This window comes from Kitasatospora sp. NPDC085895 (assembly GCF_040702125.1).
Lineage (GTDB): Bacteria > Actinomycetota > Actinomycetes > Streptomycetales > Streptomycetaceae > Kitasatospora > Kitasatospora arboriphila.
The window spans coordinates 1-55,000 of sequence record NZ_JBFBJY010000022.1 but is presented as its reverse complement, the minus strand read 5'-3'; the positions used below and the strand labels follow the sequence as shown (position 1 = coordinate 55,000).

Below are 55,000 nucleotides of genomic sequence, written 5' to 3'. Positions count from 1 at the left end.
AGGGCGCCCCGCAGACAGCCGGACGCTTCACCGAGGAGATCCGCTCGTACAAGGCACCCCCGCCGGAGGTCTCCTGCGAGGACTTCTACGAGACCGACCCCGCCGCCGACTTCAAGCGCGGCTACGCGATCCAGACCATCTCGCCGCTGCCGATCACCTGGGCCGAGCACGTCGCCGCCCAGGGCCACTGGGGGCACGACCTGCGCCGCTACATGCAGGACTACATCCACTGGGGCACCCTCGGCGCGCTCTGCGAACTGCTGCCGCTGCCCGGCAACCGGGTCACCCTCTCCGGGGAGAAGGACCGCCACGGCCTGCCGGTCGCCGACTTCGCCTACAGCCAGTGCGACAACGACCGGGCCGTCATCAGGGCCGCCCGCGCCACCATGGAGCGGATCCTGAAGGCGGCCGGCGCCACCGAGGTCATCACCATCGAGCGCTACGCCCACCTGGTCGGCGGCTGCCGGATGGCCGCCCGTCCCGAGGACGGCGTCGTCGACGGCGACCTGCGCAGCTTCGCCGTCCCCAACCTGATGATCACCGACGGCAGCGTGCTGCCCACCCAGGGCTCCGCCAACCCGGCGCTGACCATCATGGCGCTGGTCGACCGCGCCGCGCAGCGGCTGGTCGCCGGGGCGCGCGGCGGCCCGGCGGAGCGGAGCCGGCCGTGAGCGGCGGACCGGCGCTGGACGGCCTCGACGTCCAGGTGCTGGAGATCCCGACCGACGGCCCCGAGGCGGACGGCACCCTCGCCTGGGACAGCACCACCATGGTCCTCGTGACGGCCCGGGCGGGGGAGGCCACCGGCCTCGGCTGGACGTACGGCGCCCCCGCCACCGCGCAGGCCGTCACCGGGCTGCTCGCCCCCGCCGTCACCGGCCGCCCGGTGCTGGACGTGCCCGCCGCCAACGAGGCGATGGCCCGGGCCGTCCGCAACGCCGGCCGCCCCGGCCTGGTCGCGGGCGCCGTCTCCGCCGTCGACATCGCCCTGTGGGACCTCAAGGCCCGGCTGCTCGACCTCCCGCTGGTGCGCCTGCTCGGCGCCGCCCGCGACGAGGTGCCCGTCTACGGCAGCGGCGGCTTCACCACCTACTCCGACCACCGGCTCGCCGAGCAGCTCACCGGCTGGTCCCGGCAGGGCCTCACCCGATTCAAGATCAAGATCGGGGAGGGGTGGGGCGGCGACGAGCAACGCGACCTGCGGCGCACCGAACGGGCCCGCGCCCTGATCGGCGAGGACGCCGAACTGTACGTCGACGCCAACGGCGCCTACACCCGCAAACAGGCCGTCCGGATCGGCCGCACCCTCGCCGGACTCGGCGTCACCTGGTACGAGGAACCCGTCTCCTCCGACGACCTCGCCGGCCTCGCCCTCGTCCGCGACACCGTCACCGCCGACGTCGCCGCCGGCGAATACGGCTACGACCTGCCGTACTTCGCCCGGATGGCGCCGACCGTCGACTGCCTGCAGGCCGACGCCACCCGCTGCGGCGGCCTCACCGTCTGGCTGCGCGCCGCCGCCCTCGCCGAGGCGCACGGCCTCCGACTCTCCGGGCACTGCGCGCCGCACGTGCACGCCCACGCCGCCGCCGCGATCCCCAACCTCCGCCACCTGGAGTGGTTCCACGACCACGTCCGCATCGAGCACCTCCTCTTCGACGGGGCCCTGGACCCCGCCGGCGGCAGCATCCACCCCGGCGAGAGCGGGGCCCCCGGCCTCGGACTGACCCTCAGACCGCAGGAGGCCGAACGCTTCCGCACCCACTGAACCCGGCAGAGAGGACCCCATGGCCCCGAGCGGCAACGGCCCCGCCCCGCACGCCCTGCGCGACTACGCCCTGCTCGCCGACGGCGAACGCGGCGCCCTCGTCGGTCCGCGCGGCGACATCGTCTGGATGTGCGCACCCCGCTGGGACAGCGACGCCGTCCTCACCGCCCTGATCGGCGGCACCGGCCATTACACCGTCACGCCCGCCGAACCCTTCGTCTGGGGCGGCTACTACGAGGACGGGGGCCTGATCTGGCGCAGCCGCTGGACGACCACCACCGGCATCGTCGAATGCCGCGAGGCCCTCGCCCACCCCGGCGACCCGCACCGCGCCGTGCTGCTGCGCCGGATCCTCGCCGTCGACGGGGACGCCCGCGTCGACGTCCACCTGGAGCCGGCGGCCGGCTTCGGCGCCCACCCGCTGCGCGACCTGCGTCGCGACGGTGCCGGCCGCTGGACGGGCCGGACGGGCGACCTGCACCTGCGCTGGACCGGCGCCCCCGACGCCCGGCCCGCCAGCTCGGACGGCACCGCCCTCACCGCCGGGATACGCCTGGACGCCGGCACCCACCAGGACCTGGTGCTGGAGGTCTCCGACCGGCCGCTGCCACCGCCGGACCCGGCCGACGTGCTCTGGCGCGGCACCGAGGAGTCCTGGGCCGACTGCGTCCCCGACCTGCCGCACGTCCTCGGCCGCCGCGACGCCCGGCACGCCGTCGCCGTGCTGCGCGGCCTCACCGGCGCCGGCGGAGGCACCGTCGCCGCCGCCACCACCAGCCTCCCCGAACGGGCCGAACAGGGCCGCAACTACGACTACCGGTACGTCTGGATCCGCGACCAGTGCTACATCGGCCAGGCCGCCGCGGCCGCAGGAACGCACCCGCTGCTCGACGGCTCCGTCCGCTTCGTCACCGCCCGGCTGCTGGCCGACGGACCGGCCCTCGCCCCCGCCTACACCCCCGCCGGGACGGCCGTCCCCGGCCAGCGCACCCTCGACCTGCCCGGCTACCCCGGCGGCTCCGACGTCGTCGGCAACCACGTCAACCGGCAGTTCCAGCTGGACGCGCTCGGCGAGAGCCTGCTGCTGCTCGCCGCCGCCGCCCGGCACGACCGGCTCGACGCCGACGGGCGGCGGGCCGCCCTGATCGCGGCCGAGGCCGTCGAGGCCCGCCACGGCGAGCCGGACGCCGGGATCTGGGAACTCCACGACGACCGCTGGGCGCACAGCCGGCTGATCTGCGCCGCCGGACTGCGCGCCGCCGCGGCCGCCCCCGGCGCCGGAGCAGGCCGCGCCGCCCACTGGGAGGCGCTCGCCGACCGGATCACCGCCGACACCGCGGCCGACAGCCTGCACCCCACCGGCCGCTGGCAGCGCACCCCCACCGACCCCGCGGTGGACGCCGCGCTGCTGCTGCCCGCCGTCCGCGGCGCCCTGGCCGCCGACGACCCACGCACCACGGCCACCCTGCGGGCCGTCCGCGCCGACCTCGTCCAGGACCACTACCTCTACCGGTTCCGCCACGACCGCCGCCCGCTGGAGGACGCCGAGGGCGCCTTCCTGCTGTGCGGCTTCGTGCTGGCCCTCGCCGAGCACCAGCAGGGCGACGCGGTGGAGGCCGTGCGCTGGTTCGAACGCAACCGCGCCGCCTGCGGTCCCGCCGGGCTGTACGCCGAGGAGTTCGACGTCGCCCAGCGCCAGCTGCGCGGCAACCTGCCGCAGGCCTTCGTCCACGCTCTGATGCTGGAGGCCTCCGTCCGTCTCGCACAACCCGTCTGACGGCGCATCATTCACCGGATCCGCACATCACCGGCCGTGTGATCGCCCGGCGGGCGGGCAGACGCGGGGCCCACCACGGTGCGCTGCGCCGGCCCGGCGAAGGGACTTGCCACAGATGGAAGGCGTCACCGCCCGCATGCCCATGCGGCTGATCACCGGGGCCGACTCGGTCCACGACCTGAGCGTCGACTGCCACTACCGCACCGACGACCCCTACGCCGTCCACCTGGACTTCCACGGCTTCGACCCCGAGGCCACCTGGGTCGTCTCCCGCGACCTGCTGCTCGACGGGCTCCGCGGCCCGGCCGGCGACGGCGACGTCCGCGTCGAACCCTGCTGCGACACCGACGTGTTCATCGCGCTGGGCCGGCACGCCGACGTGGCCCTGCTGCACACCCCGGTGGGCCACCTGACCCGCTTCCTCGCCGTCACCACCGAACTGGTGCCGGTCGGTTCCGAGGCCGCCCGGATCGACTGGGACGGCTGCATCACCGCGCTGCTCTCCGCCTGAGTCCGCAGGGACGACGGACGAGGTGTCCCCGGCGCCGCCCCGGGTAGCCGCCGCACGGAAGGGGGACCGCCACAGAGAGGACCGGCACACCATGACCGAGTACGGCTACTTCCTGTCGTGCGAGGAGTTCACGCCCGCCGAACTGATCGACCAGGCCCGACGAGCCCAGCGGGCCGGATTCACCCGGCTGGCCATCTCCGACCACTTCCACCCGTGGAACGACGCCCAGGGCAACAGCCCGTTCGTCTGGTCGATGATCGGCGCACTGTCGCAGGCCGTGGACCTGCCGGTCACCACCCTGGTGACCTGTCCGACCGTCCGGCTGCACCCGGCCGTCACCGCGCAGGCCGCGGCCACCTCCAGCGTGCTGCTGGGCGGGCGGTTCGCCCTGGGCGTCGGCACCGGCGAGGCGCTGAACGAGCACGTCCACGGCGACCGATGGCCGTCCTTCGACGACCGGGCCGCCATGCTGGAGGAGGCCGTCGAGGTGATGCGCGCGCTCTTCACCGGCCGCCAGGTCAGCCACCGCGGCCGCCACTACACGGTCGACAACGCCCGGCTCTACACCGCGCCGGACGGCCCGCTGCCGATCCACGTCTCGGGCTTCGGCCCGAACGCCGCCGAACTGGCCGGCCGGATCGGCGACGGCTTCGTCACCATGACCCCCGACGCCGACCTGGTCGACGCCTTCCGCGCGGGCGGCGGCACCGGCAAACCCGTCATCGGCGGCGTGAAGGTCTGCTGGAGCAGCAACCGCGAGAAGGCCGTCGACACCGTCCACCGGCTCTGGCCCACCGAACTGCTGCCCGGCGAACTCGCCCAGCTGCTGCCCACCCCCGCGCACTTCGAGCAGGCCAGTGAGCTCGTCACCCGCGACATGATCGACGAGGCGGTGACCTGCGGCGACGACGCCCAGCAGCACATCGACACGGTGCGCGCATACGCCCGGGCCGGCTTCGACGAGGTGTACGTCGGCCAGATCGGCCCCGACCAGGAGGTCTTCTTCGACGCCTACCGCGAACTCGTGCTGCCCGCCCTGCGTTCCTGACCGCAGCCCGCGGCCACCCCCGTTTGTCCCGCCGCCGACCGGGGAGCCGCACGGTATGACAGAGCACCGACCTGCCCCGCGGACCGTGGTGATCACCGGCGCGAGCGGAGGCATCGGCCGCGCCTGCGCGGCCGCCTTCGCCGCCCGCGGCGACCGGCTCGCGCTGATCGCCCGCGGCCGCGCCGGCCTCGACGGGGCCGTGCACCAAGCCGAACGGGCCGGCGCCGCGAAGGCGATCGCGATCGAGGCCGACGTCGCCGACCCCGACGCCGTCGAGGCCGCCGCCCGGCGTGCCGAGGAGGAGCTCGGACCGATCGACGTCTGGGTCAACGACGCCTTCTCCTCCGTCTTCGCCCCCTTCACCGAGATCACCCCCGAGGAGTTCCGCCGCGTCACCGAGGTCTCCTACCTCGGCTACGTCTACGCCACCGGCGCCGCACTGCGCCGGATGCTGCCCCGCGGCCGCGGCACCGTCGTCCAGGTCGGCTCCGCGATCGCCTACCGCGGCATCCCGCTGCAGACCGCCTACAGCGGCGCCAAGCACGCCATCCAGGGCTGGCACGAGGCACTGCGCTGCGAACTCCTCGCCTCCGGCACCGCCGTGCGGACCACCATGGTGCAGATGCCCGCGGTCAACACCCCGCAGTTCGACTGGGTGCGCTCCCGGCTGCCCCGACGGGCGCAGCCCGTACCCCCGATCTACCAGCCCGAGATCGCCGCCCGCGCGGTGCTGTACGCCGCCGACCACCCCGCCCGCCGCGAGTACTGGGTCGGCGCCAGCACCGTCGCCACTCTGATCGCCAACGCCGTGGCACCCGGCCTGCTGGACCGCTACCTCGCCCGGACGGGCTTCGACTCCCAGCAGACCGACGAACCGCGGCCCGCCGACGGGCCGGACAACCTGTTCGAGCCCGCCGACCGCGACACGGACTTCGGCGCGCACGGCCGCTTCGACCGGAAGGCCCGCGCCCGCAGCCGCCAGCAGCAGGCCGCGCACGCCCTCGGCAGCTTCGGCGCAGCCGCCGCCCGCGCCGCCGGACGGGTGATCCCCGGCCTGCGGCCGGCGCCGCCCGTCCCGCGCACCGCCACGGAAGCAGGGCCCGGCGCATGACGGCCGCGACCCGGCCGCGGCGCGCCTCCGACCGCCGTACGACAGGAGTGACCACCATGGGATCCGTCCCGACGCCCCCCGACCCGGACGTCACCCCGGTGCCGCCCGACCCGCCCCCGCCGCCCGGCTCGCCGACCCCGCCGCCCGAGCCGCCCCGCCCGGGCACGTCCCCCGAGGAGCCGGACACCGAACCCGATCCGGACGAGCCCGTCGAGCCGCCGGACTGACCGCCGCCCAGGCCGCCGCCCGGAGCGCCGACCCACGGAGGACCCCATCGACGGAAGGACGACGCGGGTGGTCGCGGGCGCGGCCGAGATCGCCGTGTGGTGGGGCGCGCTCACGGGCCTGACGGTCCTGCTGATCAGCACCGTGTCGCCGGTCGAACTGCTGGTCGCCGCCACCGCCGCACTCGGCGCCGCCTGCGCCGCCCGCGCCATGCGCCGCGCCGCGGGCGTCCGGTGGCGCGGCGCCCACGGCGCCGGACGGGCGGTGCTGCTGCTGCCCTGGGCGGTGCTGCGCGGCTGCGGCACCCTGCTGGCTGCCGCGGTGCGCCGCCCCGAGGACGCCGTGCTGCGCCGGACGGCCGTCCGGCGGGGCACCGACCCCGGCTGGGCGGGCATCGTGCTGGCCGCCTCGCCGGACACCTGCGTCCTCGACATGCCGCACGAGGACGACCCCCTGCTGCACACCCTCGACCGGCGCCCGGGACCGGTGGAGAAGACCGTCACCGACCCGGGGGAGCGGCGGTGAGCGCCTGGACGGCCGCGGCCCTGGTGCTGCTGGCCGTCGACGTCCCCGCCTGCGTGTGGGCGGTCTCCAGGGGCGGCACCGTGGGCCGGCTGATCGGGCTCTGCCTGCTGTCGAGCGTGGTCGGGGCGGTGTTCCTGCTGCTGCCCCCGGCCTACGACCGGCCGTCCTACCAGGACCTCGCGCTGGTGCTGGCCGTCCTCGCCCCCGCGGGGGCGCTGGTCTTCACCCGCTTCGTCGCCGGCCGCAGCGGCGGACCCGACGAGGACGACCCCGAAACGGACGGAGGATCACCATGACGGCCGGCCATGTCACCGCCCTGGTGCTGCTGTGGACGGGAGTCGCCTTCGTGCTGCTGTCGGCCCTCGCCCTCGTCCGGCTGCGCGGCACCCCGATGCGGCTGCACGCGCTCGCCCCCGCCTCCTGCGCCGGACTGCCGCTGATCGCCGCCGCGGTCGCCGTCGACCAGGGCGCCGGCCGGGCGGCCGCCAAGACGCTCTTCATCGGCCTGCTGTTCGCCGCCGGCGGCACCGCCACCACGATCGCCGTCGGCCGGGCCGTCCGGCGGACCGGGGACGGGGAGGACGGGTGAACCACTGGCTGATCGGCCTCGCCCTCGCCTTCGTCGTCGCCACCGCGACCGTCGCCGTGCTCACCCGCGACCCGGCCCGGCAGGCCGTCGTGCTGTCCGCGCTCGGCCTCGGCCTCGCCGTGCTGTTCGCCGTCCTCCAGGCACCCGACGTCGCCCTCTCCCAACTGGCCGTCGGCACCGCCCTCACCCCGCTGCTGATCCTGCTGACCGTCCGCAAGACGGGCCGCCGCCGCGCCCCCGAGGACCGGGACGAGGAACAGCGGTGACCGCCCGCGCCCGCCTGCTGCTGGCGCTGGCCGCCGCCGCGGTGATCGCCGCCTTCTTCGCCGCCGCCTGCACCGACCTGCCGCCCTTCGGCTCGGCGAGCCACCCCTACGGCGACCGCGCCGCCGCCGCGGCGCTCGCCCACCGCACCGCCAACGTCGTCTCCTCCGTCAACTTCGACCTCCGCGCCTTCGACACCCTCGGCGAGGAGTCCATCCTCTTCGGCACCGTCCTCGGCGCCGCCCTGCTGCTGCGCCGCGCCCGCGACGAACGCCACCGCCGCGCCGAGGCCGGACGTGTCCTGCCCACCACCAGGCTCTTCGGCACCCTGCTGCTGCCGGTCACCCTGGTCGTCGGCGTCTACGTCGTCGCCCACGGCCAGCTCAGCCCCGGCGGCGGCTTCCAAGGCGGCGTGGTGCTCGCCACCGCCCTGCACCTCGCCTACGTCGCCGCCGACTACCGCGCCCTGCGCAGCCTGCGGCCGCTCGCCGTCCTCGACGTCACCGACTGCGCCGCCGCGGCCTCCTTCACCCTCGTGGGCCTCGCCACCCTCGCCGCCGGCAGCGCCTTCCTGCAGAACACGCTGCCGCTCGGCACCTTCAACACGATCACCTCCGGCGGCACCGTCCCGCTGCTGAACGCCGCCGTCGGCGTCGAGGTCGCCACCGGGCTGATCGTCCTGATCGCCCACTTCCTCGACCAGGCCGTCGAACTGACCGACCCCGACGAACACCGGAAGGAGCGCCCGTAGTGGGCGTCTGGCCCTACCTCGCCGCCGGCTGGGTGCTGCTCGTCGCCCTGTACGGCCTCGTCACCAGCCGCAACCTCGTGCACGCCATCGGCTGCCTCGCCGTCGCCCAGTCCTCCACCTATCTGTTGCTGCTCGCCGTCGGCTACCGCGACGGTGCCACCGCCCCTGTCTACGCCGACATCGCCCCCGGCAGCCGGCCCGTCGTCGACCCGGTCGTCCAGGCCCTCGCCCTCACCGACGTGGTCGTCGGCGCCACCGTCACCGCCCTGCTGCTCGCCCTGACCATCCAGCTCCGCAAACGCCACCGCACCGTCGACCCGCAGGCCCTCACCGGCCTCAAGGGCTGACGCATGGCCGCCGAGGACCTGCTGCCGCTCGCCGTCGCGATCCCGCTGCTCGGCTCCGCCCTGCTCGCCGTCGTCGGCCGCCGGCTGCCCCGGACCGGCTGCGACGTCCTCGCCACGACGGCGGCCGCCACCGAGGTGCTCTGCCTCGCCGCCCTCTGGGTCAAGAGCCCCGGGATCGCCACCGCCCGGCTCGGCGGCTGGCCGAGCGGCGTGGGCATCGTGCTGGCCGCCGACCCGGTCGGTGCCGGCTGCGCCCTGCTCGCCGCCGTCCTGGTGCTCGCCGCCGTCGTCTACGCCTGGCGGTACTTCGACGAACCGGCCGGCGAACGGGCCGGGATCTTCCCCGCCCTGCTGCTGCTCTTCGAGGCCGGCATGGTCGGCTTCGCGCTCACCGGCGACCTCTTCAACACCTTCGTCCTCTTCGAACTCATGGGCGCCGCCGCGTACGCCCTGACGGGCTACCGGATCGAGGACCCGAGGCCGCTGCAGGGCGCCCTGGTCTTCGGCATCGTCACCTCCTTCGCCGCGTACTGCTCGCTGCTCGGCATCGGCCTGCTCTACGCCCGCACCGGCGAGCTGAACCTCGCCCGGCTCGGCGAGCGCCTCGCCGGCCACCGCACCGACACGCTGACCGTGGTCGCCTTCGTGCTGGTCGCCACCGCCCTGCTGGTCAAGGCCGCCGCCGTGCCCTTCCACTTCTGGCTGCCCGATGCGCACGCCGTCGCCCCCACCCCCGTCTGCATGCTGATGTCCGGCGTCATGGTGGAACTCGGCGTCTACGGCACCGCCCGCCTCTACTGGACGGTCTTCGCCGGCCCCGGCGGCATCCCGCACGCGGCCTTCCGCACCACCTTCACCGCCCTCGGCGCGCTCACCGCCCTCGTCGGCGCGGTGATGTGCTGGCAGCAGCGCCACCTGAAACGGCTGCTGGCCTTCTCCACCGTCGGCCACGTCGGCCTCTTCCTGATCGGCGTGGCCCTGCTCACCCCGCACGGCACCGCCGGGACGGCGCTGTACGTCGCCGCCCACGGGCTGGTCAAGGCGGCGCTGTTCGGCCTGACCGGGGTGCTGCTCGACCGCTTCGGCTCCGTCGACGAGCACGGCCTGTACGGCCGGGGCCGCGGCCTGCGCGCGACCGGCCTGCTCTTCGCGGCCGGCGCCCTCGCCCTGGCCGGCCTCCCGCCGTTCGGAACCGGCCTCGGCAAGGCCCTCGCCGAGGAGGACGCCGGGCACTGGCAGCCCTGGCTGCCGGCGGTGTACGTGCTCGTCTCCGCGGCCACCGGCGCCGCGGTGCTGCGCGCGGCCCTGCGGATCTTCTGGGGGGTCGGCCCCGCCCCGCGGACCGTGCCCGGCGAGGAGGAGATCAGCGGGGAGGGCGAGGAGCCGGAGATCCACGACCCCGCACGCTCCCTGCCGCCCACCATGCTCGCCGTGCCGGGCGTGCTGCTGCTGCTCGGCCTGGTCCTCGGCAGTCTCCCGTCCGCCGCCACCGCCCTGGCGCGCGGTGCGGCCGTCTTCACCGACCCCGCCGCGTACCGGGCCGCCGTGGCGGCGGGCATCACGGCCCTCCCGCCCGCCGAGGAGGCCGGCTGGACGGCGCCCGGAGTGCTCCTCGGCCTGCTGTCGGCCGGGCTGGCCGTGGCGCTCGCCCTGTCCGCCGTACGCCGCCGGGCCGAACCCCGTGCCCGGCCGCGCCTCGCCGGCCGGGCCGTGCGCGGCCTGCGGCGGCTGCACTCCGGCCACCTCGGCGACTACCTCGCCTGGCTTGCCGTCGGCATCGCCCTGCTCTGCGCGGCCGTCGCCGCGCAGAGCTGAGGGCGGACGCGGTCAGGCGTGCTGCGGCACGCCGTCGTGCACCCGGTCCGGGGGCTTCGCCGCCTGCCACTTCCGGCCGAGGGCGTGCCGCAGCACCTCGGCGGCCTCCGCCTGCCGGGCGTCGAGGATCTCCGCCTGCCGGTCGGCCCGTGCCGCCAGCCGCTGGAGCCGGGCGGTGAGCAGGTCGTCGGAGCACGCCGCCCGCAGCGCCCGCCAGAGCGCGATCTTGCCCTGGACGCCGGAGCGCATCGCCTCCGTCTCCAGCAGGTCGCTCAGCGGCGAGCGGCGCAGCACCCGCCCGTTGAGCTTCAGCCGGCCGGCCAGCTCGGCACCCGCGCCGAGCAGCATCCGGTGCCGCCGGGGCCGGACACCCAGCGCCCGCATCAGGGCGACGAGTTCGTCCCGGTCCTCGGCGATCTCCCGGGCCATGGTCCGCAGATCGGGGGCGTCCGGGCCGGCCGGGTGCGTGCGGGCGATCCGGCGGGCGAGCGCCGCACCGCCGTACGAGCCGGCCAGGTGGTCGTTGAGGTAGATGGCGAGCCACCGCTCGCCCTCGCGGTCGGTCATCGGTGGTACTCCTTGTTGAACGGCACGGACACCCGGTCGCCCGGCTCGATCCGGGTGACGCCCGGGCCGGTCTCCTCGACGATGCCCATGTTCTCGTGACCGAGGACCTTGCCCTCCTCCACCGGGGTGCGGCCCTCGTACATGTGCAGGTCGGAACCGCAGATGTTGGTCGTGGTGATGCGCACGACGGCGTCCCCCGGGGCCTCCAACCGCGGGTCGGGCACCTCCTCGACCGACACCTCGAACGGCCCCTTGAACACCACTGCCTTCACGCCGACCACCCTCTCCGCGCATCTCCTCGTCCGGTGGTCGCGGCTGCCCGTCGCGGGGTGGCGGAAACCGCCGGGCCGGCCGTTTGCCCCGGCCGGGGCACGGACAGGCGCCGACGGGGGAGTTCCCGCACGGGCGTCGCCCGTGCGGGCCCGACACCGGAGACGGAGAAGCCCATGCACCACCACGACGACCGCTTCCACGGCGCCACCGCACTGGTCACCGGCGGATCCCGCGGGCTGGGCCTGCTGATCGCCGGCGAACTCGCCGACCGCGGCGCCCGGGTGATGATCTGCGCCCGCGATCCGCAGGAACTCGCCACCGCCGAACGCGAGCTGAGCAGCCGGGGCACCGTCGCCTCCACCGTCTGCGACCTCGCGGAACCGGACGCCCCCGAACGGCTGGTCGCCGCCACCGTCGAGCGGTTCGGCCGGCTCGACGTGCTGGTGAACAACGCCGGACTGATCCAGGTCGGCCCGCTGGAGGCCTTCACCGCCGAGGACTTCGACCGCGCACTGGACGTCATGGTGCGGGCGCCCGTCCGGCTGGTGCTCGCCGCCCTGCCCGGCATGCGCGAGCGCCGCAGCGGCACCGTCGTCACCGTCTCCTCGATCGGCGGCCGTATCCCGGCCCCGCACCTGCTGCCCTACGTCACCGCCAAGTTCGCGCTCGCCGGGCTGTCCGCGGGCCTGCGCGCCGAACTCGCCGCCGACGGCATCAGCGTCACCACCGTCCTGCCGGGCCTGATGCGCACCGGCTCCCACCGGGCCGCCGCCTTCGCGGGCCGGCCCGAGCGCGAGTACGCCTGGTTCGGGCCCGCCGCGGGCCTGCCGCTGCTCACCATGGACGCGTCCCGCGCCGCCCGGGCGATCGTCCGGGCCGCCGAACGGGGCCGCCCCGAGCTGGTGCTCACCCCCGCGGCCAAGCTCGGCAGCCGCGTCTACGGCCTGGCGCCCGCCACCACCACCCGCGCCCTCACCCTGGCCGCCCGGCTGCTGCCCTCCGCCGGCGCCCGGCCCAGCCGCCCGGTCGCGGGCACGGACGCCGCCGCCGAGGCCGAGCGCAGGTACCCGCCGGTCGGTGCACTGACCGGCCTCGGCGACCGCGCCGGGCGAGGCACCAACGAGCCGCAGTGACCGGGGGCCGGTAGCGGCAGCGGACAGCGCCGGAGCCGTGCGGGGAGTGGACTGCGCTTCCGGGGGAAGCCGCCGGTCAGCCGCACCGATCCGGAGGACCGCCGCGATGAGCACGGACAGCCGAACGTCGAACGCCCGTCGGTCACCGAACCCCCGCCGCACGCGGATGCAGCAGCGCCACCCCCGGCACGAGCGCCGCGGCGAGGCCCGGCTGCCCGCGATGGTGGCCACCCTGGTGGCGATCATGCTCTACCTCGCCCTGCCGGAGCCGCTGCTCGTCGCCCCTCGCTACGTCCTGCCGGCTCTGGAGGTGCTGCTCCTGATCCCGCTGGTCGCGGTGAACCCGCACCGGATGACCCGCGAGAACCGCCTGTCCAGAACCCTGTCGCTGGCCCTGGTCGGCCTGATCGGCGTGAGCAACCTGGTGGCGCTGGGCCTGCTCGTCCACACGCTGGTGGCGGCGGACGTCAAGGACGGCGGATCGCTGCTGGTCGCCGCCCTCCAGGTCTGGGCCACCGACGTCATCGTCTTCGGACTCGCGTTCTGGGAACTCGACCGCGGCGGACCGGTCACGCGCACCCAGGTGCCGCGCACGGACCTCCCCCTCGCGGACTTCCGCTTCTCCCAGGACGAGAACGACGACGCGGTGGAGGAGGTCGCCGACGGTTCCAGCCGCTCCTGCGACTGGGCGCCCACTCTGATCGACTACCTCTACGTCTCGGTGACCAACTCCACCGCCTTCAGCCCGACCGACACCATGCCGCTCTCCGCCCGCGCCAAGATCCTCATGGGCGTCGAGAGCGTCGCCGCGCTCATCACCTCCCTCCTCGTCATCGCCCGCGCGGTCAGCGTCCTGCACTGACCGGCCCTCGGCCCGGGGGGGAGATCCACGTCCGCGGTCGCGGTGGACCCCGTGCTGTCGTAGACCGGGGGTATGGACGAGGAGAAGACGTCGTGGCATCCCGGTGAGATCGTGCCCGCGAGCGGGATCTACGAGTGCGACTGCGGGGCCGGGCACCACTGGAGCACGGATGTGAAGGGGCACCGGTTCCCGCCGCTTCCGGCCGGTTGTCCGGGCGGGTCGTGGTCGCTGAAGACGGAGGCGCATCCGGGCACGTGAGGACGCGCGGCGCGCTGGTTCGTCGATCTGGGGGTGACGGCGGTGGGTGAGGGTCCGGTGCTGTGGGCGCTGGTGGTGCGGGAGACGGGCGACGGCAGCGCGCTGGCCGAGGTCGTCGTCGAGGTCGACGCCGGCCACTGGGGCGGCTTGGCGACGGATGCGTGGGAGAGCGGGTTCGTGGCTGCGGGCGGCGTGCCGGTGTCGACGGGGACGGTGCAGGTCCGCGGTGGGCGGTTCGAGCGGCTGGTGCTGGTCGGCGGCCGTGAGGTGTGGGAGCCGGCGCCGGTGATGGAGACCCCGCAGGAGTGGTTGTCGGCCGCGGCGGGGGCCGGCGGTGTGGTGGTCACGGTGGTGGCGCCGGGCACGTGGCCGCCCGATCTCGCCGACGTCGCGGTCGGCCGCCAGGCGCAGGTCTTCGCGGACTGGCTCGACGAGGTGCGGGCGAGCGGGGCGGCGCTCCAGGGCGTGGCGGACCTCGACCTCGGGTGAGCCCTGCGGGGCGTCCGGGCAACCGGAGCATGTGCGAGGTCACGGTCGTCGCCGACGGTGTCGTGGTCGGCCCCGTGGAGGGTGGGCCGGCCGCCGGGGACCTGCTGGGCCTGGGTGCCGCGGGCGGCGGCGCGACTTACGGTGGACGGTGGAGCCGGTCCGCGGTCAGGGCGGCCCGGCTCCGGCGGGTTCCCCGACGGGGTCCGATCGCGGCCGACGGAACGGTCCCGCGGCGGGCGGAAGGAGCGCGAGGCGTGGCGGACGAGTTGAAGACCGGCGTCGAACTGGTGGGCGCGGTCGCCGTGTGCACGCTCGCAGGTGACCTCCACCACGACACCGAGGACGAGGTCCGCGCCGCGGTGTCCGAGGGGCTCGGCCTGCTGCCGCAGGTGCTGGCCCTCGACCTGCACGGGGTCGAGCTGTTCACCTCCAGCGCCCTGAACGCCCTGCTGCAGGCCCGCGAGGCCGCGTCCGACCGGGCCGTCCCGGTGGTGCTGATCTCCCCGCCCGGCGGGGTACGCCGGGTCCTGGAGGTGACCGGTGCCACCGAGCTGTTCCCCGTCTGCGCGAGTGTCCGGGAAGCGGCCGGGTACGCCCGGCCGCCGCGGAGCCCAGAGGCGTAGACGGCGCCGGAGTGGGCAGACGTCCGGGGCGGAGAACCTTCGGTATCGACCAGGGAAAGCCATGTTCGCCTCCCCTTCCTCCGCAGTCCTGGACCGCCGACAGCTGGACTTCCCGCCCGACCGCCGGGGCGGCGGTTGCGTGAGCGAGGGCATCGACTTCACCCGCCACGCCCTCGCCGTCTGGCACCTGACCGGCCCCCGGGCCGCCGACGACACGGTGCTGGTGGCCGCCGAACTCCTGGCGAACGCCGCCGAGCACGCCGGCGGCCCACTCGCCCTCGGCCTGGAGAAGCACCCGGGGCGGCTGCGAATCGCCGTCACCGATACCTCCCCCGCCCGGCCGCGCCTGCAGGAGGACTACCGCCCGGACACCCCGCACGGGCACGGCCTGATCCTCGTCGACCGCATCGCCGCCGACTGGGGCTGGGCCGCCGACGGCGGGGGCAAGGCCGTCTGGGTCGAGGTGACGATCCCCTCCGAACCCGACCCGCGACCCGCGCACCGTGCGGCCCGGGCCGACCCGGATCCGCTGTTCGACAACTGACCGGGCAGCGAGGCGCGCCAGCGGTGGGTCGTGGGTGAAGGCACCGGCGTCGGAGACAGCGGTCCGGTGCCCGCCGGGGAGCCGGGCGCTCTGCCGGGCGGGCGCTGCCGGTGGGCGCGCGGCCGAGCGCTGCTGTCAGGACGGGCGGGTACCGGACCCGAGGGTGCGTCCCAGGGCGAGGTGGGTCAGCCATGCCAGTCCGAAGGTGAACGGTGCGGCGGTGTTGTCGGAGGGGCCGGGGACGGCGGAGCAGCCCACCACCACGCTGGTGGCCCCTGCCGGCCCCGGCTCTTGATATCCCTGCCGAGCCCCGCTCCGGACGACGGCGAGGGGGTCACCGGCGGGGAGGGGGCTCGATGTCGGCCGTCGGCGCGGTGCCGTCCCCGGACGACAGGGCACCGGTCGCCCGTTCCTACGACTCGCCCTTGCGCGCCTTGTCGCTCGGCTCTTCGGTGCTCCTCAGATCCACCGGTGGCGGCTCGCGGTCCTCGCGACGCCGGCCGAGGACGAAGGCCAGGACGAGGACGACCACCACGGCCGCGCCGGCCGCGATCAGCCACAGATGGGGGCCCGAGCCGTCCGCGGCGAGGGCCGAGACGTCTGCCGGTCGTATCGAGTTCATGAGGGTCATGGCGCGGCGCCTGTCCCGTGCGGGGACGGCCAAACCCGGGACACGGTCGATTGCTGACAGGGGCGGACGGTCTGTGGCCACCCGCCGACCGGCACGGCCTCACCGCCCCCGGTGCCGTGCCCGGCCGCTCTGCACGGGGTACGGCCTACAGCCGCCGTCACGGCCGGAAGAGGATCTTGACGGCGCCGTCGCCCTTGTTCTGGAACGTTTCGTAGGCGGCGGGCGCCTCGGCGAGGGGCAGGTGGTGGGTGGCCAACCCGTCCACGCCGAGGGGGTCGTCGTCGGTGAGCAGCGGCAGCAGGTCGTCGACCCGGCGGCGGACGTCGGCCTGGCCCATGCGGAGCTGGATCTGCTTGTCGAAGAGGGCGAGCAGCGGCAGCGGGTCGGTCATGCCGCCGTAGACGCCGGAGATCGAGATGGTGCCGCCGCGGCGGACCATGCCGATGGCGAGGTTCAGTGCGTGCAGGCGGTCGACGCCGACGCGGAGCATGAAGCGTTCGGCGACCGCGTCGGGCAGCAGGCCGGTGATGCGCTGGGCGGTCTGCGCGCCGGGGAGCCGTGGGCCTCCATGCCGACGGCGTCGATGACGGCGTCGGGGCCGAGGCCGTCGGTGAGGTCGCGGACCACCTGGGCGACGTCGTCGTGGTCGCGCAGGTCCAGGGTCATGACGCCGTTCCGGCGGGCGCGCTCCAGCCGTTCCGGGACGAGGTCGATGCCGATCACCTGCTGCGCTCCGCGGAGGCGCGCGATGCGGGTGCACATGTCGCCGACGGGGCCGAGGCCGAGGACGGCGAGGCTGCCGCCGTCCGGCACCGCTGCGTATTCGACGGCCTGCCAGGCAGTGGGCAGGACGTCGGAGAGGAAGACGAAGCGGTCGTCCGGCGGCCCGTCGGGCACCTTGACCGGCAGGGTGTCGCCGCACGGGACCCGCAGCAGTTCGGCCTGGCCGCCGGGGACCTGGCCGTAGAGCTTGGTGTAGCCGAACAGGGCCGCGCCGTTGCCGTACTCGGTGACCTGGGTGGTGGCGCACTGCGAGTGCAGGCCGGCGGTGCACATGCGGCAGGTGCCGCAGCTGACGTTGAAGGGAACGACGACCCGGTCGCCGGATCGGAGCTTCGTCACCTCGGGGCCGACCTCGCGGACGACGCCCATCGGTTCGTGGCCGAGGATGTCGCCCTTGTCCAGGAACGGGCCGAGGACCTCGTAGAGGTGCAGGTCCGAGCCGCACAGGCCGGTGCTGGTGATCTCGACGAGAACGTCGGTGGGGTCCTCGACCGTGGCATCGGGAACCTCGTCGACGCGGACGTCGCGCTATCCGTGCCAGGTGACTGCACGCATCGCTTGCTCCTTCGTGGTGGGGGACGGCGGTGGGCCTGCGGGTACCGGAAGCCGTCACGCGGCGTCGTCGGGACCGGGCACGCCGGAGCCCGGTTCGGCCATCCGGCGGTGGGTCCCGGCCTTGGCACTGTCGGGCAGGACCTTGTTGGCGAGACCCTGGGCCCGGGTCTTGAGCGAACCGGCGATGATCTTGTCCTTGCCGGCCATCAGGGCGTCGAACCCCTGCCGTGCGACCTGGGCGGGGTCGTCCTTGTGCCCGCTGCCGACCTTGGTGTCCTGCATGCCGGCGCGCCGGAAGAAGTCGGTGTCGGTCGGGCCGGGCATCAGGGCGGTGACGGTGACGCCGGTGTCCTTCAGCTCGTTCTGCAGGGCCTGGGCGAACGACTGGAGGAAGGACTTCGACGCGTTGTAGACGGCCTGGAAGGGGCCGGGCATGGTCGCGGCGATCGACGAGGTGATGAGGATGCGGCCCTCGTCGCGGGCGGCCATCTCGCGCAGCAGCCGTTTGGCCAGGTGCACGGTGGCGGTGATGTTGACGTCGATGATCTCGAACTCGTCGTCGAGACCGGTGTCGAGGAACGGCCCGCCCCGGCCGACACCCGCGTTGAGTGCGGCGGCATCCACGGGTCTCCCGGTCGCGGCGATGGCGGACCAGAGGGTGTCCACGCCGTGATGGGTCCGCAGGTCGGCGCGGACGTCGGTGACGGCGACGCCGTGGCCGCGCAATTCCTCGGCGGCAGCGGCGAGCCCGCCGTCCTCGGCGTTGACCAGGAGGTCGAAGCCGTGCTCGGCGAACTCGCGGGCGAGTTCGTACCCGATGCCGCTGGAGGCACCGGTCACGACCGCGAAGGGTCTGGTGGAAGTGGTCATGCCCGCGCGGCTACCCGCGCAGCCTCGGCGGAACCGGCCGCGGCGGTGACCGCATCGGATGGACGCCTCGTCGTGAGGACGCCCGGGAGCGCCGGTTGCCACAGGCGCGGGGCAGTTCGGTCACGATCGGGCCGCCCCCGCCCGCTCCGCCCTACCCGCCTCCGGCGCGGCCGCAGCGGCTGCTTCCGGACCTGCCGCGTCCGGCCTGGGCGCCCGAGGCACCTGACCTGGGGGTGCCGGCGAGGCGCACCCGGCTGCCGAGGCCGTCGGCCACCTCGTGAGCCGCGGTGCGCGACGATCCGGGGTGGGGCCCGGCGGCCCCTCCGCACAGGATCCCGTGCCGCAGGCGTACGGCGATGGCCGCCGGTTCCACTGAACGAAACGGAAACAGGTGACGTTCTGCGGCTGGTGGTCCCGCGAAGCGCGGGCGCCGGACAGCGGCGGTGCGCCGGCCGTCCCTCGGGCTCGGGGGCGGGTGGGCCACGCCACGCTTCGAAGGACGGCTGTTCGGGCGTGACCGCCGGCGGCCGGTTTGCCGGAAGGGAACCGGAAACACGCGGTGGCACGGCACCCGGCCCGCCACTCGGCCGGGGCGTCCGGTGGATGACCCGCAGTCGGTGACCCCCCTGTGCCCGACTGCGGGTCTCGTCCTGGGGGGCAGCCGGCCGGGCGCCGGGGCCGGCACCGGCGGGGCGAGGCCCCCTCGCCCCGGACCGAGCGGTCCGCAGGGACGGGAGCCGCTGTCCGACTGCCCGCGCAACGGTGTGTACGCCCGGATGCCCGGCCGGACTTTCCCACGCGGAGGTGGGGTTGGGCCGGATGCTTCGGGTAGGCGCGTGGATCCGGTCTTGAGCCGGGAGCGACTACGTGAGGAGTGACGACTCGTGGATGCCATGACAGATCGCGAAGGCCCGCAGACGCCGGCTGTCGCGGACCGAGCGGGTGAGGCCGCCACCGCGGTCGCGCAGGAAGCGTCGCAGGTGGCCGGCACCGCCAAGGACCAGGCAGGGAAGGTCGCGGGCGAGGCGCAGGAGCAGGCCCGGCAGCTCGTCGGGGGGCTGCGTGAGGAGATCGTCGGTCAGGTGCGGTCGCAGAGCGAGCGGTTGGCCCGGGGTGTTCGCGGGGCGGCCGACGACCTGGAGCGGATGGGCGGTCAGGGGGACGGGGACTCGACGGCCGCGATGGTGGTCCAGCGGCTGGCCGGTGCGGGGCACGGTATCGCCGACCGGCTGGAGCGGCAGGGGCCGCGCGGGCTGTGGGACGAGGTGGAGAACTTCGCCCGCCGCCGCCCGGGCATGTTCCTGGCGGGCGCCGCGCTGGCCGGGTTCGCGGTCAGCCGCATCGGCAAGGGCACGGCCGCCGCGAACGGCGACGCCGCCGGCGGGCCGCCGCCGGTCGAGCCCACGTCGGGCCGGGCCGTGCCCGCCACCGGCCCTCCGGCGGCCGCGCGGACGCGGTCCGCGGCTGAGGTCGGCGGAACGGTGGGGCACGCGGAGCGGTACGAATCCGACGGCGGTCCGTCCCGTCTGCCGCACGAGGTTCCGCCGCCCCCGCCCGGCCTCCACGTCTCGTCCTCGGGCGTGGGCGAGCAGGGGTCGCAGCCGGACGGGGGGCGGTGAACCGTGGCTGCCATGCCCGACCGCCCGACCCGGGGTGTGCCGCCGACCGCCCCGCCGTCCGACCGGGCGATGTCACCGAACGGCGGCCCGGACGGCGATGCCCACCGGTCCGGCGCCGGCAGCGTCGGAGAACTGGTCGGTGACATCACGCAGGATCTCGGAGGCCTGGTACGCGACGAGATCGCACTGGCGAAGGCGGAGTTGAAGGAGGAGGCCGTCAAGGCCGGCCGGGCGGGCGGTCTGCTGGCCGGCGCAGGCTACGCGGGGCATCTGCTGGTGCTCTTTCTGAGCCTGGCCGTGATGTTCGCCCTCGGCCACGCCGTCGACACGGCGTGGGCGGCGCTGATCGTGGCCGTGCTCTGGGCGGTGGCGTCGGCGGTGCTCTACGCCCGCGGCCGGGCCCGACTCAGGGACGTGCACCCGGCTCCCGAGCGCACGATCGACACCGTGAAGGAGGACGCCCGATGGGCGCGACACCCGATGAGTTGAGGGACGAGGTCGAGGCCCGCAGGGCCCACTTGGCGCACAACGTCGACCTGCTGGCCGACCGGGTGGCGCCCGGCAGGATCGCCCACCGCCGGGCGGATGCCGCCCGGCGCGGACTGACCGGTGTGAAGGAGCGTGTGATGGGGTCCGTGGACGACACCACGAGTACGGTCGAGGACATCGCCGGCCGGGTCGGGGACGGCACCGGGCAGCTCGCCGAGAGCGCCCACAACGCGGCCGGGCAACTCGCCGAGGGCGTGCAGCAGACACCCGCCGAGATCCGGCACCGCACCCGCGGCAACCCGTTGGCGGCCGGCATCATCGCCTTCGGCGCGGGCATGCTCGCCGGCACCCTGTTCCCGGCCACCCGGGTCGAGCGCCAGGCCGGCGCCCGGCTGCGCGAGCACGCGGACGACCTCACCGAACCGATCAAGCAAGCGGTCGGACAGGCCGCCCAGGAAGTGAAGGAGGACCTGCAACAGCCCGCCCGGGAGGCCGTCGACTCCGTGAGGACCACGGCCCAGGACGCCGCGCAGACCACCGCCGACCGCAGTCGGCAAGCCGTCCGGCACACCACCGACACCCTCAAACCGGATGAGGCCGCGAGCGGCTGACACGGTGCCCGACCGCCGACCCCGACGAGGAACTGCCGGTGCGGGAACCCGTCCGACAGGAGAGCGGGTCTCGGTGCAGCAGGCTCCGCCGTCCGGCGGTGGTCTCCGGCCCGGAGCTCGCGACGCCGACCCGGCGCCCCGGAGGCACGGCCGGACGCGCTGCAGCGCGTCCGGCCGTGAGGCCGGCTACCGCGCGGTCTTTCCGCACTCCGTCACGGGGGCCGGGTATGGCTTGCGCGTTCCGGGGCAGCCGAACGTCGAGAAGGACGTCCGACCGAACCGGCGCCGCTCCGATCGGCGCTTGCCGGGGGCGGGCCGCCCGCCGAGCGAGAAGGACGCCCGAGAACGGAACCGGCCCGGCCGGCACATGCAAGGAGACGATCACGATGACCACCGCCCGCGAGATCATGACCGAGGGCGCCGAGTGCATCGGCGAGCAGGAGTCCGTTCTGGACGCCGCGAAGAAGATGACCGAACTGGACGTGGGTGCCCTGCCGATCTGCGGCAGTGACGACCGGCTCAAGGGCGTCCTCACCGACCGCGACATCGTCGTCAAGGTCCTCGGAGCCGGCAAGGACCCCCAGCAGGTGAAGGCCGGAACCCTCGCGCAGGGCGAGGCCGTCACCATCGGCGCCGACGACGACGCGAGCGAGATCCTGCGCACCATGGGAGCCCACCAGGTCCGCCGCCTGCCCGTCATCGACGGCCACCGGCTGGTCGGCATCGTCGCCCTCGCCGATGTCGCCCGCGCCCTGCCCGACGCCAAGGCCGGCGACCTCCTCGAGGCCATCTCCACCGACTGACCCCCGCGCCACCGGCCCGGCGCCCACCGGTTCCCGTGCAGGCGCCGGGCCGCAACCCCGCAGTCTCCCCGAAGCGGCTCCGCAGCATGACGCCCCTTCCCCCACCCCGACATCACCACCCTCCCGCTCGGCGCCAACCGGCTCACGACGGAACTCCTCGCCGGCCACGGTCCGCCCGCTGCGGCCGAGCTGCGGGAGGTGCGCCGCCGCGTACGCCATCAGCTGCGGGACGTCGCGGACCGGATCCGCTGGGAGGGCCCGCGCTCCACCGTCGCCACCTCCCGCACCTTCCAGCAGCCGGCCCGGCTGTGCGGCGCCGCTCCGGGCCGCCACGGCCCCTTCGTCCCGCGGCGCATGCTCCGCAAGGACCTGCGCCAGGCGATCACCACCCTCGGCGCCCTGCCGGCGGCCGAACGCGCCGCTCTGCCCGGCATCTCCGCACCGCGTGCCGCGCAGAGCCCGGCCGGTGCGGTGGTCGGCCACACCGCCATGAACTCATGGGCCTGCGCCTGGTCACGGTCTGCCCGTGGGCCGTCCGGGAAGGCGTGCTGCTGCGCTGCATCGAGGACGGACCCGAATGGTGGCAGACCGTCCTCCAGGACACCCACCCCGCGACCTCTGGTGCCCGGAGCGGCGACGACGGCACCCGCACAACCAGCACCGCGGCGCCCGCCTCGCCCAGGACGTGTCTTCAGGGTGTACGGATGCCACATAGGTGCCCCCGCGCCCCTGAGTTCGACCACCCGAGCACCCTTGACGCCGAGGGCTCCGCTCCCGGTCGGGCGGCACGTTCGGTCCTGCGGACGGGACGTGTCTCCACGCCGCCCACCGCGACCTCGGGACGCACTACCGCCACGCCTTCGGACCCCGCCGAGTAGCACGGTGAATCCGTGGGCGTCCCGCGTGGGGCCTCGGCCGCCGTCGCGTGTTCAGACGGCGTCGGGTGCGGGGCCGTCGACCGGGTCGGGGGTGGTGAGGACGGTGTCGGTCTCGGTGACGCGCAGCAGGCGGCGCAGTTGGTCGGGAATGTTCGTCAGGCGCAGGGTGGTGCCCTGGCGCAGTGCGAGGCGCCGGGCCTTGAGGATCACGTTCAGGCCGGCCGAGGTGCAGAAGGTGAGCCCTTGGCAGTCGACGAGCAGGGCCTGCGGTGTGGGGAGACTGGTGAGGGCGTGCTCGAAGGCGCGCAGGAGGTCGCGGGCGGTGTCCTGATCGGCCTCGCCGCGCAGGCGCAGCAGGTCGGTGCCGGGCGTTACCCCGGAGATGTGGGTGGTGTGCAAGAGCGGGATCATGGCCCGTCCTTCGACTGGGGACCGTCGGAGCGCTGGTGACGGTGGATCTCCAGGGCTCCTACCCGCTCCCGGCCCCCTCAGCGAGATGTGCACCGGTCGGCCGGCCCCAGGACGAACGGCGACCGCCGGCCGGCGGGGTGTTGCGGCCGGGCCGCGCCGGCCCCGTCCTCACTGCCCGGAGTGCGTCGTTGAGGCCGTGCGTCCCGGACCCGGACCGCACGGGGCCCGGTCCGCGCGGATGCCGGTCGCACCGTCGGGGCTCGGCCGCAGACCTGACCGCAGCCGCTGCGCAGTCCGCGACGGCCGCGGATGTCCGGTCCCGGCGTGCCCGCACGAATGAACCCGGACCGGGCGCCGCCGCTTTCGAGGGCGCTGCGCGCTCCGGGCCGGGAGCGGTGGTTCCCGGTCGTCCCGCCGGCCGGCGGACTCGGGACGGCCGCGCAGGTTCGGCAACCCGGTGGGTCCGCCGGTTCAGCGGGCGTTGGAGCGCCAGGCATCGCGGGCGGCGCTGGTGGCGGACGCGGCCTGATGGGCGGTGCGGGAGGCCATTTCCACTGGATGGGTCTCCCAGGCGGTGGCTACCCGGCGTCCGGCGGTGACGAGGGCGATGGTGACCAGAGCCGCTCCTGCGACGCTCAGGAGGGCCCCGGCGCCGGCCATGGCGGCGCCCAGGGTGAGGCGGTGGACGTCCGGATGGAACTGCTTGGCGTGCACGTGGATGTTCGACATGCCTCCACCATGCGCGGCGCCGTTTTCCGCCGCACCCGCACCCGTACCCGCGGCCGCACCCGCACCCGTACCCGCGGCCGTACCCGCGGCCGCACCCGCGGCCGTCCGGAGCCGTGCCGCCGGGCGGCCGGCGCGGCGCCCGGGCTGCCCCGCCGGCCGATCCGCAGTCCGCCGAGCCCCGCCGGCGACGGGTGCGCCGCCTCGGGGCTCCGGGCCGTGCGCGGATCGGTGCGGGACCGGTGGGTGGGGGCGGGCCGGCGGGGTGGGGGCGGTGTACCGGCGCACGTCATCGTGGTGTTCGCCGGATGCCCGTCGGCTGTCGCCGCACTGTCTCCCGACCCCGCGCGGAAATGCTGCCCCGGCCCACCCCCTCGGGTGGAGCCAGCGGTGGGCTCGGAGGGCACGTCATGGCTGCCTACGACGGTCTTGCGCAACGGGCCGGGCCGACACCCGACATCATGATCCGCACCACCCCGGCGGGGGGAGCGGTGGTGTGCGCGTTGGCCGGGATGCTGCACGCGGAGAACCAGGAACAGGTGCGGCAGGCACTGAACGCGGCCATCGGCCGGCGCCCGGCCCTCCTGGCAGTGGACCTGTCCGCGGTGCGCATTGTTCACCTCCAGCGTGGTGAACGTGCTGCTGGTGGCCCGCCGCACCGCATGAGCGGCCGGCCCCCCGCTGGTCCTGACCGCCCCCTGCACGTGCGTGCGCCGCACCCTGGCGATCGCCGGCACCGACGGGCTGTTCCCGACCTTCCCCCCACCTCGAGCAGGCGCTGCGCCGGCGCGGCCTGTCCGCACCCTAGGGCGCCGCGGGAGCCGCTGCTGCCGTCCGGGGCATGGAACGCGCGCGACGGGGCAGACGCGAACGCCCCTCTTCGACCTGCTCGAGTACGGTCATGTGTCCATCGCTTGCCGCCACGGCCCACCGCCGCCTGGCCTTCCCGCCGGGCGAGCGCGGCGCAGCGGTGCGCCGGGGCATCGACTTCGTCCGCCGCACGCTGGCGCACTGGCGGCCCGGGACCGAGGCGGCAGCCGTGGACGACGTGCTGCTGGTGGCGGCCGAGCTGATCACCAACGCCGTCGACCACGCCGGCGGCCCGGTCGCCGTGGAGCTGTGGCTCGCCGTGCGCGGAGGGCGGCTGCGGATCGACGTCACCGACACCAGCCCGGCCGAGCCCCCGGATCCTTCCCGTCGGGCCGGGGGAGCCGCACCACCGCGGCCTGCGCATCGTCGACCACATCGCCCACGCCTGGGGCCACCGCCCCGAGGAGGTGGGCAAGACGGTCTGGGCCGAGCTCCACCTGCCGTGACCGCCGCCCGGCACGATGACACTGCAGGCGCCGTCGCGCCGGGATTCAGACGCCCTGATCGCGAAGGCCGCCGTCACCCACCGGGCCGACCGGATCCCGGAACCGGCCGCCTGCCCGGTGACGACGACTCCACCGCGCCACCAGCCGTCCTCCCCGCAGCCGGACGGCTTCGTCAGGTGGGGGGACGGAGTCCTTGCAGCAGGACGGTGAGGTAGGCATCGACGAGCTGCTGGGAAGGAGGCTGAGCGCGGGCGATCGCCAGGGCGGTTCGGCCGATCAGGCTGGTCGCGACGGCGGGATCGACGTCGGTGCGGACCGCGCCGTTCCGCTGGGCTCCTTCGACCATCTCTTCCATCACACGGGCGAGGTCGCCGCGCAGGGCGGTGGTGGTGGGCATGTTCAGGCCCCCCAGCTGGTCGCCGGCGGAGTGGTGCGCGCTCTGGAAGGCGACCAGCTCGGGGAGGAAGAGGTCCAGGGCTTGTCCGGACTCCGTCCCGGCGAGCAGGTCGCGGGCCCGCTGGACGACGGGCGCGAGCAAACCGGAGACCGCCGCGTCGAGGAGGGCGTCCTTGCCGCCGAACGTGCGCACGACGGTGGCTGCTCCCAGCCCCGCCCTTCTCGCGATCGTCTCGACGGTGAGCGGTGTGCCGGGCTCGGCCAGTAGTGCGGTTGCCGCGTCGAGTGCGAGCCGGCGGTTGCGCAGGGCGTCGGCCCGGCGGGGGGTTCCGGAGGTTGACAAGTGAAACGCGCCTTCCACATACTCTACTGGAATGCCTATTCCACTTAGAATAGCGGAAAGCAGCTGCCGATGAACGAGCGGATCCTGATCTCCGGGGGAAGCATCGCCGGTCTGGCCCTGGCGCACTGGCTGACCCGGTACGGCTTCCGGACCACGGTGGTCGAGCGGGCTCCGGCGCTGCGCACCGGCGGCAACGGGGTGGACGTGCGCGCCGGGGCCGTCGAAGTCGCCGAGCGGATGGGGATCATGTCACGGGTCCGCGAGCTGGCCGCCGATGTCCGGGGAATGAAGTTCGTCGACTCCTCGGACCGGGTCCTGGCCCGGGTCGACACGCGGGACCCGGGCTCCGTGGAGATCATGCGGGGCGACCTCGTCGCGCTGCTGGGCGAAGTGACCGACACCGAGTACCTGTTCGACGACTCCGTCCGGCGCCTGGAGCAGGACGACCGCGGCGTGCTCGTCACCTTCGAACGGGCCCCCGCCCGCCGCTTCCACCTGGTCGTCGGCGCGGACGGGATGCACTCCACCGTCCGTCGGCTCGCCTTCGGACCGGAGGCGCGGTTCGTCCGGTTCAAGGATCACTACTTCGCCTTCGCGGGCGCCGACGCCTCCCTCGGTGAGGACCGCTGGGTGACGATGTTCAACACTCCGGGCCGCATGGCCGGAATCTACCGTTCCGGGAATCATGCCCAGGCCAAGGCCTATTTCATGTTCCGTTCCGCGCCGCTGGAGTACGACCACCGGGATGTCACGGAGCACAAGCACCTGATCAGCGAGCGGTTCGCCGGTGACAGGTCATGGCGGATCCAGGAACTCCTCGACTCCGCTCTCACCGACCCGGAGTTCTACTTCGACGCCCTGGGCCAGGTCAGGATGGACTCCTGGCACAACGGCCGCGTCGCGCTGGTCGGGGACGCCGCCTGGTGCGCGTCGCCCGCATCGGGCGCCGGCGCGGAACTGGCCCTGGTCGGCGCCTACCGCCTGGCGGGGGAGCTGGCTGCCGCGGACGGCGACCACCTGGCCGCCTTCCCCCGCTACCACACCGTCCACCGCCCGCTGGTCGACCGGAAGCAGCGGATCGGGCCCAACGTCCGCATCATGATCCCCGGGACCGCCGGCGGCCGGTTCGTCCGCGACGCCTTCGCCCGCCTCCCGCTCATGAACGCGATCGGCGCACTGGACCGCCGCCTGCAGGCGAGGAACGCCGCAGCCCTGCCGGACTACTCCCGGCCCCGACGGCCGTAGCCGGCCACCACATCCCGCGAACCGGCCGGCCGGCACCCCGCGGTCGTGCCCGTTCCCGCGTGGGCCCTGCCTGCGAAACGCCGCGCCGGTGCGCCCGGTTGTCGGTGCCCGGTGGCACAGTGGGGAAGATGTGCGGCAGGTACGTCTCCACCAGCAGTCCCCAGGACCTCGTCGGCCTGTTCAACGTGGCCCACTGGGATCCTGCCGAGACGCTGCAGCCCGACTACAACGTCGCCCCGACCAAGGACGTCTGGACGGTGCTGGAGCGCCTCGACAAGGAGACCGGCGAGATCCGGCGCCAGCTCCGCGCCCTGCGCTGGGGCCTGGTGCCGTCCTGGGCGAAGGACCCTTCGGTCGGCGCCCGCATGATCAACGCCCGGGTCGAGACCGTCCACGAGAAGCCCGCCTACCGGCGCGCCTTCGCCTCCCGCCGCTGCCTGCTCCCCGCCGACGGCTTCTACGAGTGGACGCCGTTGCCGGCCGCCGAGGGCGCGAAGCCCCGCAAGCAGCCCTACTTCATCGCCCCCGCGGACGGCTCCCTGATGGCGATGGCGGGCCTGTACGAGTTCTGGCACGACAAGACCCGGCCCGCCGGTGACCCCGCCGCCTGGCTCGCCACCGTCACCGTCATCACCACCGAAGCCACCGACGCCGCCGGCCGCATCCACGACCGCATGCCGCTCACCATCGGCCCCGCGGACGCCGACGCGTGGCTCGACCCCGCCCGCACCGACCCCGACGAACTCCGCGCCCTGCTCCACACCCCCGCCGACGGCCGGCTCACCGCCACCCCCGTCTCCACCGCCGTGAACAACGTCCGCAACAACGGCCCCCAGCTCCTGGAACCCGTCCCGGAACCGGCATGACCTTGCAACTTCCAAGAGCCCTGTCGGAGTCGGCAGGGACGGTTCCGCCCCGTGGACGCCGAAGACCTCGATCACCGTGAACGCACCATCGCCGACGGGTGGATTCCCCCGGATCCCGTCTCCCGCCTGGTGGAGTTCGGCCACATCGACGAGGTGGAGCTGAAGGCCCGCGACGGCGACTGGTTCTGCCTCCGGACGTGGGTACGGATCCTCGAAGACCGGGGCCGGCGCGACGAAGCCCCGGAAATGCTCGCCCCCTACCTCGCCACGGGCTGGTGGAAGGCCGCCGAAGCCACAGCCGATCTGCTGCAGCGCTCTGGACAGACGAGGACGCTCCCGCCCTCATCCGCCCGGATGCAGAGGCCCAGCACCACACCGCCCTCCGGTACGTCGCCCGACTCCGCACTCGCAACAGCCGCGGCACGGAGGCGTTCGACCTGCTGAAGCCTCACATCACCGAATGGTTCCTCGCGGCCGCCTTCGTCGAAGCCGCCGCCGGCACGGGCCGCGACGAGGCGATCGCCCCGCTGCGCACCCGCGAGACCACATCGGTCAACAACCGCGACCAGCTCGCTGACCTCCTGGCCGGCCACCGCCGGCTCGACGAACTGCGGCGGTACGCCGCGACCGAGGACCACGGCCACGCGGTGCAGCGCCTCGCCGAGATCCTCGAGGAGCGTGGCGACGTGGAACCTGCGATCCGGGCCCACCGTGAACCGGGGAATCCGGTCGTTCGCCCTGTCAACGCGGCGGTGCCGCTCATCCAGCTCCTCCTGCACCACGGCCGGGGCGGTGGGGCGATCCACGTGATGCCGGCCCTGGCTGAGGAGTTCGGCGCCGACGACTGGATCGTCCACACGCTCTGCGACCTCCACGCCGACCACGGCCGTCCGAAGCAGACGGCTCGTACGCAGTGGTTGCCGTCGCGGGCCTGCTGGTCGACGCAGGACGCCCGGCGGAGGCCATCGCACTCCTGGAGCAACATCCGACCGTGCGCCGGACTCTCGCGGAACACCTGATCAACCTCGGCCGGATCAAGGAAGCCGTAGCGGTTCTTCACCGGCCCTCACCCTCCACTCAACGGCCTCGACCGTTCGGACCGTGGTGGAGCGACGGCGGGGGCGCCTGCCCGCCGCGAACCGATATCCCGCCTGGCCCGCCGCGGCACGATCACCGGCGGCGGTGGTCGTCGGGTGTCAGGCGCGGCCCGAATCGCGCTGCGCGCGCGCCGCGGATGAGGCGGCGGACCCGGTGGCGGTGGCCGGCGAAGGGCGCGAGGAGTTCGAGCATCTCCTCGTCCGTCCCTCGGGTCCTCCCGGCGAGCGCCCGGGCGACGGCGTTCGACAGGTGCAGGTCGCCGATCGACAGTGCTGGGGCTGCTGTCCAGGGAGCCGGATCCGCCTGTCAGGTGCGGTGTTGGTCGCTGTCGCGGCGGAGCTGGTCGGCGTGGCGGACGAGGGCGTCGATCCGGGCGGCGAGGTCCGGCCGTCCGGCGGCGAGGTGCGCGGCGAGCGCCGCGAGCGGCTCGAGCAACAGCGATGCGTCGTCCGCGCCGAGCGCGGCGCGCAGGGTCGCGAGGTGACGGCGGGTTCCGTAGGCGGTGGTGTCGAGGGCGGCGATCTGGCTGGCGAGGCCGCGCAGCGTGGTGGGGTTGGCGCGGGCCCAGGCGGTGACGCTGCGCTCGGCGGCGCGGCGGTCGCGTTCGGCCCGCACCCGCTGGTCCTGCGTCGTTCCGGGAGAGGCCGCGCTGTGCCGGGTGCGCAGATAGCGGCGTTCGGCGGCCTGCCGGCTGCCCACACCGAGCGGCCCGGACAGATCCTCCCAGGTGGCGCCGGCACCCCGTGCGGTCTCGATGAAGTGCGGCTCCCATTGGTCGAGCGCCTGTCGCAGCTGCCGCATCACCGCGAGGGCGTGCAGGGTACGGTCCGCCGGATCGGCCGCGGCGTCGGGGCTTGCGGTGACGGCATCGGCCATGGCCGCCAGGGCGGTCAGCAGCGGCCGTGGCCCCTCATCCCCGGTGGCCGGTGTCCTGGGCGCCGATGCCGTCACGGTCCACTCACAGGGCCTTGTCATCCGATAGACGACATGCTACAAGGTTTGTGGACGATACGTTCCGGTTGTTCCGCACCCGGACCGTGTGGAGGTGTTCACGATGCTGATGCGCACCGATCCGTTCCGTGAGTTCGACCGCCTCACCCAGCAGCTCCTCGGCACGACCGGCACCTGGTCGCGGCCGTCGGCGATGCCGATGGACGCCTACCGGTCCGGCGACGAGTACCTCGTCGTCTTCGACCTGCCGGGCGTGACCCCGGAGGCGGTGGACATCGACGTCGAGCAGAACGTGCTGACGGTCAAGGCTGAGCGCCGCCCGGTCGCCAAGGGTGACGACATCGAGATGGAGGTCTCCGAGCGGCCGCTGGGCGTCTTCTCCCGGCAGCTGTTCCTCGGCGACACCCTGGACACCGACAACATCCGCGCCGAGTACGAGGCCGGTGTGCTCACGCTGCACATCCCGGTCACCCAGAAGGCCAAGTCCCGCAAGATCGGAGTCGCCGGTGTCTCCGACCGCAAGGAGATCCGGTCCTGACGCGGTGAGCCGCCGGTCGGCGGGGAGGACAGGTGGACTCGAAGGGAGGGATGAGCGATGGCCGCCATCTGCGTCCCGGAGTGGCTCCCGGCCGAGGGTGCGGGTTTCCGCGGCACCCGCACCGCGGCTGCCCCGTCTTCCGGGGAGGCCGCGGTGCCGCCGTCCCAACCGGACGGCGGAGTCACCGTGGTGACGGCGCACGGGGAGATCGACATCGCCACGGCCGACGCGCTGCGGGCCCGACTGGTGGCCGCACTCTCCCGCCACGGGCACGTCGCCGTCGACCTCGCCGAGGTGACCTTCATCGACTGCGGGGGCCTGCGCGCCCTGACCGGGGCCCACCACGTCGCTGCACGCACCGGGCGGCGCCTGACCCTGCGCACTCCGAGTCCGCCCGTCACGCGGCTGCTCGCGCTCACCCGGCTGGATCGCGAACTCGCCGTCGAACCCGAAACCGGGAGCACCACTCCCGCGCAGTGATGAGGAGGGTCTTGGCCATGGGCGTCCCCCGCGACGACGTCCTGGACCGGGTTGCCGAACGCAGCGGCATCCTGGAGGAGCGGCGCAGGGAACATCTGGTCCGGGTTGTCCTCGGGCTCCTCGGGGAGCACCTGGTCGGCGCCGATCGGCTCGACCTGGCGGGATGCCTACCCGAGGAGTACGCCGCCATCGTGCGCGACGCGTCGGCGGCGGACCGGCCGCTGGCCGGCGACCGGTTCGCCACCGCCGTCGCCGCATGGACCGACGCCACGGACGACGGCGCGTTGCGCGGTGTCAGCACCGTGCTCGGTGGCGCCGCCGAGCACGGCAGCGAGGAGCTGACCCGACGTCTGATGCTCCGGCTGCCCGCCGACCACGGCATCCTGTTCGGCTTCCCGCAGCGGACCTGACCCGCGGGGTTCCCGCGGGGACCGCGGAGCCGAGGCGACACGGTTGCACGCCGCCGTGCTCACGGCCCCGCGCTCGCCCCCGGACAGCTCGGCCCAACCTGCAACAGCGGTGACGGGGCCCGTGGGTCCCACGGAACGAAAGGAGAGGGAGCGATGGCGGAGCTGATCGTCGACGGCGACGCGCTGGTGGTCCACCTCGGGTGGTGGGAGCGGGCGGTCGTGCGGCGCCGACAGGTGCGGGTGCCGCTGGAGGCCGTGTCCAGGATCCGTATCCGTCCGGAACCGTTGCGGGCCGTGCGGGGCGTTCGTGAACGCGGCCTGCTGGTGCCCGGCCTGCTGTGTGCGGGTGTGTGGCGCCATCCCGGCGGGCGGGACTTCGTCTCGGTGCGCTTGCGCCAGGACGCGGCGGTGTGTGTCGAGCTGCGCGACCCTGCACCGTTCGCCCGCATCATCGCCACAACGGCCTACCCGCAGCAGACGGTGGCCGCCCTTCGGACCGCGGAGAGCCGGGCGGCCGCGGCCGGCGCCCAGGCACAGGCCGACGCCCAGGCACAGACCGACGGGACCGGGCGCGGTAAACCCGGCCGGCCAGTGCGTGTACCGCCGCGCGGCCGGCTCCAGCCCGTGTGAGGCGCCGGGATCAGGCGATCAGTCGGGGCCAGGTTCGGGCCGGGTGGAGGCTGTCCTGTGTCAGGGCCACGGGTCGATGTCCCCCAGGTGCCACAGCATCCGCCGGGCGAGATCGACGGGCTGGGCGGCGGCCTCGGGAACCACCACCCGGACCGGGCCGACCCGTAGGTCGGGGCCGGGCGGCCACGGCCCGATCCGGCCGAAGTCCTCGGGACCGGGGTGCTCGGCAGCGATGAACCGGGGCTCGGTGTGGTGGACCCGCACCGGCACGCTCCGGGACGACGGGCGATCCGGGCCGGCTGGAGGCGTGACGGACGGCTCCGCCGTCGGGCGGCGATGGAGCCGGGCGTCGTAGGCGGCCCGCCGATCGGGATCCCGGAGCACCTCGTAGGCCGCGAACACCTCGCCGAGCCGTTCCGCCGACGGCGGTTGCGCGGGACGGCCGTCAGGGTGCAGCACGCGCACCAGCGCACGGTAGGCCGCGGTGATCTGGCGCGCGGACGCCGAGGGATCCACCCCGAGCACGGCGTAATGATCAGGCCGGGCTCCTTGCGCTGCCACGGGACGCTCACCTCCTCGGCACCGACGCACCAACCCACGGGCGCGATCTCCGGAGAACCGAATCCTCTATGTCACCTGCCTAGAACCAAGACGGACACCTGTCAAGGTGCCGGGTGTCGCTCATGGCGCCCAGCCGGCGCGCACCGGACCCGCAAGCCGATCGCGACACCCGGAACGGAACGACGGGCAGCACATACTTGACATAAGTCAACTCAAGTTTTATGCCTCTTCATAGAGCAATCTCTGAGATGAAGGGACTTGGAAAGGAGGTCGGAGATGTCACGCGCGGTCGGTATTGACCTGGGAACGACGAACTCGGTGGTGTGCGTCCTGGAGGGCGGTGAACCGTCCGTCATCACCAACGCCGAGGGCGCGCGCACGACCCCGTCCGTGGTGGCGTTCGGCAAGGGCGGGGAGGTGCTGGTCGGCGAGGTCGCCAAGCGCCAGGCGGTGACCAACGTGGACCGCACTGCTCGCTCGGTCAAGCGGTACATGGGTGAGAGCGACTGGCGCTTCCCCGAGCACGAGAGTGTGGACGGCAAGCGGTACACCGCGCAGGAGATCTCCGCGCGGGTGCTGCAGAAGCTCAAGCGGGACGCCGAGGCGTACCTGGGCGAGGACGTCACGGACGCAGTGATCACCGTCCCGGCGTACTTCAACGACGCCCAGCGCACCGCGACCAAGGAGGCGGGCGAGATCGCCGGGCTGAGGGTGGCGCGGATCATCAACGAGCCCACCGCGGCTGCCCTGGCGTACGGGCTGGACAAGGAGAGCGACCAGACGGTGCTGGTCTTCGACCTCGGCGGTGGCACGTTCGACGTGTCGCTGCTGGAGATCGGCGAGGGCGTGGTGGAGGTGAAGTCCACCTCCGGTGACACCCACCTGGGCGGCGACGACTGGGACCAACGGATCGTCGACCACCTGGTCAAGCAGTTCAAGAACGGCTACGGCATCGACCTGGCCAAGGACAGGATGGCCGCGCAGCGGCTGCGCGAGGCCGCCGAGAAGGCCAAGATCGAGCTGTCCGCGGCGACCGAGACGACGATCAACCTCCCGTACATCACCGCCTCTGCCGAGGGTGCGCTGCACCTGGACGAGAAGCTCACCCGGGCCCAGTTCCAGCGGCTGACGGCCGACCTGCTGGAGCGGTGCAAGGGCCCGTTCCACAGCGCGGTCAAGGACGCGAAGATCAAGGTCTCGGACATCGACCACGTCATTCTGGTCGGCGGCTCGACCAGGATGCCGGCCGTGACCGACATGGTGAAGGAGCTGACCGGCAAGGACCCGCACAAGGGCGTCAACCCGGACGAGGTCGTCGCCGTCGGCGCCGCGCTCCAGGCCGGTGTGCTGAAGGGCGAGGTCAAGGACGTCCTGCTGCTCGACGTCACCCCGCTGTCCCTGGGCATCGAGACCAAGGGCGGCATCATGACCAAGCTGATCGAGCGCAACACCACGATCCCGACCAGGCGGTCCGAGGTGTTCACCACGGCCGAGGACAACCAGCCCTCGGTCACCGTGCAGGTCTACCAGGGCGAGCGCGAGATCGCCGCCTACAACAAGAAGCTCGGCATGTTCGAGCTGAGCGGCATCGCACCGGCCCCGAGGGGCCTGCCGCAGATCGAGGTCACCTTCGACATCGACGCCAACGGCATCATGCACGTGGCCGCGAAGGACCTCGGCACCGGCAAGGAACAGAAGATGACCGTCACCGGCGGCTCCTCGCTGCCGAAGGACGACATCGACCGCATGATCCGCGACGCCGAACAGCACGCCCAGGAGGACCGGCGACGCAAGGAGGCCGCCGAGACCCGCAACCAGGGCGAGCAGCTCGTCCACTCGACCGAGAAGCTGATCACCGACAACGCCGACAAGATCCCCGCCGATGTGAGGTCCGAGGTCGAGACGGCTTTGGCGGAGTTGAAGGAGGAACTCAAGGGCGACGCCACCGCCGCGATTCGCACCGCCATCGAGCGGACGGCCACCGCCGCGCAGAAGATCGGCACCGCCCTGTACTCCCAGGCCGGCGGCCCGCAGGCGGCAGCCGGCACCGGCCCGACGCAAGGTGGAGAGGAGGAGGTCGTCGACGCGGAGATCGTCGACGACGAGGAACGCAAGGGAGGCACCGGATGAGCCCGTGCACCGGAGGCGGGCAGAGCGACAAGCCGCCGATCGTCATCCACGACCGGCGGCGCATCGACCCGGTCACCCTCCAACCCAGACACCCCGACCCCGACACCGAGGAACACCCAGGACGCGGCACCGTCCTGGAGCAACCGGATACGGCGGGGACGCTGGAGAAGCAAATCGCCGAGCGCACAGCGGACCTGCAACGTCTCAAGGCCGAGTACGACAACTACCGCAAACGCACCCAGCGCGAACGATCGCAGCTCCGCGAGGCCACCGTCGCGGAAGTCCTCACAGGACTGGTACCCGTCCTCGACGATCTCGACCGGGCACGGGAACACGGCGAGCTCACCGGCCCACTCCGGGCCATCGCCAACACCCTGACCTCCCATCTCACCGGCCTCGGCATCGAATCCTTCGGCACACCGGGAGAACTCTTCGACCCCACCCGCCACGAAGCGGTCGCCCACCAGGAGTCCCCGGACGTCGACCGGCCCACCTGCTCGCAGATCGTGCGCCCCGGCTACCGGCTCGGACAGCGACTCCTGCGCCCGGCCCAGGTCACGGTCAGCGCGCCGACCCCGGCGCAAGATCGAGGTGCTGAGCCTTCGGGGCCCGCCGACCCGGAACCGGGCTGATCACGCAGGACGGACGGGGAACGACACACCACCGGTCGGCCGGCCGCGCGCCCCGTGCCTGTCATGGCCAGCAGCGAAGCGACAGGGGAAAGCGAGCCTGGGCGAAGGACCCCTCGGTCGGCGCCCGCATGATCAACGCCCGGGTCGAGACCGTCCACGAGAAGCCCGCCTACCGGCGCGCCTTCGCCTCCCGCCGTGTCAGGTCCGGGGCGGCGGTGGCAGGGGCCGGGTGGCGACGGCCCGTGCTTCGGCGCGCGTCATGCCGAACATGTGCAGCAGGCGGAAGGCCAGTTGGTCGGAAACATGCTCGGCATCGAGGTCCGGTCGGGTCTCCAGCAGGTGGAGCACTCCGAGCAGGGCGCCGCCGACCATGGCCACGGAAGTGCGCGGGTCGTCGATGTCCAGCCGTCCGCTGTCGGCGGCGGCCCGTAGATCCCGCATCGCCCGAGGTGCCAAGCCTTCGTCCGAGGTGAGATAGGGCATGCCTGTGCGGACGAGAATCCTGGCGATCTGCGGGTGGGTGCGCTGCAGCCGACCGGTCAGGCGGACGCTGGCGGCGAAGATCTCCGCGGGGTCCTCGAGGTCTCCCGCCACGGACTCCAGGAGTTCGCCGTGTTGCTCAAGGGTCAGGGCGACGGCGGCGTCGAACAGCTCGTCCTTGCTGGTGAAGTGGTTGTAGAAGGAGCCGAAGCCGACGTCCGCCGCCTCGGTGATCTCCTGGATGCTCACGTCGGTCCTCCCTTGCTCGGCGAGGAACCCCTGCGCGGCGGCGATCAGCGCGGCCCGGGTGAGCGCCTTGCGCCGGTCCAGGCGGTTGGGTGCGCGGCTGGGAGTCCGGCTGTCGGCCTTGCTCTGTCGGTCGGTACTCATCCCTCCATCCTATCCTGTGAATCAGTCCTGATTTTTTCATCAACACTGATGACTGTTGACGATTCTTCCATCTGGACTGATTCTTTCATCACTGCTGACTGGAGCTGCTCGAGTAGTCCGGTCGGCGCCCGTCCAGGACTCAGGAGAGCCGATGAGTATCCAGGTCGTCCGCACCGCAGACGGCTGGTGGGTGGAGAGCGGCACAGGACGGCTGCACCACGTCGACACCGACGCGAACACCACCGCCGGCCTGCTCGCCGACCGTTCCGCCGTGCAGCAGGCGGCTGCCCGTGCCGCGGCTGCCCCCGGTGCCGGGCCCTCCGCTCAGGAGGCGGAGTTGCTGTCGCCCGTCACCACCCCCTGCCGGGTGGTGGCGCAAATGGTCAACTACCGTTCCCATGCGGTGGATTCCGGGTTCGACCCGGACACCGTCCAGCCCGCGTTCTTCCGCAAGGCCTCCGGGTCCGTCAGCGGCCCCTACCAGGACATCGTCCGGCCGCCGCACGTGCGGTTCCTCGACTACGAGGTGGAGCTCGGGCTGGTGATGGGCGCGAACCTGCCGGTCGGCACCGAGGTCACCGACGCCACCCTGGCGGAGTACGTCGCCGCGTTGGTGGTCGCCGACGACGTCAGCGCGCGTGACCTGCAGTTGCCCAAGACGCAGTTCTACGAGTCCAAGTCGTACCCGACCTTCACTCCGCTCGGGCCCCGGCTGCTCCTGGTCGATGCCGACGATCTGGCCCGCCTGCCGGACCTGCGGCTCACGCTGAAGGTCAACGGGGCCGCGAGGCAGGACCGCACCACCACGGACATGATCGTCAGACCCGCGCGTGCCCTCAGCCTTCTGGCCCGCTTCCAGAACCTGCAGCCCGGTGACGTCCTGCTCACCGGAACCCCCGGCGGCACCGCCCTCAAGTCTCCGGGCAGGCTCCTGACCACGCTTGCCGCCCTGCTGCCCCCGCACAAGCGCTGGCAGAAGTTCTTCGCCCGCCAACTGGCGAACCCCGACTACCTCAAGGACGGCGATGCCGTCACGGCCCGTATCGCCACCGATGACGGCGTCATCGATCTCGGCGAGCAGCGCACGGTGGTGCGCGCCCGCTGACGACTCCCGGGACCCGCCCGGCCCGGCATCCCTGGACGGAGGCCGGCCACCTGACCCCCCTCTCCCTCACCCTACAAAGGCGCACCGGTGACACTCACACCCACCGACCTGCTGTGGCCCGCCCCCGAGGACTTCGCGGACCTCTCTGCGATCGAAGCCGTTCCGCTCCACGAGCGCGGCCTGCCCGCCACCACGTACGACACCGTGGTGCGCGCCGCCCGCCTGTGGCCCGACCGCCCGGCCCTGACGGTGCTGCCCGACGCCGTGCGCTTCCTGCGCCCCACCACCGTGACCTTCGCGGAGCTGGGCGACCAGGTGCACCGCACCGCCAACCTGCTGCGTGCGCTCGGCGTCACCCGCCGCGCCGGGGTGGGCCTGCTCGCGCCGAACACCGCGGAGCTGCCTGCCGCCCTGCTGGCCGCGCAGGCCGCGGGCATCGCCGCCCCGGTCAATCCGGGCCTGGCGTCCGAGCAGGTCGAGCAGCTGCTGCGGCGCGCCGGCGCGCGGATACTCATCGCCGCCGGCCCACAGCTGGATGCACAGGTGTGGGCCACGGCCCGGCAGGTCGCCGCGGCCTTGCGCCTGGACGCACTGTTGGTGCTGGCCCCGACCCTCCCGGAGGGCCCGACCCCCGCTCTGGACCCCGTCGAAGGCGTACGCGTCGGCTACCTCACGGAGCTGGCCGCCTCCCATCCCGCAGACCGGCTGGTGGACATCGAGCCCCCGGCCGCCGACGACCTGGCCGCCTACTTCCACACCGGCGGCACCACCGGCACTCCCAAGCTCGCCGCGCACACGCACGCCAACGAGGTCGTCGACGCCTGGATGGTGGCCGCGAGCATCCCCCTCGACGAGGACTCGGCGATGTTCGCGGCGCTGCCGCTGTTCCACGTCAACGCCCTGATCGTCACCCTGCTCGGCCCGCTGCTGCGCGGCCGGGGAGTGGTGTGGGCCGGGCCGCTGGGCTACCGCGATCCCGAGCTGTACCCGGTCTTCTGGAAGCTGGTGGAGCACCATCGCATCGCCGCCATGTCCGGCGTGCCCACCGTGTACTCCGTCCTCGCCCGTGTCCCCGTCGACGCGGACATCTCCAGCATGCGGTTCGCCGCCGTCGGCGCCTCGCCCCTCCCTCCCGCCGTACGGGAGTCCTTCGAGGAGCACACCGGCATCCCGCTGTGCGAGGGCTACGGGCTGACCGAGGCGACCTGCGCCTCAGCCCTCGGCCTGCCCGGTCACACCCGCGCCGGCAGCGTCGGCCGGCGCCTGCCCTACCAGCAGGTCAAGACCGTGCGGATCGACCCGAACACCGGCGAGAGGCACGACCTGCCGCCCGGCGCCACCGGGGTGCTCGCCGTCAGCGGTCCGGTCGTCTTCGCCGGGTACGTCGCCGAGCACACCCCCCGGGGGCCTCGCCTGGAGACCGCGGGGAAGATCCGCGACGGCTGGCTGGACACGGGCGACCTGGCCCGCATCGACACCGACGGCTTCATCCGTCTCGTCGGCCGCGCCAAGGACCTGATCATCCGTGGGGGCCACAACATCGACCCCGCCGCGATCGAGGACACCCTCCTCGCCCATCCCGAGGTCACCGCCGCCGCGGTGGTCGGCCGCCCCGACCCCCACGCGGGCGAAGTGCCCGTCGCCTACGTCACCCTCGCCCCCTGCGCCCGGAGCAACCCCGCCGAGCTGCTCGCCTGGGCCGCCGAACGAGTCCCCGAACGCGCAGCCGCCCCGCGCGAGGTGCTCCTGATCGACGCCATCCCGCTCACCGCCGTCGGCAAGCCCTACAAGCTCGGCCTGCGCCTGGACGCCACCCGCCGCGCGGTCCACGCCGAACTGGCCGCCCAGGGCGCGGACTGCGACCCGGAGTTGATCCTGTGCCGGCCGCACGACGGTGGTGCCCGTGTCACGCTGCCCGCCCCTGCCGACGAGGCGGTACGACGCAGGGTCACCGCAGCCCTGGACCGGTACGTCCTGCACTGGCAGTACGCCCCCGAACAAGCCACCTGAGAGGGAAGCCCCATGAGCACCACCGCCATCGTCCTCGCCGTCCTCCTGGCCGGGACGTTCCTCCTGTTCGGGTCGGCCAAGCTTGCGGCGGTCCCCGCGATGCGCCGGGCCGCGGCCCACGTCGGCATGACCACGATCCACTACCGCCTGCTGGGTGCTCTGGAGGTGGCGGCAGCGGCCGGTCTGCTGCTCGGCCTGCGGATCACCGCGCTCGGCGCCGCCGCATCGGTCGGTCTGATCCTGCTCATGGCCGGAGCCGTCGTCGTCCACCTGCGCAGTGGCGACCCGGCCGCCCGCTGCCTGCCGGCCGCCGTCGTGGGTGCCCTGGCGGCAGCCCATCTCGTACTGCTGGCCGGCGGCTAGCCGCCCGCCCAGGACACCCGCTGCCCCACGCCCGGCTGGAGGACGCCGACGGCCGTCGCACGGCCCTGGCCCGCATGGTGCGGCCCCGGCCGCCTGCTGCTGACCGCCGGAGAGGACGGTCAGGCCCGTGCGAGGCCGCCGAGAAGATCGCAGCCGCAAGCGGCCTACCGCTGGACGCGATCCGGGTCGGCCGTGTCGAGGGCGACTACCGCGACCTGCGTTCCACCTGGACCGCCGCCCGAGGTCACGCACCGCAAGGCGCCGTCCTCGTGCGCCCGGACCGCTTCATCGGCCGGCGCGCCCACGGCGCGGGCACCGACCCGGTCGCCGAACTCACCGCCGTGCCGGACTCCCTCCTCGCCCGGCAGGAACCGCTCACCGCCGAGCCACCCGGTCTGCCGACCGCCACTGCAGTCGGCAGGCCGGGCCCGCCCCTCACCCCCACCCCGCCCCCCGGGCACCCGCACCACCGTCGTGCGGGCCGCAGGAAGGAATCCCCCGTGAACGACCCGACATCCACCCCAGGCCCCACCGCCGACGCCCATCAGGGTCTGCACAGCGGACAGGGCGCCCTGCGCGGTGAGCACCCCGGTCGTGCGGCCCAGCCCGTCATCAAGGTGGTCGACCTGGCCTGGCTGGAGTTCACCAAGCCCGACCTGGACCGCGCGGAAGCCTTCGCCCACGACTTCGGGTTCACCGCCGCCGCCCGTACCGATGACGTCCTCCATCTGCGCGGCGCCCTGGCCGGCCCCCACTGCCTGGTGATCCGACGCGGCCCCGCCTCCCGGTTCGTCGGCCCCGCCTTCCGCGCCGCCGACGCCGCAGACCTCGACCGGCTCGCCCGCGCCACCGGCCACGAGGTCCGCACCCTGACCGAGTACGGCGGCGGCCGCGTCGTGGACCTGCTCGACCCCTCCGGCGTCCCCGTCCGCGTCGTGCACGGCGTCACCGAGCAGCCCGCGCGACAGCTGCAGCAGCCCCTGGTCCTCAACACCGGTCCCACCGCCGCCCGCATCAACGCCACCCAGCGCCCGCCCCGCAAGCCCTCCCAGGTACAGCGCCTGGGCCACGTGGTGCTCTCCACCCGGGTCTTCCGGCGCGCCCTGGACTGGTACCTGCAGCACCTCGGCCTGATCGTCAGCGACTTCCTCTACCTGGACGGCCAACGCGACCGCGGCCCCAGCATGGCCTTCATCCGCTGCGACCGCGGCAGCGAGCCCGCCGACCACCACACCCTGGCCATGCACCTGGGCCCCGACACGGGCTACGTCCACTCCGCCTACCAGGTCGCCGACCTCGACGCCCTGGCCGCCGGCGGCGCGTACCTGCGCGAGCGCGGCTACCACCATTCCTGGGGCATCGGCCGGCACATCCAGGGCAGTCAGATCTTCGACTACTGGCGCGACCCCGACCGCTTCATGTTCGAGCACTACGCCGACGGCGACGTCTTCGACAACACACTCGAACCCGGCTGGGCCGCGATGTCCGCCTCCGGGCTGGCCCAGTGGGGACCACCCGCCACTCGGGACTTCCTCGGCACCACCCCGTCGCCCGGGGCGTTCCTCCAGGCGATCTCCGCGCTGCGCGAGGACAACGAGATCGACCGCGCCCGTCTGCTGGGCCTGCTGAAAGCCCTGAGCAAGTGACCGCCACCATCCCCGAGCATGTGCCCGTCGTGGTGATCGGTGCCGGACCCACCGGGCTGACCGCCGCCACCCTCCTCGCCCGCCGCGGCGTGCCCGCCCTGGTCCTGGAACGCCACCGCGCCCCGTATCCGCTGCCGCGCGCCGTCCACCTGGACGACGAGGTGCACCGCATCCTGCAGGCCGTCGGTATTCATGACGCGTTCGGTGCGATCTCCCGTCCCACCCGCGGCATGCGGCTGCTGGACGGCTCCCACCGGGTGCTGGCCGAGTTCCGCCGCGACAACCCGTGCGGCCGGTACGGCTTTCCCGAAGCCAACATGTTCGACCAGCCCGAACTCGAGCGACTGCTGCGGGACAACCTCCGGCATCACCCGCTGGTCACGCTGCGCGGAGGCATCGAGGTCACCGCCGTGACCCCGCCCCCGCACGGCGGCGCTCCGGTGCCGGTGATCTACCGGGACGAGGACACCGGCGTCTCCCACACGGTCCGGGCCGACGCCGTCCTGGGATGCGACGGCGCGGGCAGCCTGGTCCGTGCCTCCATCGGCTCCCGGATGCAGGACCTCGCCCACCCCCAGCAGTGGCTGGTCGTCGACATCCGCTGCCGCCTGCCGCTGCCCGCCTGGGACGGCGTCCACCAGATCTGCGACCCGCGACGGGCGGCCACCTACATGCGTGTCGCCGAGGACCGCTACCGCTGGGAGTTCCGCCTGCGCACCGGCGAACAGCCGCAGGAGTTCACCGACCGCCGGCGCCTGCTCGCGCTGATCGCCCCCTGGACGCCGGGCATCCCCGAGGAGGAACTGCACGTTCTGCGCACCGCCGCCTACACCTTCCGCGCCCAGGTCGCCGACGGCTGGCGCCAGGGCCGCATCTTCCTGCTCGGGGACGCCGCCCACCTCACACCGCCCTTCATCGGACAGGGAATGGGCGCGGGGATGCGGGACGCCCACAACCTCGCCTGGAAACTCGCCCGAGTCCTCACCGGCCGCGCGAGCGAGGCACTGCTCGACACCTACCAGGCAGAACGCCACCGCCACGCACAGCAGTTGATACGCACCGCCGTGACCGTCGGCGCGGTCATGACCGGCGGCGGAACGGGCACCGCACTGGCCCGCAAAGCCGTGCTGCCGGTCCTCTCCCGCCTGCCGGGTGCCTCCGGTCTCGTACTGTCCGCCGTCAGCCCACCGCTGAGACCGGGCCTCCTGGCCGGCCCCCGTCGTCCGGGCCACCCGCACCCCGGGACACTGTGCCCCCAGCCGCTGCTCCCCGACGCCGACGGCGACCCGCGTCTGCTGGACGACCTGTTCGGCGAGGGCTTCGCGCTCCTGGCCAGCACACCGCTCAGCCCGGCCCTGCACGCGCTGGCGCGGACGTTGGACGCCCGCGTCATCCACCTGCACGACCCCCGGCGGCAAGGGTCCGGCACGCGCCGCGGTGCCGAGCACCGCGCCGAAGCCGATCCGGGCACGAGGGCCCTGGTCCGCTGGATGGGCACCGCGGGTGCCGTCCTGCTCCGCCCCGACCGCGTCGTCCTCGCCACCGCGGCCCGACCCCGCCGCCCCGACACCACGTGCGGAGACGATCTCGCGGCCACCTCGGCGGCCTGGGCATCCCTGCTGTGCAGCAGCGGCCGGGCAGCCGGGGGCCCTCCAACCGTGGTCGCGGAACCACGGTGACGGCGGCCGAGTCCGCATCACGGAAGCCCTCCGCCCGGGAAAGCGCCCGGAGAGAGTGCGCCGTACGACACCGGCGGCCTGCGCGAGCTCCTCCATCGTGTCGTTCGGGTCCGGCCGAGCTCATGGCGGAACGCCGCCTCGACCAGCTCTGCCACGCGTACGGCTGTCCGGTCCGCGTGACCCGGGAGGTGATCTTGCGGCCGGCCTCCGCGGTCGCGAGACACCGGGCGGTCACCCCCGGCCAGCGGGGGAAACCCGTATCTGCCAGCATGGGTATGGAGTCCGATCGGTCGGCCAGTAACCGATCCGGGCGGCAAGAAGGGCTGCCGTGATGGCTGGGGCTGAGGCGCGTACCCAGGTGACGGTCGTGACGAATCCACACTCGGGTGGAGGCAAGACCGCCCGCTTCGACCTGATCAACCGGGCCGAGGGCATGGGCGCACGGGTCTGGTCGACCAGCGCCGAGCACGACGCGACGTCACTCGCCAGGCGCGCGGTCCAGGAGGGGGCCGAAGTACTGGCAGTCGCGGGCGGGGACGGAACCGTATCGGCCGTGGCCGCAGTGGCCGCCGCCACGGATCGGCCGTTGCTGGTGGTGCCGGCAGGCACGCGCAACCACTTCGCCCGGGATCTCGGCCTTGACATCCGCAACCCGGTCTCCTCGTTGAGCGCCCTGATCGATGGTGTACCAACCCCTGTGGATCTCGGGTCGGTGGGCCCGCACACCTTCGTCAACAACGTGTCATTCGGCCCCTACGCCGACGCCCTGCTGGAGCCCGGCTACCGGGAGGACAAGGCGCGTGCCATCGCTTCCGTCGCACCGGATTACCTCAGCGGGAGGCAATGCGTCGAGGCCGACGTGGACACTCCGCAGGGAACCGTCCGGCTCCCGCAAGTCGTGTTGGTCTCCAACAACCCGTACCACATCGCCACTCCGCGCTACCTGGGGCGCCGCTTCACGCTCACCTCAGGACTGCTCGGCGGCATCGTGCTCAAGCGCCCGACCGAGATGCCGCCGGACCTCCTGCGGCACCTTCGCGGCCAGCTACTGCGGCGGCAGACCGGTCCGGGTGCGCCGGGTGATGCAGTCATCGCCTGGACGGCGGGCACGATCACATTGCACGGCGGGCGGCGGCAACTACATGCAGGGGTGGACGGCGAACCCGTCACCCTGCCTCTTCCCGTCACCTGCGAGACCCGGCCAGGTGGACTGCGGGTGTTGCTACCGAGGGACCGACCAGGAATTCCACGAGAGCCGGTGCCCGGTCTCCCAGGAGCACCGCGTGACCACTGAGACATCGGACAGGGCAGGAACAGCTGGTGAGCGGGTGCCGAAGCAGGTGGTCAGGCCGGCGGCTTTGAGGAGGGCGCGCTCGACGGTGGCCTCGCCCGTCGGGCATCGGGCTCCGCCGCCGTGAAGTCCCGACCGATCAAGTCCGGCACCGGCGGCGCGTTCCTGTCCCGGACCGTCGTTCGGCAGTGTTGACGCACGTGGTGGTCCACGATGCCGTGCTCACGCATCAGAGCGGTTCGCCGCGGCCGGCGCCCCGATGGGGCCCGAGCGGTATGCGGGGCGATGGACGTGGAGCTCACGCCCAGCAACATCAACAACGCCCGGCCGAAGCTCGAACGGCTGGTCGAGCGCGGGATCCCGGTCGAGGCCGAGCAGGGGTCGTTCACCCGTCCCCGGCCACAGCCTGGCGAGCCTGAGACCAGGTCACGGCCCTTGAGTCGGCGTGGCGGTCGTGTGCCGACGGTCAAGCAGATTGCCGGCGTCACGGTCAGGGCCCGCGGGCGGCGGCAGCCGGTCGGCACCGGCCGAGAAGTGCTCGGCGGGACGACGGGGGATGAACGCGGCACCGTCGAAGGGTGGCCGACCGGCTGCGTGCGGCTACTTGAGCGGGGTGCCGCCCGAGTTGTGGTAGGCGATCGTCTTGTTGATCAGGTTCCCGCCGTCGGTCTCGGGCGTGGTCTGCTCCGACCAGCCGGCGCCGAACAGGAGGCCGCCGACGTGTGCGTCCGCCACCTGGTCCAGGTGCGAGAAGAACCAGTCGACCTTGTCGTCCTTGTAGTGGCCGGGGGTGTTGTTCTGCGCCATGTTGCCCAGGGGGACCTGCCACAGGACCACCGGCTTGCCCACCGACTCGGACATCGTCTTGTAGAACCCGAGCGCGGCGAAGCCCTTCTGGTCGTTCCAGAAGGTGTCACGGCCGCCGTGGGCGGGCAGCGCGTACCAGCCCGCGTCGCGGTCCGTCACGTCGGTGACCAGGAAGTCGGCGTTCTTCGCCCCGAGGTCCGCGTAGTCCTTGGCGCACTGCGGCGTGTTCTGCTGCCAGTCGAAGCAGGACAGGTGCATTCCCACGCCGCTGTTCGGCGCGTACTTGTGGCCCATCGAGATCATGCACTGGGCCAGGCCGGCGGCGCTGTTCTCCTGCGATCCGCAGTCCGTCGGGTTCGCGGCCTTGACCTGCGCGGCGACCTGGTGCGGGTTGCCGAGCGACCGGACGTAGCCCCAGAAGTCCGGCTCGAGGTCGATCATGTCCTGGGAGTTGCCGATCTTCTGGAGGAAGAAGCGGTAGTCGTTCAGGTACTTGGTGAGCAGGTCGGCCCGGTTGATGGCCTGGACCTCGCCGGGACCGTCGCCCTGGCCCGCCATGTCTCCGAGGTCGCGCAGCGAGTACCAGGTGAAGAGGTACTTCTGCGGACGCGGCTTGCCCTGGTACGTCGCCTTGGACGCGCGGTCCTTGTACACGGTCACCTGGGTGCCGGGCGCCGTGGTGTCGCCGGTCCAGCAGCCCCACCAGCCCGACCACTCGGACTTGCAGCGCGAGGCCGTGTAGGCGTCGGACGAGGGCGCGGGCTGGCTGTGGATGTAGGCGTACCGCACGTCGAACGGCGCGGCGTTCGCCGAGGTGTCGTTCATCGAGCCACCGACGAGCACCGTGCTGCTGCCCATGAGCCGCTTCGCCGGGCTGCCGCCGCCGGTGGTCGGGGACGCCGGCGGCGCTGACGTCGGGCGGGTACTCGGAGCCCGGCTCGCCGGAACGCTGCCGCCCGGCGTGGCGGGCGTGGTGCTGCTGCCTGAGCTCCCCGTGTTCCCGGTGCCGTTGACGCCGCCGACCGGGACGAGCTGCCACTGCTGGTTGGGGCCGTTCCAGTCGTGGTACTGGGCGATGCGGCCCCCGTCGGTCTTGGAGCCGAGCGGGACCTCGACGGCCTTGCCGCTGAAGGTGTTGACCAGACGCACGTAGCCGTCCGACGACTTCTCCAGGTGGAACTGCTGGTTGGCGCCCTTCAGATCGCGCCACTGCACCACCTGGGAGCCTTCGGTCTTCGACCAGTTGTAGTCGTCCAGCACCTTGCCGGAGTACCGGTTCTGCAACCGGTAGTTCCCGTCACCCGCGTCGATGAACTTCCACTGCTGGTTCGCCTCGCCGGTGCGGCTCCACTGCACCACCGCGGCGCCGTCGTACGCGCCGTAGCCGTAGTCGTCCAGCACCTGGCCGGTGCTGCGGTTGACCAGCAGGTACCAGGAGCCGGTGTCCACGGCTCCCGCCGAGGCCGTGTTGACCACGGCCACGGAGCCGCCCACGACCGCCAGGCCGACGGCCGCCCACAAACTCCGACGCTGGTGAAAACGACGGCGACGATGCGTCTGCCGCCGCCCCGGATCGGCCGAGCGGAACAACGCGCGACTGCGGCGGGCGCGGCCGCCGGGCGACGCCTCCGGCGACGTGGATGAGCGGTGGAACATGTCGATGCTCTCTTTCAGCCGTTGCCTCTGACCAGACCGCCTGTCCGGACGCCACCCAGTTGCCGCCGCCCCCGCAAGGGTTGCCCCGGACCGCGAAGATTTTTTCGGGCACCGCGTGCCGGCTGGCGATCACGTCGTCGGGCGGGGCGGTGGCCGGGGCGAAACGCAGCCGACGACCGGTCAGCTGTGGGGGTCGGGAGCCGGTCTGGCCGTCGCCCGGCGCGGCACCACCGCCGCACACCGGGGAGTTCCGCTGCGGGCCAGGGCGGCGCGCGAGGCGATCGCTGATCGAACCCGGCAGGGGTTGCTCACCCGGCCGCGACCATGGAGGCCGGCGGGTTCGCGCTTCCTACGTGCAACTGCCGTGCCGGCCGGCGGTGCTCACCCTGCCGGGCTGGCCGCCCGGCTCACAGCGCGGGCAACTCCGCCTGCTGGCCGATGCTCACGGCCTTGAGGGAACCCCCAGCCGCGCCGCCGGCCGGGGGTCCCTCAAGGCCGGTCGAACCGGCCGGCCGGTCCTTCCCGCAGCGGGCCTCGATGGCACGGTCGCGCGCATCACCCCTCGCGTACGGAGGAATCCCCATGCCCGCAAGCTACTTCGAGGGCTTCGTCGGCGGCCGCGGCAGGCTGGCGCCGCGCGCGGTCCTGGACTCCGACACCCCCAGGACCGACCTCGACGGCCAGTGGGCGTTCCGGTTCTCACGCGTGCTGCGCACCGAGCCGGAGGGTTTCCAGGACCCGCAGTTCGACGACGGCTCCCGGGACGTCCTTCCCGTCCCCTCGCACTGGCAGCTGCGCGGCCACGGCCGGCCGGCACCCCGCGGTCGTGCCCGTTCCCGCGTGGGCCCTGCCTGCGCAACGCCGCGGGCCGGCGTCGGCGAGGACGGCGCCTGCCCGGGAGGTGGCTGTGCCGGGCACGCCGCCGAGTCGTCGTGCCGCCGGGTCGGTGGCAGGCTGGAGACACGGAGTTGCGGCCCAAGAGGTGATCCGTCATGACTGAGCACCCACACGTCTCGCTGGTGCGCAAGGGGTACGAAGCGTTCTCCCGCGGGGACATGACCACCCTGTCCGAAATCCTTGCCAAGGATGTGACTCACCACGTTCCGGGCACCCACATGCTTTCCGGTGACCACAAGGGGCAGAAGGCGGTCCTGGAGTACTACCAGCGGCTCGGGACCGAGAGCGCCGGCTCCTTCAAGGTCGAGCTGCAGCACCTGTTCGTCGACGGCCGGGGCCACGTGATGTCGGTGCACCGCGCCACCGCCGAACGTGGCGGCAAGCAGTTGGACGCCATGGGCGGGATCATGTTCAGGATCGTCGGTGAGAAGGTCACCGACCTGGACGAATGCGTCGACGACCTGTCGGTCGGCGACGAGTTCTGGGGCTGAGTGCCCGAAGCGCACGACTGCTGGGCAGCGGTCGTCGCCCATGCACCCGTGCGCGCCGGGCGAGCACCCGGACCCCGGACCGACGGGGTGGACCCCGCCGCGGGAGCACCCGCGCGCGGACGCCGGGGTCCGCGCCTCCTCGGTCCGGCCGACGGGGGGCCGTGCACGCCACCGAACACGAACAGCCGTCGAGCCGTCACGGGAACGGCAGTACGGGCGGCCGTCGGCAACGCCATTGCCCGTTCGAATCGCCCGTGGACGTGTGCAGAATTTTCACATGTGATTTGTGGGCGGCCGAACTGCAGGTCAGCTCCCTGAGCGGCGCGGTTTTCGAGAACCGGCCGGGCAGGGACCGGACCGGCAGATTGCCCTTCCGTCGGAATCTGATGGATGGTGGGGAAGGAACTCCCGCTGTTCGACGACGAGTGAGGTGATGGGCACGCTCCGCCCCGAAGCTGTGACAGGTCCCACGGAAACCCCGGCGCCACCGGTGCCCCGCGCAGACCGGTGGCACGGGGTCCCGCACCCGGTCCTGGTGGCGGACTCCTCCGCTGCGGTGCGGGAGGTCAACGGCCCCGCGTCGCTGCTGCTGCCACGAGCCCGGGTCGGCGCGCCCCTGTCGCAGACGGCCCCCACCTGGCTGACCGCGGCGCACCGCAGGATGACCGCGAGGACCGCCGGACCGTCCGAGCCGGTGTGCGGCACCATCGAGGGCCGCACGGTCGAGGCCCATCCCGTCCGCGAGAGCGACGGCTCGGTGGTGTGGTGGCTGGTGGACGACACCGATCGGCGCCTGGCCAGGGCCGCGCTGGAGAGCGAACGCGAACGTACTGCTTTTCTGACACGGGCCTCCACCCTGTTGCTGTCCTCGCTGAACGCCGACCGCTGCACGGAGACCACCGCACGGCTCGCGACCGAGCACCTGGCCGATGCGGCCCTGGTGGTCACGCCGATGACCGCACGCCGGCTCCCCCTGACCTTCTGCCGGCACGGCGAGCCACCGACCCGCTCACTGGTGCGGGCGGACCCCTCGACCGTCCCCGGCCTGGCCGAGGCGCTGCAAGGATTCCCCCCGGTGCCCTCCCGTTGGATCGACCCCCAGGCACTGCCGGACTGGGTCGTCCCCGCGGAACTCGGCCCCGTCGGGTCCGTCGCGGTCGTCCCCCTGCCCGGCCACGGCGTACCGGCCGGCGCCCTCGTCCTGCTGCGCCACCGGGGCGGATCAGCCTTCGACGACGGCGAAGAGGTGCTCGCCCGGCTCTTCGCCGCCCGCGCCGGCGCAGCCCTCTCGGCAGCCCGCCTGTACGCGCAACAGAGCGGCATCACCGAAACCCTCATGCGCGAACTCCTCCCGCCGCCACTGCACCACGTCCACGGCGTGGAACTCGCGGCCGCCTACACCCCGGCGGGCGCCGGCGAGCGGGTCGGCGGCGACTTCTACGACCTGCACCCCGCCCCCGACGATTCCCGGGAGTCGCTGGTCGTCCTCGGCGACGTGTGCGGAAAGGGCCTGGAGGCGGCCGTTCTGACCGGCAAGATCCGCAGCACCCTGCACGCCCTGCTGCCACTCGCCGACGACCACGGACGCGTACTGCACCTGCTCAACAGCGCCCTCCTGACCTCCCACCACACCCGCTTCGCCACCCTGGTCCTGGCCTCGGCGCGCCGCCACGGCCACGACGTGAGAGTACGGCTCACCAGCGCCGGCCACCTCGCCCCTCTCGTCCTGCGGGCGGACGGCACCGTCCGGGCGGCCGACACCCGGGGCACCCTGGTCGGCGTCCTGCCCGATCCCGTCTTCGGCACCACCGAGGTGACCCTCGGGCCCGGCGAGATCTGCCTGCTGTTCACCGACGGCATCACGGAAGCCCGCGGCGGACCGCTCGGGGACGAGATGTTCGGTGAGCACCGCCTGCGGCGCACCATGACGGCCTGCGCCGGCATGCCGGTCGAAGCCGTGGTCGAGCACGTGCGGATGCGCACAGCCGACTGGGTCGGGGCCGGACGGCACGACGACATGGCCGTGGTCGCCGTCGGGGCCCCTCGCGGCACCCACCTCAGCGCGGTGGACGGACACGGACGCGGAAGGTACACCGGATGACCCAGCACCACGACGCCCGCCCCGCAGCCGGGGACGGCCGCATGCCGCCGCCGGCAGAGGCGGGCCGCGGCCCCGGCGGCGTCCTTGCCGAGGACCGTCCCGCGGACCCGCAGACCGAGCCGGGTGCCGGTGACTGGGCGGAGCGGCTGTGGCGGGCCGTTGCGGGCGGCGACGAGCACACCGGTGCAGCCGTGGTGTTCGCCGCCCTGGACGCCGGCCTCGACGAGGAGACCGTGCTCCTGGACGTGATCGGCACCGTCCAGCGGCGGGTCGGCGCCGAATGGGCGGCCGACCGCATGACCGTGGCGGCCGAGCACGCCGCCACTGCCGTCAACGAACGCCTGATCGCCGCCATGGCGCACCGGCACCCCGCCGAACGGACGGCCGCCACCGCCGAGGCCGCTCCCGGCCGGCTCCCCGGCCCCGGGGCCGCCCTTCCCCCGCCGGGGAACACGGGGAACGCGACCCGTGCCCGAACCGGAAACGGCAGGCCGCCGACACGCGGACGGATCACGGTGGCCTGCACCGAGGGGGAGTGGCACGCCCTGCCCGCCAGGCTCCTCGCCGAGGTGCTGCGCCTGCGCGGCTGGCACGTCGACTACCTGGGCGCCACGGTCCCCACCCCGCACCTGATCTCCCACCTGCACCGCACCGGCCCCGACGCCCTCGCGCTCTCCGCATCCCTGGCCGTCCGACTGCCGACCGCGCACGCGGCCATCACCGCCTGCCAGGCCACCGGGGTCCCCGTGCTGGCAGGCGGGGCCGCCTTCGGGCCGGACGGCCGGTACGCCACCGCGCTCGGCGCCGACGCCTGGGCACCGGACGCCCGGGCCGCCGCCGAACTGCTGGAGGCCGGCCCGCTGCGCCGCCCGCGCGGTCCGCACCACGTGATCGACGACCTGCCCCATCTCGCCGACCAGGAGTACACCCTGGTCACCCGGACCGCCCGGGACCTCGTGCGCGCCACCCTGCTCGGGCTGGAGGACCGCGTCCCGGCCGTGCGCGCCTACGACGACGACCAGCGCGAACGCACCGCGGAGGACATCGCGCACATCGTCCAGTTCCTGGCGACATCGCTCTACACGGCGGATCCGGACCTGTTCACCGGTTTCATGACCTGGACCGCCGACGTCCTCGCCGTGCGGGGCGTCCCGGCCGGCGCCCTGATCCCCGCGCTCGACCTCCTCGCCGACCAGCTCGGCGACTTCCCCCGTGCCGTGGCCACCCTCGACCGGGCCCGGACCGACCTCACCGCCGCCTCCGGGAATCCTGCATGACCGACCAGACCGTGCCGCCGTTCGTACTCACCGCCGCCCGGACCGCCGCCGGCACACTGACCCTCGTGCTGTGCGGAGACCTGGACTACGACAGCAGCGACGACTTCCTGAAGTCCGCCGCCGGTCACCTCGAAGCCCTCCCGGGCCTGCGACACCTGCACCTGGACTGCACCCGGGTGACCGGCTTCGACTCCACCGCGTTGTCCGCGCTGCTGATGCTCCACCGTCGCACCGCAGCCGTGGGCACCCAGCTGCACCTCGACCACCGTCCCCCCGGCATGCAACGCGTGCTGGAGATCACCGGAACCCTCGGCCACCTCACCGGACGGCCTGCCGGCACACCGGAGAACACCCGTGACCGCACCTCGTCCTGACGGCCCGTCGCCACCGGGCGGGCCGCTCGGGGAGCGGAGCCGGCCTCGCTGCGGCATCCGGAACGGCCCGGGCCGACCGCCGGCCCTCCGGACCTGCCCCGGGTCCGTCAGAGGAAGTGCCGAATCGGCGTGGTTGCGGTCTCCAGGGCGCGCCGGGCCAGCCCCCGGCGCCTCCACCTCGCGGCCGTGACCGGTTCGCTGCGCATCACGTCGTCGTCGAAGTGGCGGTCGAGCAGCGCGGTGAAACGCTCGTCGATCGCGGTGAGCACGACCTCCTCGTCGTGGTCGAGTGAGCGCCGGTTGAAGTTCGCGGAACCGATCACCGCGGCGATGCCGTCCACCGTCAGCACCTTGGCGTGCATCATCGTCGGCGCGAACCGCCACACCCTGATCCCGCACGCGGTCATCTGCTCGAAGTACCGCTCACCCGCGAGCTGGCAGACCCGCTTGTCCGTGTGGGGACCGGGAACCAGCAGCTCCACCTCCACACCGCGGCGGGCGGCCGCGCACAGCAGGTCCACGAAGTAGGCGTCCGGCGCGAAGTAGGCCGTGGCGAGGCGCAGCCGCTGCTGCGCCGACGAGATGACCACCCGCATCAGGGTCTGCAGGTCCTGCCAGCCGACGCTGGCGGAGCCGCGGACCACTTGGACGACCGCGCGTCCCGGCTGGTCGTGCTCCTCGAAACGGTCCGCCTCGTCGTACAGGGCGTCCGGCCTGCACTCCGCCCAGTTCTGGGCGAAGGCCGCCGCGATGCCGTCCACTGCCGGCCCGCGGACCTGGACGTGGGTGTCGCGCCATTCGCCGGGGTTCCGTGCGTCACCGCACCACTCCTCGGCGATGCCGACGCCGCCCGTGAACGCCGTCCGGCCGTCCACGACCAGCACTTTCCGGTGGCAGCGGTGATTCTGCTTCAGGGGCGACAGGCGTACGGGACGGCGGAACCACGCGATCCTGACGCCGCAGGACTCCATCAGATCGACCAGCTCGGGCTCGATCAGGCGGCTGCCGAAACCGTCGAGCAGCAACCGCACCCGCAGGCCTTCGGCCGCCTTGCGGGCCAGGGCCCGCGCGAACCGTCGGGCGACGTCGCCGCGCCAGTAGACGAACGTCATCATGTCGATGGTGCGGCGGGCTCCTTCGACGGCCGCGAGCATGGCGGGGAAGATTTCGTCGCCGTTGCGCAACGGGACGAGTTCGTTCCCCTCGGTCGCGGCGATGCCGATCAGGCCTTCCAGACGGCGCCTGAGCTCCTGACCGCGGTCGGTGGGGCCCGGACCGACGGCGCAGGGCGCGACCGGGTGCGGCGCGGGTGGTGCGGGGTCCTGCGAAAAGGCCTCGGACAGCACGGATTCTCCCTGGATCGTAAGGACGCGGACGGGGCCGCCCCGGCCCGGGACCGCCGCCGGTGCCGGCGCCGGTTGCCGGCGGTCGGCTACCCGCCGGCAGCCGTTTGATGTGCCGGCTCGTCCGGTCCCGCGAATCTCCCGGGGCGCCGGGCGCAGTGACGTCCCGTCACATCCGGATTCCAGCTCCGCCGGGAACCCGGGGCACCGGGACCGGAGTCCGTCGCCGGGCTGCCGGTACTGCCGGTACTGCCGGTACTGCCGGTACTGCCGGTTCCGCAGTGACTGCCCGTGCCCCGCGGGTTCAGGAATTGCGTCGCCCGATGTCGATGGCGAGGGTGGTGGCGAACAGGGACCAAGCCGTGTACGGCGCGAGGCTCCAGGCGGCGGCCCGGTCCGTGCGGGCGGTGCACAGGACGAGGTCGGCGTTGGAGATGTCGAGCAGGACCGTGGCGGCGGCTGCGAGCCGGGGCCGGCGGAGGCGGAAGAACAGCCAGGACCAGGAGGCGTTGACGGCGAGGTTCATGCCGAGGCTCGCGGCGAGGCGTCGGCGCCGGGCACCACGGGTGCGGGCCAGGGCGCGGCCGCCGGCGTGGGCGATGGACGCGTAGAGCGGGGTCCACACGACGGCGAACGCCCACGGTGGCGGCTGCCACGGGGGCTTGGCCAGGCCGCGGTACCAGGCGGTGTCGCCGTCGCCCGCGAGGGAAGCGGCGGTGGCGGCGGACGCCACCATGACGGCGGCCGCGGCACGGCTCGGCCAGGACACCGGCTGCCGGGCGGGGGTGCGTTCGCTGATCAGCCTCATGCCGGTCGTGTTCCCCGCCCCGAGCGGTCCACCGGCGGCCGTGCACGAAGAACCGGCCGAGATCGCGGGCCGGCGCCCGTCGCCGGCGGCAGGGTAGCCTGATGGCGCCGCCCGATCGCCCGGGCAGCTGCTACGGGACGAGGACCACCTTGCCGAGGTTGCGGCGCTGTTCGACGAGCGTGTGGGCCCGGGCGGCGTCGACGAGGGGGATCTCCTCGTGCACGGCGGTGCGCAGGATGCCCGCGTCGCGCATCTGCCAGAGCTCGCGCAGCCAGCGGTCGTGGAGTTCGGGCTTGCCGACGGCGACGGCGCGCATCTGGAAGCCGATCATCGAGGCGCCGCGGACCAGGAGTTCGTACGCCTCGACCGTGCCGCCGCCGGAGCTGAAGGCGACCAGTCGGCCGCCCGTCGCGAGGGCCCGCACGGCGGGGCCGAGAAGGTCGCCGCCGACACCGTCGAGGATCACGTCGTACGGGGCGCCCCAGTCGGCGTCCTCGTAGAGCACGACCTCGTCGGCGCCCAGCCCTCGGACGAAGTCGGCCTTGTCGGTGCTGCTGACGGCGGCGACCACGCGTGCCGCCCCGCCGGCCTCGGCGTACTGGAGGGCCGGCGTGCCCACCCCGCTGGCCGCCGCCGTGACCAGCACCGACTCGCCGGGCCCTGTGCGCGCGGCCTCGTAGGCGCCGCGCGCCACCAGTCCGCTGCGGACCAGCGGGGCCGCCCCCCCCCCCGGGGCGCCCGCCGGGACCCGGGGAGGCCAGGGGGGGTGGAGGGCCCCCCACACCGGCGTGGGGGGCGCCCAACACAACCCCCGGTACCCCAATACCACC

57 protein-coding genes and 8 pseudogenes (1 of these 65 cut by a window edge) are annotated in these 55,000 nt (G+C 73.6%); 46 read left to right on the top strand and 19 right to left on the bottom strand.

Annotation, left to right across the window (positions count from 1 at the left end; all coding sequences use genetic code 11):
- The 14 genes from AB0442_RS16680 to AB0442_RS16615 all read left to right on the top strand — a co-directional run.
- Positions 1–671: the end of a GMC family oxidoreductase gene (locus AB0442_RS16680; protein WP_366163486.1), read on the top strand. The gene continues 1,051 nt to the left of window position 1, outside the view; the window shows 671 of its 1,722 coding nt (coding positions 1,052–1,722); its start codon lies off the left edge, out of view; the stop codon is at positions 669–671.
- Positions 668–1,768 (top strand): enolase C-terminal domain-like protein, encoded by a 1,101-nt coding sequence (locus AB0442_RS16675; RefSeq protein WP_366163484.1) that lies wholly within the window; start codon positions 668–670, stop codon positions 1,766–1,768. Before AB0442_RS16680 ends, AB0442_RS16675 begins: the two co-directional genes overlap by 4 nt.
- 19 nt (positions 1,769–1,787) lie before the next feature.
- Positions 1,788–3,545 (top strand): glycoside hydrolase family 15 protein, encoded by a 1,758-nt coding sequence (locus AB0442_RS16670; protein ID WP_366163482.1) that lies wholly within the window; start codon positions 1,788–1,790, stop codon positions 3,543–3,545.
- Between the two features lie 115 nt (positions 3,546–3,660).
- On the top strand, positions 3,661–4,056 hold the full coding sequence (locus tag AB0442_RS16665; RefSeq protein WP_366163480.1) for an SsgA family sporulation/cell division regulator: 396 nt from the start codon (positions 3,661–3,663) through the stop codon (positions 4,054–4,056).
- 91 nt (positions 4,057–4,147) lie between these two features.
- Positions 4,148–5,104: a TIGR03557 family F420-dependent LLM class oxidoreductase gene (locus tag AB0442_RS16660; protein WP_366163478.1), complete on the top strand. Its 957-nt coding sequence runs from the start codon at positions 4,148–4,150 to the stop codon at positions 5,102–5,104.
- Positions 5,105–5,159: 55 nt separating this feature from the next.
- Complete coding sequence (locus tag AB0442_RS16655; protein ID WP_366163476.1) at positions 5,160–6,215, top strand: SDR family oxidoreductase; 1,056 nt, start codon at positions 5,160–5,162, stop codon at positions 6,213–6,215.
- Positions 6,216–6,271: 56 nt separating this feature from the next.
- Complete coding sequence (locus tag AB0442_RS16650; protein ID WP_363543923.1) at positions 6,272–6,442, top strand: hypothetical protein; 171 nt, start codon at positions 6,272–6,274, stop codon at positions 6,440–6,442.
- Between the two features lie 67 nt (positions 6,443–6,509).
- Entirely contained in the window at positions 6,510–6,965 is a 456-nt protein-coding gene (locus tag AB0442_RS16645; RefSeq protein ID WP_366163474.1) for a hypothetical protein, read from the top strand.
- Positions 6,962–7,261, top strand: a complete 300-nt coding sequence (locus AB0442_RS16640; RefSeq protein ID WP_366163472.1) for an MrpF/PhaF family protein — start codon at positions 6,962–6,964, stop codon at positions 7,259–7,261. The genes AB0442_RS16645 and AB0442_RS16640 overlap by 4 nt, the downstream gene beginning before the upstream one ends.
- The gene (locus AB0442_RS16635) at positions 7,258–7,554 is read left to right on the top strand and encodes a monovalent cation/H(+) antiporter subunit G (RefSeq protein WP_366163470.1); all 297 of its coding nucleotides are present in this window, start codon (positions 7,258–7,260) and stop codon (positions 7,552–7,554) included. The genes AB0442_RS16640 and AB0442_RS16635 overlap by 4 nt, the downstream gene beginning before the upstream one ends.
- Entirely contained in the window at positions 7,551–7,820 is a 270-nt protein-coding gene (locus AB0442_RS16630; protein WP_363544985.1) for a DUF4040 domain-containing protein, read from the top strand. The genes AB0442_RS16635 and AB0442_RS16630 overlap by 4 nt, the downstream gene beginning before the upstream one ends.
- Entirely contained in the window at positions 7,817–8,569 is a 753-nt protein-coding gene (locus AB0442_RS16625) for an MnhB domain-containing protein (protein ID WP_366163468.1), read from the top strand. The genes AB0442_RS16630 and AB0442_RS16625 overlap by 4 nt, the downstream gene beginning before the upstream one ends.
- Entirely contained in the window at positions 8,569–8,916 is a 348-nt protein-coding gene (locus AB0442_RS16620; protein ID WP_366163466.1) for a sodium:proton antiporter, read from the top strand. Before AB0442_RS16625 ends, AB0442_RS16620 begins: the two co-directional genes overlap by 1 nt.
- A gap of 3 nt (positions 8,917–8,919) precedes the next feature.
- The gene (locus tag AB0442_RS16615; RefSeq protein ID WP_366163465.1) at positions 8,920–10,731 is read left to right on the top strand and encodes a complex I subunit 5 family protein; all 1,812 of its coding nucleotides are present in this window, start codon (positions 8,920–8,922) and stop codon (positions 10,729–10,731) included.
- 12 nt (positions 10,732–10,743) lie between these two features.
- Here the strand turns inward: AB0442_RS16615 and AB0442_RS16610 are convergent, their stop codons facing one another.
- Together AB0442_RS16610 and AB0442_RS16605 are read right to left on the bottom strand one after the other, a co-directional pair.
- Complete coding sequence (locus tag AB0442_RS16610; RefSeq protein WP_366163463.1) at positions 10,744–11,298, bottom strand: hypothetical protein; 555 nt, start codon at positions 11,296–11,298, stop codon at positions 10,744–10,746.
- A gap of 14 nt (positions 11,299–11,312) precedes the next feature.
- A pseudogene (locus AB0442_RS16605) lies at positions 11,313–11,570 on the bottom strand (alcohol dehydrogenase catalytic domain-containing protein); the annotation flags it as partial.
- A 174-nt stretch (positions 11,571–11,744) separates the two neighbouring features.
- Here AB0442_RS16605 and AB0442_RS16600 point away from each other — a divergent pair.
- The 6 genes from AB0442_RS16600 (at position 11,745) to AB0442_RS16575 (ending at position 15,480) form a co-directional block, all read left to right on the top strand.
- Positions 11,745–12,704 carry an SDR family oxidoreductase gene (locus AB0442_RS16600; RefSeq protein WP_366163461.1) on the top strand — a complete coding sequence of 320 codons (960 nt, stop codon included), beginning with the start codon at positions 11,745–11,747 and terminating at the stop codon, positions 12,702–12,704.
- A 106-nt stretch (positions 12,705–12,810) separates the two neighbouring features.
- Positions 12,811–13,566 carry a hypothetical protein gene (locus tag AB0442_RS16595; protein WP_366163459.1) on the top strand — a complete coding sequence of 252 codons (756 nt, stop codon included), beginning with the start codon at positions 12,811–12,813 and terminating at the stop codon, positions 13,564–13,566.
- A gap of 72 nt (positions 13,567–13,638) precedes the next feature.
- Complete coding sequence (locus AB0442_RS16590; RefSeq protein WP_344624854.1) at positions 13,639–13,824, top strand: hypothetical protein; 186 nt, start codon at positions 13,639–13,641, stop codon at positions 13,822–13,824.
- 42 nt (positions 13,825–13,866) lie between these two features.
- Complete coding sequence (locus AB0442_RS16585; RefSeq protein ID WP_366163457.1) at positions 13,867–14,313, top strand: hypothetical protein; 447 nt, start codon at positions 13,867–13,869, stop codon at positions 14,311–14,313.
- A 254-nt stretch (positions 14,314–14,567) separates the two neighbouring features.
- Positions 14,568–14,936 carry an STAS domain-containing protein gene (locus AB0442_RS16580; RefSeq protein WP_366163456.1) on the top strand — a complete coding sequence of 123 codons (369 nt, stop codon included), beginning with the start codon at positions 14,568–14,570 and terminating at the stop codon, positions 14,934–14,936.
- 61 nt (positions 14,937–14,997) lie between these two features.
- Complete coding sequence (locus AB0442_RS16575) at positions 14,998–15,480, top strand: ATP-binding protein (protein ID WP_366163454.1); 483 nt, start codon at positions 14,998–15,000, stop codon at positions 15,478–15,480.
- Between the two features lie 135 nt (positions 15,481–15,615).
- Here the strand turns inward: AB0442_RS16575 and AB0442_RS16570 are convergent, their stop codons facing one another.
- The 4 genes and pseudogenes from AB0442_RS16570 to AB0442_RS16555 all read right to left on the bottom strand — a co-directional run bounded on the left by AB0442_RS16570 (position 15,616) and on the right by AB0442_RS16555 (position 18,319).
- Positions 15,616–15,744: a hypothetical protein gene (locus AB0442_RS16570; protein ID WP_366163453.1), complete on the bottom strand. Its 129-nt coding sequence runs from the start codon at positions 15,742–15,744 to the stop codon at positions 15,616–15,618.
- A gap of 148 nt (positions 15,745–15,892) precedes the next feature.
- The gene (locus tag AB0442_RS16565; RefSeq protein WP_366163451.1) at positions 15,893–16,111 is read right to left on the bottom strand and encodes a DUF6479 family protein; all 219 of its coding nucleotides are present in this window, start codon (positions 16,109–16,111) and stop codon (positions 15,893–15,895) included.
- Positions 16,112–16,268: 157 nt separating this feature from the next.
- A pseudogene (locus tag AB0442_RS16560) lies at positions 16,269–17,449 on the bottom strand (alcohol dehydrogenase catalytic domain-containing protein).
- Between the two features lie 54 nt (positions 17,450–17,503).
- Entirely contained in the window at positions 17,504–18,319 is an 816-nt protein-coding gene (locus tag AB0442_RS16555) for an SDR family NAD(P)-dependent oxidoreductase (RefSeq protein ID WP_366163449.1), read from the bottom strand.
- 893 nt (positions 18,320–19,212) lie between these two features.
- On the opposite strand from AB0442_RS16555, the gene AB0442_RS16550 reads away from it, so the two are divergent.
- The 5 genes and pseudogenes from AB0442_RS16550 to AB0442_RS16530 all read left to right on the top strand — a co-directional run.
- Complete coding sequence (locus AB0442_RS16550; protein WP_366163448.1) at positions 19,213–19,938, top strand: hypothetical protein; 726 nt, start codon at positions 19,213–19,215, stop codon at positions 19,936–19,938.
- Positions 19,939–19,950: 12 nt separating this feature from the next.
- Positions 19,951–20,427, top strand: a complete 477-nt coding sequence (locus tag AB0442_RS16545; RefSeq protein WP_366163447.1) for a phage holin family protein — start codon at positions 19,951–19,953, stop codon at positions 20,425–20,427.
- Positions 20,403–21,038: a DUF3618 domain-containing protein gene (locus tag AB0442_RS16540; RefSeq protein ID WP_366163446.1), complete on the top strand. Its 636-nt coding sequence runs from the start codon at positions 20,403–20,405 to the stop codon at positions 21,036–21,038. Before AB0442_RS16545 ends, AB0442_RS16540 begins: the two co-directional genes overlap by 25 nt.
- A gap of 386 nt (positions 21,039–21,424) precedes the next feature.
- The gene (locus AB0442_RS16535) at positions 21,425–21,841 is read left to right on the top strand and encodes a CBS domain-containing protein (RefSeq protein WP_366163444.1); all 417 of its coding nucleotides are present in this window, start codon (positions 21,425–21,427) and stop codon (positions 21,839–21,841) included.
- 105 nt (positions 21,842–21,946) lie between these two features.
- A pseudogene (locus AB0442_RS16530) lies at positions 21,947–22,425 on the top strand (Ppx/GppA family phosphatase); the annotation flags it as partial.
- Positions 22,426–22,770: 345 nt separating this feature from the next.
- On the opposite strand, the gene AB0442_RS16525 reads toward AB0442_RS16530, so the two are convergent.
- Both AB0442_RS16525 and AB0442_RS16520 read right to left on the bottom strand, forming a co-directional pair.
- Entirely contained in the window at positions 22,771–23,130 is a 360-nt protein-coding gene (locus AB0442_RS16525) for an STAS domain-containing protein (protein WP_366163443.1), read from the bottom strand.
- Between the two features lie 471 nt (positions 23,131–23,601).
- A complete protein-coding gene (locus AB0442_RS16520) occupies positions 23,602–23,859 on the bottom strand; it encodes a hypothetical protein (RefSeq protein ID WP_366163441.1) in 258 nt (85 codons plus the stop codon).
- Positions 23,860–24,697: 838 nt separating this feature from the next.
- On the opposite strand from AB0442_RS16520, the gene AB0442_RS16515 reads away from it, so the two are divergent.
- Positions 24,698–25,387 carry an ATP-binding protein gene (locus AB0442_RS16515; RefSeq protein ID WP_366163439.1) on the top strand — a complete coding sequence of 230 codons (690 nt, stop codon included), beginning with the start codon at positions 24,698–24,700 and terminating at the stop codon, positions 25,385–25,387.
- On the opposite strand, the gene AB0442_RS16510 is transcribed toward AB0442_RS16515, so the two are convergent.
- Positions 25,345–25,911, bottom strand: coding sequence for a TetR/AcrR family transcriptional regulator (locus AB0442_RS16510; RefSeq protein WP_366163438.1), 567 nt, complete (start codon positions 25,909–25,911; stop codon positions 25,345–25,347). The genes AB0442_RS16515 and AB0442_RS16510 overlap by 43 nt on opposite strands.
- A gap of 69 nt (positions 25,912–25,980) precedes the next feature.
- On the opposite strand from AB0442_RS16510, the gene AB0442_RS16505 reads away from it, so the two are divergent.
- Both AB0442_RS16505 and AB0442_RS16500 read left to right on the top strand, forming a co-directional pair.
- Positions 25,981–27,156, top strand: coding sequence for an FAD-dependent monooxygenase (locus tag AB0442_RS16505; protein ID WP_366163436.1), 1,176 nt, complete (start codon positions 25,981–25,983; stop codon positions 27,154–27,156).
- Positions 27,157–27,284: 128 nt separating this feature from the next.
- The gene (locus AB0442_RS16500; protein WP_366163434.1) at positions 27,285–28,022 is read left to right on the top strand and encodes an SOS response-associated peptidase; all 738 of its coding nucleotides are present in this window, start codon (positions 27,285–27,287) and stop codon (positions 28,020–28,022) included.
- A gap of 257 nt (positions 28,023–28,279) precedes the next feature.
- Here the strand turns inward: AB0442_RS16500 and AB0442_RS16495 are convergent, their stop codons facing one another.
- Positions 28,280–28,897, bottom strand: a complete 618-nt coding sequence (locus AB0442_RS16495) for a hypothetical protein (protein WP_366163432.1) — start codon at positions 28,895–28,897, stop codon at positions 28,280–28,282.
- Between the two features lie 38 nt (positions 28,898–28,935).
- Between AB0442_RS16495 and AB0442_RS16490 the strand changes: the two are divergent.
- Positions 28,936–29,046, top strand: a pseudogene (locus AB0442_RS16490) (hypothetical protein); the annotation flags it as partial.
- Between the two features lie 380 nt (positions 29,047–29,426).
- Here the strand turns inward: AB0442_RS16490 and AB0442_RS16485 are convergent.
- Positions 29,427–29,996 carry a hypothetical protein gene (locus AB0442_RS16485; RefSeq protein WP_366163430.1) on the bottom strand — a complete coding sequence of 190 codons (570 nt, stop codon included), beginning with the start codon at positions 29,994–29,996 and terminating at the stop codon, positions 29,427–29,429.
- Positions 29,997–30,174: 178 nt separating this feature from the next.
- On the opposite strand from AB0442_RS16485, the gene AB0442_RS16480 reads away from it, so the two are divergent.
- From AB0442_RS16480 to AB0442_RS16465, 4 genes are all read left to right on the top strand, one after another.
- Positions 30,175–30,609: an Hsp20/alpha crystallin family protein gene (locus AB0442_RS16480; RefSeq protein ID WP_366163572.1), complete on the top strand. Its 435-nt coding sequence runs from the start codon at positions 30,175–30,177 to the stop codon at positions 30,607–30,609.
- A 57-nt stretch (positions 30,610–30,666) separates the two neighbouring features.
- Entirely contained in the window at positions 30,667–31,089 is a 423-nt protein-coding gene (locus AB0442_RS16475) for an STAS domain-containing protein (protein ID WP_366163428.1), read from the top strand.
- A 17-nt stretch (positions 31,090–31,106) separates the two neighbouring features.
- Complete coding sequence (locus AB0442_RS16470) at positions 31,107–31,499, top strand: DUF2267 domain-containing protein (RefSeq protein ID WP_366163426.1); 393 nt, start codon at positions 31,107–31,109, stop codon at positions 31,497–31,499.
- Positions 31,500–31,652: 153 nt separating this feature from the next.
- On the top strand, positions 31,653–32,129 hold the full coding sequence (locus AB0442_RS16465; RefSeq protein WP_366163424.1) for a hypothetical protein: 477 nt from the start codon (positions 31,653–31,655) through the stop codon (positions 32,127–32,129).
- A gap of 60 nt (positions 32,130–32,189) precedes the next feature.
- Here AB0442_RS16465 and AB0442_RS16460 read toward each other — a convergent pair whose 3' ends face one another.
- Positions 32,190–32,690, bottom strand: a complete 501-nt coding sequence (locus AB0442_RS16460) for a J domain-containing protein (protein ID WP_366163422.1) — start codon at positions 32,688–32,690, stop codon at positions 32,190–32,192.
- A gap of 276 nt (positions 32,691–32,966) precedes the next feature.
- On the opposite strand from AB0442_RS16460, the gene dnaK reads away from it, so the two are divergent.
- The 3 genes and pseudogenes from dnaK to AB0442_RS16445 all read left to right on the top strand — a co-directional run.
- Positions 32,967–34,820 (top strand): molecular chaperone DnaK, encoded by a 1,854-nt coding sequence (gene dnaK / locus AB0442_RS16455; protein ID WP_366163420.1) that lies wholly within the window; start codon positions 32,967–32,969, stop codon positions 34,818–34,820.
- Positions 34,817–35,452 (top strand): nucleotide exchange factor GrpE, encoded by a 636-nt coding sequence (gene grpE / locus AB0442_RS16450; protein WP_366163418.1) that lies wholly within the window; start codon positions 34,817–34,819, stop codon positions 35,450–35,452. Before dnaK ends, grpE begins: the two co-directional genes overlap by 4 nt.
- Positions 35,453–35,550: 98 nt before the next feature.
- Positions 35,551–35,649 (top strand): annotated as a pseudogene (locus AB0442_RS16445) (SOS response-associated peptidase family protein); the annotation flags it as partial.
- A 1-nt stretch (position 35,650) separates the two neighbouring features.
- Here the strand turns inward: AB0442_RS16445 and AB0442_RS16440 are convergent.
- Positions 35,651–36,322 carry a TetR/AcrR family transcriptional regulator gene (locus AB0442_RS16440; protein ID WP_366163416.1) on the bottom strand — a complete coding sequence of 224 codons (672 nt, stop codon included), beginning with the start codon at positions 36,320–36,322 and terminating at the stop codon, positions 35,651–35,653.
- A gap of 151 nt (positions 36,323–36,473) precedes the next feature.
- Here AB0442_RS16440 and AB0442_RS16435 point away from each other — a divergent pair, with 151 nt between their 5' ends.
- The 5 genes from AB0442_RS16435 (at position 36,474) to AB0442_RS16415 (ending at position 43,125) form a co-directional block, all read left to right on the top strand.
- Entirely contained in the window at positions 36,474–37,427 is a 954-nt protein-coding gene (locus tag AB0442_RS16435; protein WP_366163415.1) for a fumarylacetoacetate hydrolase family protein, read from the top strand.
- An 87-nt stretch (positions 37,428–37,514) separates the two neighbouring features.
- Complete coding sequence (locus AB0442_RS16430; RefSeq protein ID WP_366163413.1) at positions 37,515–39,437, top strand: acyl-CoA synthetase; 1,923 nt, start codon at positions 37,515–37,517, stop codon at positions 39,435–39,437.
- Between the two features lie 12 nt (positions 39,438–39,449).
- Positions 39,450–39,800, top strand: a complete 351-nt coding sequence (locus AB0442_RS16425) for a DoxX family protein (protein ID WP_366163412.1) — start codon at positions 39,450–39,452, stop codon at positions 39,798–39,800.
- A gap of 500 nt (positions 39,801–40,300) precedes the next feature.
- Positions 40,301–41,446 (top strand): VOC family protein, encoded by a 1,146-nt coding sequence (locus AB0442_RS16420; RefSeq protein ID WP_366163410.1) that lies wholly within the window; start codon positions 40,301–40,303, stop codon positions 41,444–41,446.
- Entirely contained in the window at positions 41,443–43,125 is a 1,683-nt protein-coding gene (locus AB0442_RS16415; RefSeq protein ID WP_366163408.1) for a bifunctional 3-(3-hydroxy-phenyl)propionate/3-hydroxycinnamic acid hydroxylase, read from the top strand. The genes AB0442_RS16420 and AB0442_RS16415 overlap by 4 nt, the downstream gene beginning before the upstream one ends.
- Positions 43,126–43,149: 24 nt before the next feature.
- On the opposite strand, the pseudogene AB0442_RS16410 reads toward AB0442_RS16415, so the two are convergent.
- Positions 43,150–43,233, bottom strand: a pseudogene (locus AB0442_RS16410) (TetR/AcrR family transcriptional regulator); the annotation flags it as partial.
- Between the two features lie 259 nt (positions 43,234–43,492).
- Here AB0442_RS16410 and AB0442_RS16405 point away from each other — a divergent pair.
- Positions 43,493–44,419, top strand: coding sequence for a diacylglycerol kinase family protein (locus AB0442_RS16405; protein WP_366163406.1), 927 nt, complete (start codon positions 43,493–43,495; stop codon positions 44,417–44,419).
- A 98-nt stretch (positions 44,420–44,517) separates the two neighbouring features.
- Here AB0442_RS16405 and AB0442_RS16400 read toward each other — a convergent pair.
- Positions 44,518–44,649 (bottom strand): annotated as a pseudogene (locus AB0442_RS16400) (IS3 family transposase); the annotation flags it as partial.
- A 367-nt stretch (positions 44,650–45,016) separates the two neighbouring features.
- Positions 45,017–46,717 carry an RICIN domain-containing protein gene (locus tag AB0442_RS16395; protein WP_366163404.1) on the bottom strand — a complete coding sequence of 567 codons (1,701 nt, stop codon included), beginning with the start codon at positions 46,715–46,717 and terminating at the stop codon, positions 45,017–45,019.
- A 1,154-nt stretch (positions 46,718–47,871) separates the two neighbouring features.
- Here AB0442_RS16395 and AB0442_RS16390 point away from each other — a divergent pair.
- From AB0442_RS16390 to AB0442_RS16375, 4 genes are all read left to right on the top strand, one after another.
- The gene (locus AB0442_RS16390) at positions 47,872–48,267 is read left to right on the top strand and encodes a nuclear transport factor 2 family protein (protein ID WP_366163402.1); all 396 of its coding nucleotides are present in this window, start codon (positions 47,872–47,874) and stop codon (positions 48,265–48,267) included.
- Positions 48,268–48,802: 535 nt separating this feature from the next.
- On the top strand, positions 48,803–50,368 hold the full coding sequence (locus tag AB0442_RS16385; protein WP_366163400.1) for a PP2C family protein-serine/threonine phosphatase: 1,566 nt from the start codon (positions 48,803–48,805) through the stop codon (positions 50,366–50,368).
- Positions 50,365–51,645: a cobalamin B12-binding domain-containing protein gene (locus AB0442_RS16380; RefSeq protein WP_366163399.1), complete on the top strand. Its 1,281-nt coding sequence runs from the start codon at positions 50,365–50,367 to the stop codon at positions 51,643–51,645. Before AB0442_RS16385 ends, AB0442_RS16380 begins: the two co-directional genes overlap by 4 nt.
- Positions 51,642–52,019, top strand: a complete 378-nt coding sequence (locus AB0442_RS16375) for an STAS domain-containing protein (protein WP_366163397.1) — start codon at positions 51,642–51,644, stop codon at positions 52,017–52,019. The genes AB0442_RS16380 and AB0442_RS16375 overlap by 4 nt, the downstream gene beginning before the upstream one ends.
- Positions 52,020–52,126: 107 nt before the next feature.
- On the opposite strand, the gene AB0442_RS16370 is transcribed toward AB0442_RS16375, so the two are convergent.
- The 3 genes and pseudogenes from AB0442_RS16370 to AB0442_RS16360 all read right to left on the bottom strand — a co-directional run.
- Complete coding sequence (locus AB0442_RS16370; RefSeq protein WP_366163570.1) at positions 52,127–53,254, bottom strand: phospholipase D-like domain-containing protein; 1,128 nt, start codon at positions 53,252–53,254, stop codon at positions 52,127–52,129.
- A gap of 412 nt (positions 53,255–53,666) precedes the next feature.
- On the bottom strand, positions 53,667–54,170 hold the full coding sequence (locus AB0442_RS16365) for a TspO/MBR family protein (RefSeq protein WP_366163396.1): 504 nt from the start codon (positions 54,168–54,170) through the stop codon (positions 53,667–53,669).
- Between the two features lie 130 nt (positions 54,171–54,300).
- Positions 54,301–54,882: pseudogene (locus AB0442_RS16360) on the bottom strand (zinc-binding dehydrogenase); the annotation flags it as partial.
- Positions 54,883–55,000 lie beyond the last annotated feature (118 nt).

Excerpts from the sequence above, each read along its gene's own strand:
- AB0442_RS16670 (WP_366163482.1), top strand. The coding sequence starts at position 1,788 with ATGGCCCCGAGCGGCAACGGCCCCGCCCCGCACGCCCTGCGCGACTAC.
- AB0442_RS16665 (WP_366163480.1), top strand. The coding sequence starts at position 3,661 with ATGGAAGGCGTCACCGCCCGCATGCCCATGCGGCTGATCACCGGGGCC.
- AB0442_RS16660 (WP_366163478.1), top strand. The coding sequence starts at position 4,148 with ATGACCGAGTACGGCTACTTCCTGTCGTGCGAGGAGTTCACGCCCGCC.
- AB0442_RS16655 (WP_366163476.1), top strand. The coding sequence starts at position 5,160 with ATGACAGAGCACCGACCTGCCCCGCGGACCGTGGTGATCACCGGCGCG.
- AB0442_RS16650 (WP_363543923.1), top strand. The coding sequence starts at position 6,272 with ATGGGATCCGTCCCGACGCCCCCCGACCCGGACGTCACCCCGGTGCCG.
- AB0442_RS16635 (WP_366163470.1), top strand. The coding sequence starts at position 7,258 with ATGACGGCCGGCCATGTCACCGCCCTGGTGCTGCTGTGGACGGGAGTC.
- AB0442_RS16615 (WP_366163465.1), top strand. The coding sequence starts at position 8,920 with ATGGCCGCCGAGGACCTGCTGCCGCTCGCCGTCGCGATCCCGCTGCTC.
- AB0442_RS16610 (WP_366163463.1), bottom strand. The coding sequence starts at position 11,298 with ATGACCGACCGCGAGGGCGAGCGGTGGCTCGCCATCTACCTCAACGAC.
- AB0442_RS16600 (WP_366163461.1), top strand. The coding sequence starts at position 11,745 with ATGCACCACCACGACGACCGCTTCCACGGCGCCACCGCACTGGTCACC.
- AB0442_RS16595 (WP_366163459.1), top strand. The coding sequence starts at position 12,811 with ATGAGCACGGACAGCCGAACGTCGAACGCCCGTCGGTCACCGAACCCC.
- AB0442_RS16590 (WP_344624854.1), top strand. The coding sequence starts at position 13,639 with ATGGACGAGGAGAAGACGTCGTGGCATCCCGGTGAGATCGTGCCCGCG.
- AB0442_RS16575 (WP_366163454.1), top strand. The coding sequence starts at position 14,998 with ATGTTCGCCTCCCCTTCCTCCGCAGTCCTGGACCGCCGACAGCTGGAC.
- AB0442_RS16565 (WP_366163451.1), bottom strand. The coding sequence starts at position 16,111 with ATGACCCTCATGAACTCGATACGACCGGCAGACGTCTCGGCCCTCGCC.
- AB0442_RS16555 (WP_366163449.1), bottom strand. The coding sequence starts at position 18,319 with ATGACCACTTCCACCAGACCCTTCGCGGTCGTGACCGGTGCCTCCAGC.
- AB0442_RS16550 (WP_366163448.1), top strand. The coding sequence starts at position 19,213 with ATGACAGATCGCGAAGGCCCGCAGACGCCGGCTGTCGCGGACCGAGCG.
- AB0442_RS16545 (WP_366163447.1), top strand. The coding sequence starts at position 19,951 with ATGCCCGACCGCCCGACCCGGGGTGTGCCGCCGACCGCCCCGCCGTCC.
- AB0442_RS16540 (WP_366163446.1), top strand. The coding sequence starts at position 20,403 with ATGGGCGCGACACCCGATGAGTTGAGGGACGAGGTCGAGGCCCGCAGG.
- AB0442_RS16535 (WP_366163444.1), top strand. The coding sequence starts at position 21,425 with ATGACCACCGCCCGCGAGATCATGACCGAGGGCGCCGAGTGCATCGGC.
- AB0442_RS16525 (WP_366163443.1), bottom strand. The coding sequence starts at position 23,130 with ATGATCCCGCTCTTGCACACCACCCACATCTCCGGGGTAACGCCCGGC.
- AB0442_RS16520 (WP_366163441.1), bottom strand. The coding sequence starts at position 23,859 with ATGTCGAACATCCACGTGCACGCCAAGCAGTTCCATCCGGACGTCCAC.
- AB0442_RS16515 (WP_366163439.1), top strand. The coding sequence starts at position 24,698 with ATGGAACGCGCGCGACGGGGCAGACGCGAACGCCCCTCTTCGACCTGC.
- AB0442_RS16505 (WP_366163436.1), top strand. The coding sequence starts at position 25,981 with ATGAACGAGCGGATCCTGATCTCCGGGGGAAGCATCGCCGGTCTGGCC.
- AB0442_RS16500 (WP_366163434.1), top strand. The coding sequence starts at position 27,285 with ATGTGCGGCAGGTACGTCTCCACCAGCAGTCCCCAGGACCTCGTCGGC.
- AB0442_RS16485 (WP_366163430.1), bottom strand. The coding sequence starts at position 29,996 with ATGGCCGATGCCGTCACCGCAAGCCCCGACGCCGCGGCCGATCCGGCG.
- AB0442_RS16480 (WP_366163572.1), top strand. The coding sequence starts at position 30,175 with ATGCTGATGCGCACCGATCCGTTCCGTGAGTTCGACCGCCTCACCCAG.
- AB0442_RS16475 (WP_366163428.1), top strand. The coding sequence starts at position 30,667 with ATGGCCGCCATCTGCGTCCCGGAGTGGCTCCCGGCCGAGGGTGCGGGT.
- AB0442_RS16470 (WP_366163426.1), top strand. The coding sequence starts at position 31,107 with ATGGGCGTCCCCCGCGACGACGTCCTGGACCGGGTTGCCGAACGCAGC.
- AB0442_RS16465 (WP_366163424.1), top strand. The coding sequence starts at position 31,653 with ATGGCGGAGCTGATCGTCGACGGCGACGCGCTGGTGGTCCACCTCGGG.
- dnaK (WP_366163420.1), top strand. The coding sequence starts at position 32,967 with ATGTCACGCGCGGTCGGTATTGACCTGGGAACGACGAACTCGGTGGTG.
- grpE (WP_366163418.1), top strand. The coding sequence starts at position 34,817 with ATGAGCCCGTGCACCGGAGGCGGGCAGAGCGACAAGCCGCCGATCGTC.
- AB0442_RS16440 (WP_366163416.1), bottom strand. The coding sequence starts at position 36,322 with ATGAGTACCGACCGACAGAGCAAGGCCGACAGCCGGACTCCCAGCCGC.
- AB0442_RS16435 (WP_366163415.1), top strand. The coding sequence starts at position 36,474 with ATGAGTATCCAGGTCGTCCGCACCGCAGACGGCTGGTGGGTGGAGAGC.
- AB0442_RS16425 (WP_366163412.1), top strand. The coding sequence starts at position 39,450 with ATGAGCACCACCGCCATCGTCCTCGCCGTCCTCCTGGCCGGGACGTTC.
- AB0442_RS16390 (WP_366163402.1), top strand. The coding sequence starts at position 47,872 with ATGACTGAGCACCCACACGTCTCGCTGGTGCGCAAGGGGTACGAAGCG.
- AB0442_RS16380 (WP_366163399.1), top strand. The coding sequence starts at position 50,365 with ATGACCCAGCACCACGACGCCCGCCCCGCAGCCGGGGACGGCCGCATG.
- AB0442_RS16375 (WP_366163397.1), top strand. The coding sequence starts at position 51,642 with ATGACCGACCAGACCGTGCCGCCGTTCGTACTCACCGCCGCCCGGACC.
- AB0442_RS16365 (WP_366163396.1), bottom strand. The coding sequence starts at position 54,170 with ATGAGGCTGATCAGCGAACGCACCCCCGCCCGGCAGCCGGTGTCCTGG.